Raw genomic sequence first — 44779 nt, 5'->3', positions numbered from 1 at the left:
GTCCGCCGAAACCTGGCGGAGTCTTCCGAATGGCAGGAGGCGCTTGTCCGCGAGCAACACGCCCTCGCTCTCCTCGACGTGCTTGAACCCGAGGCTCCCTCGCGCGATCTTTCCGCCGCCATCTTGGATCGTCTCCACAAGGTAGCAGTGCCCGACCAGAGACCGTCGTCATTCCAGCGGTATGCAATCCGATTGGCGGCCCTTGCGGCCACGATTCTAATCATTACGGCCGCAGTGCTTCCGATGGTGAGCCGTTCACGTGAAGCCGCCAGAAGAGCAAGCAGCACGAATAACCTGAAGCAGTTGGGCATGGTGTTCAAGATGTATGCCAACGAATCGAAAGGAGAAGTGTATCCGCCCTTGTCCCCCTATGAAGGTGTATGGATGTTTGATATCGCTTCCGTCTACCCCAAGTACCTCAGCGACCTATCCATTCTGGTCAATCCGTCGCTTCCAGATGCAGGAAAACTTGTGGATGAACTCAAGCGTCTGGCCAGTACGCAGCCGATCGATTGGGAAGCGATGACGCGAATAGCCGCACGCAGCTACACGTATACGGGTTATGCGGCCGATTCCGTCGAAGAGGTTCGCGCCATTGCCGAGGACCGGCGGCGCATGGCAAGCCTTGACATGAAGAGCGAGGTGGATGCCTCCGGCAAACCGGTGTACCGTTTACGGGAAGGGGTTGAACGCTTCTTCATTAGCGATATAAACAACCCCGCAGCTTCGGCTAATGCGCAATCGTCTATACCCGTCCTCGTAGAATCCGTCGACTATAAGTCCAGACAGAGGGAATTTACCGGGGCAAATGTTCTGTATATGGATGGACACGTTGGTTTTGTCAAGGAGAACGAGGCATTCCCTGTCTTGGAGAGTGTCCGTGAAATTCTCACTCAGACCAATTGACGCTGCGTGTCTCGATTGACCCAGTCCCGGCTGCTCGTTCCAGGATTAGTCCGATGCCCCCACGCTCCAGCAAGTCGCAAGCGCGCGGGGGCCACTAGATGATCAATGGCAGGCGCGAAATTTATCCGTATCCGGCGCCCGCTGCACAGAATCCAGAGAAGTCCTCTCCGTATGTTCCTTCCGGATCGTCGGCACATGGATACTCTTCCTTGAGCTTCAAGAACCGGACGTGTCCGTCCATGTAGAGCACATTGGAGCCACCTGGAACGTGATTGAATATCACCACGCCCGCGCTGCTATCGGCTGGCGTCGCTCCGTACATGTTCTGCGTGTTACCCCATGCATCCCACAAGATGGGCATTTCGCTTTGCGCTTTTGCGCTTGCCGCGGGATTGTTGATATCACTGATGACGAAACGTTCGATCCCCTCCCTGAGCCGGTACAACGTCGCCGGGACAGGACTCCCATCCGCTTCAGTTGCACCAGCTCCGACCAGTGAATCGATGTCCAAATCCGAATCACGGGTCAGGAAGTTCACTGTCGTTCCATATGGGCAATCCAGGCCCAGTGCACGCACATTAGCCAGCCACGAAATGTTCACAATCGCTTGATTGAACCAGCCTTGCGCGGCGGCAAGTCCCTGTGCCGGGGTTTCGGTGGCAAAGCCCATGTAAAAGTAAGAACGGGGCATTGATACATGCAACTGCATGCAGGCAGGAAGCACTGTCCCGTTAGTCAAACCCGCTGCAATTTCGGCTGCGGCAGTTTCGAATTCGGGGAGGTCAGGACTCAATACGGTGTTTCCGTTGCTGTCCGAGGGGCACCGGGCAATTTGGTAGTCTGTCAGATACTCCGGGTAGACCGATGGGCCGTCTACGCCGGCAAGTCCCGGGTACAAGTTGTACGCCAAGTTGCACATGGGGGGGAATTTCTCGCCTTTAGATTCATTGGCGTACATTTTGAAAACCAAACCCCATTGCTTGAGGTTGTTCTGGCAAGACGCCCTGCGAGCGGCTTCTCGAGCCCGCGCCAGTGCCGGAAGCAGAATGGCTGCCAAAATGCCGATGATGGCAATTACCACCAATAGCTCAATAAGCGTAAAACCTTTTCTGCTCATGATTTTTTCTCCTAATTGCACCTTGCGGCTAGTGACGGAGAACTCATGCCTTCCACCAAAGCGTGATTCGTTGCTCCGATACGCCTATCGGTCCGATTTACTGCCCTCCTTCCTTACGGGACCCGTTGAAGAATGCTGCCCCGTCAGCCTTTATGGGGCCCGTCAAGACTTGTCGTCATGGGACGGTTTGAGTTTCCCGTCTATTAGTGGCTGAACCGCCGAAACCTGACCGAGCGGTCTTTCGAGAAGTGCTTTTGGAAACACCAAAACGAGGCAAGAAGCGGCTCATCAGAAAATGGAATACAACTTTGCCTGTAGAGACTCGGGGGCACCGCGGATTCGCTTTAGCCCATAGAGTGTCACGCCCGTGCATAGACCTACTGCAACTGTAAAATAGCGCTACCTCAGCATTCTGTCAATTGCCAATCTTCTATATTCCCCAGCTTAACGACGCGAACAAAATGAACCATTCGCCTGACCGGGCGTAATGGGAAGTTGGAGCCAGTTGAAGCGCACCGTGGCATCGACGTCTGTTATGTGCTTTACCGCGCTAGCGGCAGTCAGTCCAAAATGAACAAAGAGGAGGGTTATCACATGGTTTATGCCATGCTACTTACAATTGCCTCACTTGTCGCTGCCGACAACGCAGCCCCTCCTTCGCCGCCTCCGGCTCTTCAGGTGCCTAGTCTTCCAACCAGTACCATGCAAATCCCGTGGAACGAATTCCGCGGCATGCTGGACGCGGTGGAACAGGCCAAGAGGCAGTTGGAGGAGCTGAGAAAGCCTAAGAAAGAGCCAGAAGCCCCCGTACCGTACAGCATCGCGGAGGCCGAGTATTCCGCGCAGGCTTTGGAGCGGAATGCGCTGCAAGTGGACCTCACGATGAAGCTTCAGGTTTGGGCAACAGACTCGTGGGTGCGCATTCCCGTCATTGGCGCTGCGGTCGCACCTGTCTCAGTAAGCCTCGACGGAGATCCCGTATCGCTGCTCGGCGACCGGGAAGGTTGGCTGACACTCCTGGTGAGAAGTGCGGGTGAGCATGTATTCAAGTCGACTTTCTACACCAATGTGGCGTCCAACGAGGGAGTCAGTTCATTCGAGTTCTCGTGTGCGGAGAGCGCACTCACGACGATGAGTCTGCGAATTGCGCAGAAGGACGCGATTGTCTCCGCAACCAATGCCGCAAACGTCTCCAGCACTGTTACAGACTCCGCTTTGGAAACGAAGCTTGCCTTTCCGCGGACGTCGAGTATTTCCGTGAACTGGACGCTGCCGGCGCAGCAGGCCGAGGTGCAGCCGCCTCCGGAACCGCGTGTTGCGTGCAACACGTTTACGCTCGCCACGGTCATGGAAGACGCTGTCTCCTGCAAGTCCGTGTTGAGATACACCGTCATGCGGGGTGGAGTCGACAGCTTTGCTATAGCCATTCCCGCGTCGGCGTCGATTCTCAGCGTCGAGACTCAGGCGTCCGACAAAAACAATGCCGCAACCACCGCCTGGTCGCAAACTCCAATGCCGGAAAACCTCACTCGAGTCGATATTACTGCCAATCACAGAGTTGAGGACACGTACACCCTGGAAATCACCTTCGAGGCTCCCTACAAGGGTGAGCTTGCGGTCATTCCGGAGGTGCGTGTGCTAGACGTCGTGCGCGGCACGGGATACGTCGGAGTCGCAGCACGCGGGAACATCGAAATACAGCCCAGCAACACAATCGAAGGCTACAGCCGTCTCGATGTCGGCGAATTGCCCACGGAGCTCCGAAGCATTTCCACGAATCCGCTTCTGCTCGCGTTTCGACCCGGGGAAGGCTCACGTGTTTTGGCTGTCGATGTCCGGCGCTTGGCGGACGTTGCGGTCCCCGATTCGAGCATCGAAGTCGCCATGCTCACGACGCTTGTCACCGACGACGGTATGGCTGTCACTCGCGCCGTCTATGAAGTCCGCAACAGTGTCCGGCAGTTCTTGCGAGTGTCCTTGGACAAGAGTGCTGAAGTCTGGTCTACCAGGGTATCCGATCAGGTAGTCAAGCCGGGACGCGATGCCGCATCCGGCGATATTGTGATCCCTCTGTTCAAGTCTGTGGAGGTGAACAGAAGGCTGGACTCCTTCCCGGTTGAAATTGTGTACATGCAGCGTATTGCTCCACCAAAGGGGCTGAAACATGCGGCCGAATTGACGGCTCCCGCCGTGGATATCTTGGCCGGGCAAGTCTTCTGGGAGGTTATGCTTCCTCAGACACGCTCCCTCTACAGCAGCACCGGCGATCTGAAACCAATCGTGCAGGCAATGCTGCTCGATAGTCCCGATCGGGTCTCGCGCGCGCGACCTCGTGCCGCCACGAAGAAGGAACATGTCTACCGCCTCCGCGAAGGCATTGAGCGTTTCTTCATGTCGGACATCAATAATCCTGCCGCGTCCGCAGGAGGCAACCCGGAACGGTACAAGGGTGCGCCGCTTACGCCCGAGCAAGTGGGAGCTGTCCCCGCCGCGGCGACAGTTACCGGTGTCTTGCCCGTAGCGATCGATATCCCAACGGACGGTGTCCGGTATTGTTTTGAGCGAGTCCTCGTAGCCCAGGGACAGAGACTTCAGCTTGCGCTGCAGACAACGCCTTCGTGGATTGGCCGTGCCATTTCGGTCGGACGAGATGCCGCTGTCTTCGCGGTGGGATTCGCGCTTGTTCTGATGGCAGGTCGCATAGTGCTGCGCGCGCGGCGATGGTCGGTCAGTGTGCTGGCTACGCTCCTTCTCGCGGTCGCGGGCATTGTGCTGCAGCGTTTCGCTCCGTTCGCCTTGACGTTTTGTTACATCGGCGCTTTGTTCGCCCTGTTGTGCCTACTCGTTCCCACGATCCAGAAGATACGTCCCTATTTGTTTGTTCGAAAGCAAGCCACGTCAGTCGCCGGGTAGACACGGAGAGTTAGCGTCATGCGAAAGTACACACTTGGCCGATTCCTGCTTGAGTTCGGAGGTCTGACAATCGTTCTTGTCGTGACGGTCCTACTTGCCTTGCCATATTTCGGGCGCGCGCGCGAAGCCTCACGCCGCAGTTCCTGTCAAGCCAACCTGAAACAAATGGGTATTGTCTGCAAGATGTACTCCAACGAATCAAAGGGCGAGATGTGGCCTTCCAGAAGCCCGATTCCTGACAATTGGATCCCCGATACGGGCTACTTATACCCAGAATACCTCTCCGACCTTTCCATATTGATCTGCCCGGACAGCCCATTTGTCCTCTCGAATGACTTCAGTTCCATGCGAGGTGAAAGGGGTGTGCCGGATTCCTCGTGCGTGTCGTCGCTGTTCTACACCTACACAGGTTCGGCGATGTGCAGTGATGAGGAGGCTTGGGCGCTATTTGAATCGCAGTCCAGAGACTGGACACCGGAGAACAGGGATTTGGAGCTCGACGTGCCTGTCTGGCAGGGCAGCGGACGTGTTCTATGCGGAGGACAGGCCGGGATTCCTGTCATGTGGGACCGTGTCTCCGAGTATGACGACGAGTTTTCTCATACTCCGCTCGGCATCAACGTGTTGCACATGGACGGTCACGTCGAGTTTGTGAACTACTCTGCCTACAACGACTCAAGCTGGTTTCCCGCCACGCGCGTGTGCGCGGAGACCTTTGGCAGCGTGCTGCCAAGAATGCCTAGCTACTGCTACGGAGATTGAACTGGTTCCTGCGCGCATGCAGGGATAATTCACTCAGCTCTTTGTGGTCTGGTCGGCGAATGCTGCAGCGCGTGCCTCGCGTGACGTCTTCTTAGCCGTATTCCAGTAGAAGTCACGCGGAGCGGTCCGCTTCACGGGCGGTGTCCCAAATCCAAGGATGTACGCGCGGCGCGGCTGGTCTGTCGTATTGGGCCCCGCATAATGGAACGTCCGCGAAGGGTGAATCGTAGCGCCGCCCGCCGGAATGGGGCACGCCACCGCCGTCGAGTCATCCAGTTCATCCACCTCCAATCCGTGAATGCGCGGATCGTTGTTAATGGTGTGGTGCGGGCGAACCTCCGCACGATGACTGCCAGGAATGAAATGCATGCAGCCATTCTCAACCGTTGCAGGCTGCAGGGGGATCCAAATGCTCAGTGAATTGTAGTCAAGGCTGCCGTCCCAATAGGCCTCGTCTTGATGCCACGGAGTCACTGCGCCGTGCCGGGGCGGTTTCATGATCGCGTGCTCGCCCTGATGCACGGCGTCTTCACCCAGGAGTTGCCTGGCAATTGCAAGAGCGTTACGCCGAAGCTGGGTATGCTCCAACTCAGGAGCATACTTCACCGGCATGAGAATCTGCGGGAGGGAGGCCTCTTTGCCATCGTCATCCGTGCCCGCGAGGTCGAATTGGTTACCCTCGTCGCGCCCCGCACGTTGTGAGAACAAGCGGTCATAGATTTCGCGAATCTGCGCTACTTCTTCGGGGGAGGTGATTGCCGGAATAGACAGGTAACCCTCTCGGTGGTAGAACTCGATTTGGTCTGGACTTAATGTAATTACAACTTCTGACACCGTTTATCCTCCCAGCGCTCTGTCGAGTCGCGGTGCGCGTCTTTACCCAGGATTGCCTTCAGCCGGAAATGAGTATATCACACCTAAACCAAGCAACGAAACAGCTTATTCCACGGTGGCTACGGATAGGTTTGGTCAATTATCTCGGTCTCGGCAACGCGATAAAACGTCATTACATATCGAAATTGCGCAACACTTAGCGCCAATCGTCCAGTACGAAGTTCTCTGGGTGGTAGTAGCCCGGCTCGTTTGGACGTTGCATCGCGACGCCCTGGATTTCGATTCGGAATCCGTTGCTTTTAAGATACTTGCACACTTCATTGCAGGCGGTATTGGCGCTGACCGTGACGACCGCTGCGCCTCGTTCTGAGGCATAGGCCTCGCACGCACCCAATAGAAGACCCAGATTCTCGTGTTTGTTTGAGTCGGACCGCACCGTAGCAAATTTGACAAGACACGCCCGGCTGCCGGCTTCTGTACCTGCGCCTTGATGGCACATAGCGAAACCGGCCACCCTGTCCTTTTCCAAGACCAGCAGAGTTTCGCCCAATACGTTCTTGTGGACGTGACGGATATCTCCCGAAAGGTCCAGTCCCTCGAACAGAAGGCTTGTCGCTTCACGACATGCAGCGAGATAGGTATCGCGTTCCGCTTCCGGAATATCAGAAAAGCGTACGCACTGCGGGGGGCTGACGGCTGTTCGTGCGGGGCGCGTCATGATGCGCGTCAGAAAGCGCGGCCAGAATCCAAAACGTTCGTAGAGCACCGCATGTTTTGCGCTGTGAGGAAAGGTGAATAGTCCAATGTGGCGAACGCCGCGCGCGTCGAGCGCTTCGATGGCGGGAGCCATGAGGCGCTGGCCTATACCTTTGTCCCATACCGATGGAAGGGTCGTGATCGGACCGAAGTAACCAACGCTACCCCAACGCGAGGCAAAGCAAGTACCCACCAGTTGACCGTCGAGTTCTGCCGCAAAACAAGTTTCCGGACAGTTCAGCCACCGTCCGCGTGCGTATCCTGCGTCACCCGCAAATTGCATGGGATCCGGCAAGCCCAGGAAGGTACCAAACGCCAACCGCATAATGCGGTCCGATTCTTCGATTTCACTTTCATGCAGTCCGCGGACCTTAACCGAAGGCCGGCCAGGGTTCACGCATGGGGCGTCCTGTGTCATAATCGATTCCTTCTTGCAGCCAGGGCGAGTAGCGCGCCCGCTAAGCGGCGACATGGTGCATGACAGGAGTGTGGTTTTCAATCTGCGGTGTCAGTCTCGTAGTGAGTGCGACGGAGTCGACGTTCGAAAAAGGGGATAGGGCATGAGGGATTCCAAGATTCTGCGAAAGCCAACGACGTTACTTTCGCGCAGGCAGTTCCTGTCTTCTGCTGCCACCGCAGGACTCCTTTGCACGATTGCGCCGATGGTGTCCGCCGCTCCCTCGCGAAAACCCAACGTGATTCTCATCTACACGGACGACCAAGGGTCTGTAGATCTCCCCAGTGTCGGTTCAAGCGACCTGTATATGGCGAACGTCGAAGCGCTTGCCGCGAAAGGGACTCGGTTCACGCAATTCTATGCGCCGTCTCCGGTTTGCTCGCCGTCGCGCGCGGGCGCGCTCACGGGCCGTTATCCGCTTCGCGCGGGAGTACCCAACAACGTCGGTGAAAAAGGACTGCCCGGTGCACAAGTAACCCTCGCGGAGACGCTTAAGGCCGCCGGTTATGCCACGGCACATATCGGAAAATGGCACCTTGGTGCAGACTCCGAGTCAAATCCAAATGCACAAGGCTTTGACTATTCATTTGGACACATGAGCGGATGCATTGACAGCTACTCGCACTTCTTCTATTGGAGCGGTCCCAACCGGCACGACCTATACAGAAATGGCAAAGAAATCTTCGAGAATGGCCGGTTCTTCATGGATTTAATGGTCGAAGAAGCTGGGCAGTTCATGGAGGCCCATCGCGATGAGCCTTTCTTTATCTATTTCGCGCCCAATGCGCCGCACTATCCGTACCAGGGTGAACCGGAGTGGCAAGACGTTTACGCCAAAGCGGGTGCCTCATATCCGCGCAATCTGTACGCGTCGTTCCTATCCACGCTGGACGAACGAATTGGAGCTCTCTTGGCGAAGGTAGATGCACTGGGTTTGCGGAACGACACGATCGTTATCTATCAAGCCGACAACGGCCATTCAACGGAGGAACGCGCCCACTTCGGGGGGGGCAGTGCCGGCCCCTATCGGGGCGCCAAATTCAGCCTGTTCGAAGGCGGGATCCGCGTTCCCGCCGTCATTAGCTGGCCAGGAAGAATTCCCGAAGGGTCAGTCCGCAGGCAGGTTGCTCATGGCTGCGATTGGCTGCCTACCATTGCGGAACTCTGCGGAGTCCCCTTGCTATCCAACGATATCGATGGCCGTTCTCTCGTCAAGATGATCCGAGCCGACCAAGAGCCGACGCCTCACGACGAACTCCATTGGTTCGTGGGGGAAGCCAAAAGTGGGGGTCGCTGGGCGGTCCGGAAAGGTGACTGGAAGCTGCTTTGCGATGCGCTGGATACGTCAGACGGGAAGCACGTTGTCCAGGTCGACGGACTATTCCTCGCCAACCTCGCAGACGATCCAGGTGAGCGTACCAACCTCGCCGAATCCCACCCCGAGAAGTTGCAGGAACTGCTACAAGCACACGACGCGTGGTACGCGACTGCTCGACCGACCGTCTAATCTGAGTCCGTTCGGCGCGATCGGAGAAACCGTCGCGGAATTTGCAGGTTATCCGTGTCGAAATCCATCGTGAAAGGGCGTGTTGTATATTAGCAGATATTAGGCTATCTAGTGCTAAGTTGTGTATGATATCCATGCTATCCACAATATTGTTGCGCAAAATCACGATAGTCTTTAGTATGAAGTCACATTGGTAGCTGCAAGGCGCCGCCATTGGTCTTCTGGTGGCAGCCATTTCTTCAGAAATATCGTCGACGGATTCATCGTCCGGCCGGTATTCAACGGCAATACTTGGCAGATGGTCGCTTTTACTTTGCATTTCGTTAGTGCTGTAAGCGTGGCAAATGCACAAAGTGAAGTATGTACTGCAAAGGGGTATTCGTATGTTGAAGAACGCAAAGCTCTCCGTCAAGCTCGTCGGCGCTTTTCTCATGGTCTCAGGTGTGTCAGTTCTCGTGGGGATAACCGGAACCCGAAGTGTTGAAGTTCTCGGCGGGTACCTGGACGAAGTGGGATTGACGCTATTGCCTAGCGTGACCAACGAGTTGATTATGCACGGCCGCCTGGAATCCGCAAGTGCCGTCCAAAGAAAACTGCTGGCGCGCGACATACGCGGCGATGCCCGCAAGCATGCGCATGATGAACTGGCAGAGGCCTATCAGGAACTCGATGACGCTCAGAAACGCTACATGTCTCTCCCGATGGAAGAAGGGGAGAAGGAAGTGGCTGAAGAATTGCATGCAGCCCTGGAAAAATGGAAGGCGGACTGCCTGGAGTTCGAAAAAGAACTCGCTGATTTCGAAGCGCGCGACATCATTGATACCGGTGGGCTTAAGGCAGAGATTCAGACAATTCGAGCTGACCACTACGCCATGTTTTGCCAATTAGCTTTGTTGTCGCACGGGCAGACGCCTCCGTCTAACGCGGGGCCAATATCGTGTTCTTTTGACGCCTTGGCCAAGAACCCCGGCACTTCAAACAGGATAGTGTTGGACGGTCTAAGCAACATTACGCCTCAGCACGCAAAGTTCCATGCGACTCTTGATTCCATCAAGGCGTTGCTGGAGGCGGGCAATCAAGCGCAGGCGCAGGCTGCCCTCTCTGCCGAACTTGCACCAACACTTACGGCCATGTTTGGTCCGGATGGTTTCGGCGCGATAGCCGATGAAGTTGCTGCGGCTAGCGAAATCTCGAACAAGCTTCGTGCTCAGGTTTCAGGTCCGTTGGATCAGGACCATGACAAAGCCCGCGAGCTGCTGCGGAAGATTGTGGAGTTGGACAATGGAGCTGCCATGCAAGTCGCGCAGGAAGCGGATGCGGAGGCGATATGGACTAAATATCTCATGTTCATAGTCACCGTATTGGGAGCCGCTCTTTCACTCACTATCGGACTTGTACTCACGGGGTCCATCACAAAACCGATTAATCGCATCATCACGGCCCTTATGTCCGGAAGCCAGCAACTTGCGTCGGCAGCATCGCAAGTCGCGCAATCCAGCCAACAGATCGCAGAAGGGGCTGGCCGCCAAGCGTCGGGTCTTGAAGAGACATCGGCATCACTTCAAGAAATGTCGAGCATGACTAGGCAAAGTGCCGACAACACGAACCAAGTCAGAGAAATGTACCGGGAAACGCAGGAGAATGCCGAACGGGGACGCGACGCGACGCAACGTATGACGGAGGCCATCAGGAGGATTCGGACTTCCTCGGACGAGACGGCAAAGATCCTGAGAGTCATCGACGAAATCGCTTTCCAGACAAACCTTCTGGCGCTCAATGCCGCAGTTGAAGCCGCTCGTGCCGGCGAGGCGGGGAAAGGCTTCGCGGTCGTGGCCGAAGAGGTGCGGAACCTTGCTCAGCGCAGTGCAGAAGCGGCTCGCTCCACCGCAGCCCTTATCGATGAGTCTATCAAGAATGCGGAAAGTGGGGTAAGCGTCTCGGGTGAAGTGAAGGAGATACTGGAACGTCTATTGGAGCAATCCCAGAAGGTTCATCAATTGATCAACGAGATTTCCGACGCCAGCCGTGAGCAGGCGCAAGGCATGGAGCATATTAACATCGCGATTTCCGATATCGACAAAGTCACCCAATCGAATGCGTCGAGTTCAGAAGAGGCTGCAAGTGCATCTGAAGAGCTTTCCGCGCAGGCCGATTCACTCAATGACGTGGTCACCGATCTTGCCGTGCTTGTCGGCGGTTCCAAAGTGAGAGAAAACGGCAGCAATGAGCGGAAACACGGTGGCGGCACGATGTGGCAAGTCAAAGGAAGGGAAACCGCGAAGCCATCGGCGAAAAGTGCTGCAAAGCCACAGGAACGCCGCGTAGCACACGCGCGCATCGAACACAAACTCCCAGATAAAGCAGGTGTTCGGCATCCCCACGACGTTATACCATTGGATGACGATAGCGAATCGTTCTAGTTGCCCTGCTGGCTTCTGTTACTCTAGTCCATTATCGGGAGTGGAGGAGTCCGGGGCCGCGAATTCCCCTCTCTCCATATAACAGGAGCAAAACCACAATGATGTATATGGCACGACTATTCGCGATTGCCCTGCTGATATCGTGTGCTTGGGGGCAAGAACAGAAATGGACTAATCCTCTGGTGTACAAGGGCAAACTCAACTCGCCGCTCGTTGAAGTGACGCCCTTTGTATTCAATGAACGTCTCTATCTCCTTGAGAATTGGCAAAAGCAGTGGGAATTCCCCGGTAGCACGGACGGCAGCCACACACAGCATGACGAAGTGCGCATCCGTGACGTCGACGCGGACTCGATAGTCTCTGTTCCTCTAGTCGGCCACGGGTTGGGGATGGCCTTCGTACACAACGGTGAAGTGTTCGTGTTTGCCGGAAACTGGGGGAAGGGCGAAAAGTGGAATATCACGGCAATCGAGATGGTCTCCAGCAAGGATCTCGTCAACTGGACGAAGCCTGTCGTTGTCTTGCGCGCCGCGCCCGATGAGAAATTCTTCAATGTCTCTGTATGCCGCGGCGACGAAGGTTTTGTGCTTCTGGTCGAATCCAACGATCCCCGGTGGCCTGCATTCACGTTCAAGTACTTCCGCTCAGACGACCTAATAAACTGGCAGCCGGTTCCCGATGGACTTTACGGAACGGACAAATACGTTGGAGGTCCCGCGCTCTACTACGAAGGCAGCTATTACTACACGCTCTATTTGCAGTCATTGGGTGAAGGCAAGTACGAGACACGTGTCACGCGTTCAAAGGACCTGGTGCATTGGGAAGACGCGCCTGAGTCTCGCCCGTTCGTTACGTTCAATCCCAAGAATACGGTGCACCCATTGCGGCCTCCTGAAATCCGTGAGTGTAACGCGTCCGACGCGGAACTCTGCGCGTGGAAAGGCAGGACCATTGTCTACTACACCGGCGGCGATCAGCACCTCGCGGGCGATTTGCAGTGGGCGGAATTCGATGGCACTCCGCGCGAACTGCTGGAACGATTCTTCGACAAGAACTGAGCTTTGGACTAGAAGATTTTCGGCATCACGGACTCGCCGCGTGCCTGCTTCTCCGTTTCTAGATAGTCTCCGTAAAAGACACTATTGCAGTCGAGCCAGAGCGTAAGTCGCGCAAGGTCATCTTTCGTGAACTTGGCCTCTTTGTGGGCGTCATCTTTGAGTATCTCCAGCAGCTTCGAAGCCCGCGCGCCCACCTTGCCAGGGATTGAATAGGAGGTCTCGTTCTTGGCCAGCGCACCATTCCCTCCGTGCTTCGCCCATCCGAATGGTGCGATCTCGTGATATGCGGTAGACCACCCGAACTCACCAAAGGTCTTGCCATCGAGTTTAGGCGCTTTCTCGTATTTTGCGTGGCACTCCGTGCACTGCCTATCCAAAACGGGCTGCACCAGACGCGAGAAGAGCAGGGGATAGGCGCCATCGGGCGGTGGAATCAGGCTGGCAGGCGCTTTTTGCATGGCAAGCGGCGTCGGGTTCCGTGGTGCCTGCTTCTTCGGCTCGTGACAACCAACACAGGAGAGTGTCTCTCCGGGGTGAACATAGGTATCGGACCGCATGGTCTGGACGGCGCGCCCCTCCTCATCCAAAGCCTGAAAGTAGAACGGAACACCGGCAGGTACTTCGCAAAACACGGAACCGTCCGCCTCCACGGGAACTGTTCCCAAAACACCGCGTGCGAGCGATTGCTCGCCGAATCCGATCTTCGGTTCGTTTGCGGCAGGTGTTGTCTTCGGGAAGAGCTGTATGATGCGCAACGCGGAGATCTTCGTCCCTTCTGGCCAGGGGAGTTCGCTCTCGTAGATGTTCATGATCGCGACGCGACCGGTGGACTCGAGATCGGCAAAATGTCCGCTTCCAACCGGGTCTTCACGATCTTCGATTGCCTGCCGCGTTCGTGTGGGGATCACGGGCGGCAGAGGCCGCGGTCGCAGTGGGATGGGATCGAGACACGCCATCGCAGGATCTCGATAAAGCAATTCGCGATTCCCAAACGCATCCAGAAGATAGAGGCCATAGTTCTTCTGGCCAAGGTCATAAACGCACAGGTAGTACTTCTCGCTCAACGGCCACGCGGTTCCATACACCTCAGCATTCGCCGTGTTTTTGCCGCCGTGGAGCTTGCCCGGCACGCCGGGAGCCGTCTCCGCTTCCGGCAGCGCCACCTCGGGTGTAATACGCCGAATCTGGGACATCGATCGGTCGTCAGGTCCTCGCATGTCGATCAGCACCAACGATCCGTAGTTCTGACCGTGGTGCGGAGTCGACGTAGCTACATAGGTGTGCGCGTTGGGCACAGCCCGGATCGAAAGTTCCATCCATGGACGTGATTCGCGCACGGCCGGATAATTGCCGTGAAACGAGCGCGGGTCACGGCCATCTGGAAACGTCAGCCACAGGTGGTGCGCAATGTCGCTGTCGCGGTCCACATAGTCCCAACGCGAGTACACGATCATGCCGTCGTTGTTTACGCTGGGATGCCACTCGTGGGTTTCATGATAACTGAGCGGAATGATGTCGGAGCCGTCGGCGCGCATGGAATGAAGGGTATAGGTCGGGTCTGGGCGCACGCCACAGCGGAGAAACCCGCCTCGGCGTTCCGAGATGAAGCAGATGCGGCCGTTTGGAAGGAAACAGGGATCGAAATCATTCCAAGCCCCGTCGGTTAATTGAGTCAGTCCCGTACCGTCGAGGTTCGCGGCGAAAATGTGATATGTGCTTTCGGGTGTCCACAGGTCCTTGTGTGGTGTCAGATCCGTGGGTTCAACGGGAACGGCCGCTTGGGTCCACGCGAATAGAACACGTCTTGCATCGTAGCTGAGTTCAAGCGAGATGAACGACCCCTTGTCCAGCGATTGGCCCTTGAGGCGGCCGCTCTCTACAACAGAATCCGCAAGCACATTGCGCACACTCGGTGACTCCGCGAAGGCGTTCTGCAACACAAAGACTCCGCCTCCCGGAACGGCGCGGAATCCAAAGTACTGGTCGACCATGTGCTGGTACGTCGCACGATCATGCTTTAGAAACAGTACATCAGAGAAATCGAGCAAGGGATTGGAAAAAGCGATACCGCGTCGTAGCGCGCATGCTTCATCGAACAGGACTCGACGCGCGGGGTCGCCCGGCAAGACCGATTGGCTTTTCTTTCGCAAGGCCGAGAGCGTATCGCTTTCGTTCGCAAGGTCCGGGTGCTTGGGCATAACCAGAAGATCGTCCAGGAGCGCTTGCGTGCGCCGGAGTACAATATCGAGTGGATCGCGGTCGGTGTCCAAAATGAGCGCGGACGGCTCAAGGGCTTCGCGGGCCAATCTCGCGGAATCGGTAAGGCCGTTGGTGTGGCGCGCGATGTCTGCCTGCAAGTCATCGAACTCGCTTCCCAATGCACATGTAGACAACGCGAAGCCGATTGCTACAAGCGAGGCAATCCTTGGCAGCGACATAACGCACCTCCAACCCATTGGAGCCGGATGGAGAACAGTTCCCCCTGTTCGCCTGAAGAGAGTATACAGGATATGATGTTCCTGGTCAGGTGGCGAATTTCAGAGCCGCACGCGGACGCGAGAGAACCTGGAGGCAATCATGAATCGGCGCGATTTCATTAAGGTAGCAGTTGCGGGATCAGCGTCCCTTTCGTTGGCGGCCAAAGCGACGGCTGCGTCTGGCCGTATCCCCTGCGGGATTCTGGGCATAGACCACGCTCACGGCCTGGATGTCTTCAGTGTTTTGAGTAAGTCACCTGACTTTGAGCTCGTAGGTATTTGTGAGCCGGACGAATCCGTTCGGCAGGTCTTCGCGGCGAACCCGCGATTGAAAGACACTCGCTGGCTGACACACGATGAGTTATTGAAGAACCCCGATGTGCGCATGATTGCTGTAGAGAGCGCTGTCCCGCGTCTGCTTCCTCTGGCGCGGTCCGCAGTTGATGCCGGAAAGCACATCCACTTGGACAAGCCTGCCGGAGCGTCGCTGGAGGAGTTCCAGCAGCTTCTTGACGCAGCGGCCAAGCGAGAGTTGCTTCTCCAGATGGGGTACATGTTTCGCTACAATCCCGGTTTTGACTTCATTCGGCGCGCGCTGAAGGAAGGGTGGCTCGGTGACGTCTACTCGATTCACGGCAGCATGTGCACCGACCTGACGCCGGAGAAACGGGAGCGCGTTGCCGTGTACCCGGGAGGTATCATGCTGGAGTTGGGTTGCCATCTTCTCGATATGGTGCACCTTCTGTTAGGCCCGCCGTCAAAAGTCACGCCGTTTGTTCGCCATGCCAGCGCTCTCAACGATGGGCTTACAGACAGTGCCGTGGCCGTTCTCGAGTATCCCAAGGCAATTGTCAGTATCGAGACTTCTGCGCTGGAGCCGAATGCATTCTCGGCGAGACGTTTCAAAGTGGCCGGTACGAACGGTTCTATCATTCTGTCGCCGCTAGAGCCACCGGCTGTGCGCTTGGCATTACGCCGGGATGTTTCGGAGTACAAGCGCGGCGAGCACACGATTCCATTTCCCGACTTGGAGCGCCATGTCCTTGATTTCGCGGATCTGGCGGCGGGCATTCGTGGAGAAAGGAAGTTCACCTACTCGAAAGAGCATGACCTCGCCGTGCAGAAAACGATCCTGCAGGCTTCAGGCATGCAGGCTTAGCGCGTTTTCAGAATCTTCGGGTCGAAGACATTGCGACCATCGGATTCCCACGGCGCTTTCGTAATCGTGTCCGTGGAATCCAAGGACTTCTCCGATAACCGCCAAGAGACCATGCCCACGTCACGCGGAGCAGCCACGCCCTTGTCCTTTTCCCCACTTCGGTACCCCGTTCCGAAAACGGTGAGAAGCGAACCATCCGGCATCAGCAGTGTCGATGTCGCCTGGCTGCTTGCCCACCAACTGTTCTGTCCCGTCTGATTCCCTTTCCACCAATGCAACACGTATCGGTGGTCGAGATCCCAGGACTGCCCGTTGTCCTTGCTGACAATCGCTTCCACCGCGAACCGCGGCAGGCCGTCCGCCGCGTCGGTATAACCCTTGCGCACAACGTAGGTCATCACCAGTGTTCCGTCAGCCAGGAGAACCAATGAGGGGTGGTGCCTGCCCCACGCGAAGAGCCGGTTCAATGCAGACCACGTCTTTCCATCGTCCTTGGAGATAGAAACGGCGAGCCCCTCGTAGTGATCCAGGACTTCGTTCATCGACACAGGCTTGTCGGTACGGCACGCGGCCACCAAGTCGCGATTCGCGGCCCGGATGATCGTGATTTCGCTGGCCCCATCCCATTCGGGAACCTTCACCGTGTCCACCCAGGTGCGCCCTTCGTCCAGGCTGGTATGGATATGGCCTTTCGAATAGCCCGGACCGCCATTGGATTCCCAGCGAGCGGTATCCATGCTGTAGCCTGTTTCAAGCAACCGCTTGACAGCCTTGGTCTCAGGATCCCGGTCGACGAAAATCGGATCCCATACATTCCAGGCCGAACCATCTGGCATGGTCGGCATTGCGCCGAGGTCTTCCCATGTCTTTCCGAAGTCTTTAGAGAGCCAGCGCCGTCCGGCGGCGAGCAAGACCTTGCCGTCGCCGATATAGGTTAGGCCGACTCCCATTCCGGTGTCGGGCTTGCCATCGGCCCCGAGATGAACGAACTCGGGATTCGACCAAGTCGCTCCGTGGTCGTCGCTATACAGCACCATCGCCTGATGCGGATAATCGCAGCTTATCAACATCAGCACCCGGTCCTTTTCCGGTATATATGCGATATAGGGCACCGCCACAACGCGGTTCCAGCTTTCGGTTACAATCTGGAATTGCGCCGGAACGGAAATGACCTCCGCGCCGTTTAGCAGTTGGACTTCATGAGGTTGCCATTGGGCCGCGCCGGATAACGATAGCGCCAGCGCGACCAGCAAGACTTTCAATAGTTTCATTTTGTTATGCCTCGGAAATGTTGTCCCACGTAATACCGATTCGTTTGGCGGCATATCCTACGGCATCCAGGTGATCCCCGTAAGCCATCATCCAATGCGAGTCACGCACTTCGCTCAGCAACTTCTTCCAATTACCCTGAATGCGCACATCTTGCTGCGAACGGCAGATCTCATAGAACGGGTTCGCCTCAACGGTACCCTTTATTCCTACCCAACGGCCCGTCGTGAACTCGGGGTCGATAAACGTGACCTCTTGTCCGACGGGTATGTCGACTTTGGGCGCCACGCCGTACTCGGACTCGTAATGAGTCACCAATCGCGTCGGGTCGTAGTGCTCGCCGTCCATGCGGCGCGGACCCGTGCAGTGCGCGCATGTGACGACCGCCTTGTGGGGGAAGGTCGAGTTGTGCATGAACACCGGCTTGCCTGAGACATACCGAAGCAGAATGCCTGCCGGGATCACAACAAAATCCGATTCGCAGAAGGCCACGTATCCCTCGTCGTTAAGGAGCGCCAGGGTCAGGCACGCGGTGGTCTTGGACATCGGCATAATCGTGCTCATGCACTCTTTGATGGTGAAGAGTTGAGTGTCATTCTCCTGCATGATCTGTTTGAAGATGCCGTAGAGAATAAAGCCATTGACCAGGAACTCCCGGTCCGTGTCCAAGGTTGTTCCCGGTATGGCCAAGTACTGATCGGTCCACTTTCGCGCGCATTGCATGGCCTTTTCGTCAGCAAACGCCGCGGAAAGGCGCTTACTCAAATCATCGTATGAGACATCAATCAGATCCATCTTATAACGTTCACGCGCCACTGCCGGCGCATCGCCTGCGTACTTGCCCGCGGGACCACCCAGGGCCACTACGCGCGCCCCCGTGAAATTGTGCGCAGCGAACAAGGATCTCAAACGCCACAGCAATTCGTCCTGGTCGTCCACAACGACGTCATCAATAGAGGCGCGCTTTGTCGTGTCCGTGGGATTCTTCTCGGTGCGGAGGTATTCCACGCTCAGGGCTTCGTACCAGTAGTACACCGGCCCGGACTTGTGCCGCACGAACACAATGGCGCCTGCATCCGGAATACAGGCATTGAGCAGCTTCCCGGAACCCGTCGCCGGATACACGATTGTCGCGTCTGCGCCGACTGCGTGCGCCGCTGCCGCCTGCTCCGGTGTGGTGACACAAGCAACCGGCAGAATCTCCATCGGGAACCCCGCGCGCGCGGTCAGGTCTTTTAGCTCCTGCGTGATACGCGCGGCTTCTTCCTTGGCCGAAGCGTCATCCTGGATGTTGCTCCACGACTTCCACGACGTCATCTCCTTACGCTGCGCGACGCGGTACATGAGGATCGGCTGCACCCGCAGTGGCTTTCCGATGGTCATGAGCGGCCGCGCAGGGTCCCACTGGTCTTCGGTCCACCCCGAGGGCGTTGCGGCCGTTGCGGTCATCGGCATAAGAAGTGCCGCCCCGGCCGCCAGTGCGGAAGTTGTTCCCAGGAATTCGCGACGCGTGATGCAACGACAACACATGGCTGTATCCCCCTACTGTGGTGCGAGCGGTCGATTCAAGACTCCCCTACCTCTATGATCGTCGATGGGATACAATTCGTCAAGATCCTAATATTTCGGCAAAGCCTAATACCTGACGATTACGCTCTGGCGTGCAACTTTGGTATGAAGCGCAGGGGAACGCGGAGCGTTCACAACAAAGGATGTCGTGCATGGCACAAGACAAGACCAAGGCTACTGGGGCGCCCCAATTACGCAGTTACATTGCACCCGGCGCCCCGGCGACGCGCCGGAAAGCGCTGGGTAACGAGTCCTTCCTGCGGCCCGAGATTGGCTTCACGCCCAAGTGGTATCGCGATGCGCTTGGCATTTCCTTTGGCGAGTGTTGGCACACCGACCCGGCATACCGCCGCGAATCGGTTCGCGCCATGAGGGCGGAACTCCGGAAACGGTTCCCCGAAGCAAACATCGGGGGATGCGAGGAGGATGGCCCTCTCGATCTGTTGACCGGTACCTATGGCGCTTGTACGGTCGCGGCCATCTATGGTGCGTCGATCCGTTACGAGGACGATCAATGGCCCGTCGCAGAGCACCTGCTGTTGAATGACGATGCAATAGACACCTTGGAACCTCCGGATCTCGATTCGAGTCCCGTCTTTCAGGGGCTAATGGATCAAGTCGACTGGATCGCAAGGGAAGAGGGGACCGTCACAGGCTTCATGAATTGGCAAGGCATCCTCAACAACGCACACCGGTTGCGCGGAGAACCGCTGTTTCTGGATCTACTGATCGATCCGGCCCGATGCCGCCGTCTCTTCGAATGCGTCTGCGCAACAATGATCGACGCCGCCAAACGCCTGCATGCTCGCCAGCGTGCAACCGGATTCAATGTAGAATTCTTCACCGTAAGCAACTGTCTGGTGAATCTGGTCTCTTCGGACCACTATCGCGAGCTACTGCTTCCATTCGATATTCGCATTGCGGAAGCCTTTGGCAGTATAGGTATTCACAACTGCGCGTGGAGTGTCGATCCGTACATAGACGCCTATGCCGAAGTGCCGAATGTCGGCTATGTGGACATGGGTGTGGATTCGGATCTGCCCAAGGTCCGCGCGCTATTTCCGCACGCGCGTCGCGCGGTAATGTACCGCCCGACCGACCTTGCCGTGCGCTCGTATGACGAACTCTACGAGGAAATGAGCCGAATTGGCCACGAACTGGGTCCCTGCGATATCGTTGCCGCCGACATCGAAAGTGGCACTCCTGACGACAAGGTGACGGGCCTCATTGACGTCTGCCGCCGAGTCAGCAGTGAGCGCGCGTTGCGATAGCGCCGCGCACCAATATCAATCTACAACTTTGCCTCAAACTTGCGTGAGGTCGCGTATACGTGCACGCCTTGCGCCGCTACGCCATCGCGGAATCCGCCATCGTTGACGGTATGTTCTTCGTTCGAATACAGACGAAAGAGCGTTTTGCCCTCCAGTTCTTCGGGCAGTCCCTCTATCTGGAAGGCCACGCCCACGCGCTGTTCGTTCATGGCGATCAGCACCCAATCATTGTCGACTTGCCGGAAGAGCAATTTCGGGTCGCCGCCGTTGAACGCAGTATAGTTCGTCTCGGCAAGTACCACGGGCGACATCGGCGGCACGGTGCCCACAATGGCAGGCTCCAGGGCGCGCAGTTCTTTGCAGACTTTCATGATGTCACCCCAAAGCGCGCCATCTTTCTTGATGTAGGATGTTCCCCAATAGATGAGCGCATTTGCTCCGTGCAACAAGGAGTTGTATGCCATAAACCGCGTTTCCGCATACGTGGGCTGGCGGCCATTGACGGGGTCGGTGGGATTGAACCGGTCCTGCAGGTCCACCCAACCAAATCCCTGTAGCACCATCCAGCAGGCTTTGCCCGGCGCTCCGGCGCGCATGTGCTCAGTAAAATCTCCAACAACGGTAAGATCGATGTTCGGGAGAGTCGACCCGTGCAACACACCTTTGTTAAAGGGCGCTGGGTAGATATCGCAACCCGCCGCGTGGACACCGCGATTGAAGTGGCGCAGGTCCGCAATGGAGTTGCCGGGGGCATGGTTCTGCCAAAAAACGTGGTTCTTGTCCAGCGACCAGACACACTCCCAACCCCGCGTTAGCTCGTCGCCCAATCGATTGGCCGCTTGAATTCGGTTGGTCACTTGGAGGTCTGGATTCGGATTCTCCGAACCAAGTTCCTTCCACAAGGCGTTTATCGCTTCTTCGCTCTCTTTCCACATACTTCGCTGGGCATAATCCGCACCCTTCAGGAGTAGTCCATTCCACCGCGCCACATCTTCTTGGGAATGGGTCGGGGCCGCTTTCTGAATGAGTTCCATGAGTCGCTTGGGTTGCTCTCCCAACTGCCAATCGTAACTCTTGAACCATTCCAGCCAGAGCGCTTCGTCGGGGCCTTCCCAACACAGAAGGGCCGGATGATCCTTGAACCTCTTGACTGTCGCTTCCAGGGCAGCCTTCGCTTCTTGGTTCCCTTCGGGCAACGCCACCTGGGGACCCAGCGGAACCCATCCCCACATGCCCAATTTCTGTAAGCGATCGAGAGACGTCGCATCACCGCCCACACTTACGAGATTGATGCCGCTGTCGGCCATTTGTTTGAGCAGCGCGTCGTCGGCCGGGAGTTCGTAGACGCCAAGAATCAAGTGCGGCCTGCCGTCACGAATCACAAACCCGTCCGGCGTAAACGCCACATCGGCAAGGGCTATTGTCGAGAGCATCAATCCAAGACAAACCGTGGGAATCAAACGTACCATCGCGTGAAATTTGAACTGCCCCATCATGATTCTGCCCCCTAGCCTCTTGGTGGTGTCATCGTAGTATCGGTGTTCGCTGACAGACTTCTCGCCCAGTGGAGGCAGCCTACTTAGCCCGGTCAGGAATCTTCAAGTGCCAATGTCCGGTACTTTTCGGTACTCATGCGGCGTAGTCGTCAGGCTCTTGTTTTCGATTCTGCTTCCCTTCGTATGCAACAATCGCTGGCTAAGAGTATGGAGGCCTGAGCCATGCGGATTCTTTCTCGTCTAACCGTTTGCGTTATTGCGCAGATGTCTTTGCTGCCTGGGGTCAGTCTGGGTGAAGTAATCGGCATCCCGCTCAAGCCAGATCCGCCCATCGCGATTGACGGAGACCTCGGCGATTGGCGAACCGTTCCAAATGCGCTTGGCATCACGAACGCAACACAAGTGACTTATGGGGCGGGCGCGTGGACAGGCGCTTCGGATTTGAGCGGAAAAGTACGGTTCGCGTGGCGGACCGAATACCTCTTTGTCGCTGCGGAGGTGGTGGACGACACCATATCCCAGCGAGGGCGGGGACAAGACGTGTGGAAGGGCGATCACCTCATGCTCTTTCTTGATGTCTCCCCGCAGCAGGATGCCGGAAGATCCTCATTCGGAGACGGCCAATATCAGATTGCGCTTAGTCCGGGCAGCCTGAGCACCTCGGGCGGTCCGCTGCTTGACACCAAACCCGAAGCCTTTGCATACAAGCCCGACGGCATGCAACTGAGCGGCGCTGAGGTCGCCGCTGTGCGAACCACGTCGGGATACACGATTGAAGCTGCGCTGCCTTGGTCAGCATTCAACAACTTCGCGCCGTCTGAGGGCGCGTCTCTGTCTTTTGAAATTGGAGTCTCCGACTGCGATTCTCCAGACCCTCATCAAGATTCGATGATGACATCCGACGCGCGCCCGTGGGAGATCACTCGGACCCGCTTAAACCCTGCGATGCTTGCCGGTACCGACGGGAAGCCGCGTGAGGCATCAAAGGGGGTACCTGTATTCGCTTCACTTGAAGTCGCCGGCGGTGCCGAGAAGAGCGTGACGTTTGACGTGCCGCAGACACCCGCAGGCCTTGAAGCCATCCTCACGTTTAAGGCGCGAATGCAATTCGAAAAGGTTGCGGGGTGCAATCCGGCACTGGCATTGCGATTGAATGGCAAGCCCGTCGAAGCGACGCGCATGATCAATAAGCCGCAGCGAGCGAAGGCGCGCGGCGGGGACATCTACAGTCTGGGTGCAGGCGAACGAATTGTCATGTTCTACAGTCCCGATTTTGAGTCCACCGAGAAAGACCCGCATTACGGACTGGTGGATAAGTATCCGGCCTGCTACTTCGAACTACGCGTATCGGACCTCCTGCAAACCGGAACCAATCAATTGACTGTTGCTAATACGGGGACTCCGGACTTGCTGTTGGTGGCGGCCGATGCCCAGCTCGTAGATCGGGCACATGCGGAGAACGTTCAGGCCAAGGCCGGGCGGCCCACAGGTGCGCTGCCCTTCATTCGCCCCAAACAGACTCTTGAAACGGCGTTCACTATGGCGGAGCAGCCCGATTGCGCCATCGATGTCACGATCGGAGAGAAGACGTTTCATGTCACAACCCGGTTCTCCACACCTCGTCCAGGTTGGGTGACGGGTAGCAACGAATCCTTCGACCACAAGCGCGAACTGCGGAAAGAGTCCGAAACCATCGTCGTGCGCGACACGCTTACGAATCGAACCGATCAGCCCCTCGCCATCATGCATCGCCACGAATGCAACTTGGGAGATGCCGTTGAACGAGTATGGTTGGGTGGACTTGAGCAACTGGACAAAGCGGGAAGCATTTCGCAACCGGCAAATCCAACGGTGTGCGCCGGCTCATCGCGCGCTGCATTGGGCATGTTGCCGCTCGACGACGTCTTTCGGCTGCATGCCAGTGTATTTGCGCTCGACGGGACTGTCGGTCTTGCGGACAACAATTTGGTGCTCGCTCCAGGCGCTACGTATACCACCGAATGGGCAGTCGTGCCCCTTCCTGCCGCAGACTACTTCGATTTCCTTAACGTTGCGCGGCGGCTTGTGAATGCAAACTTCACCGTTGACGGGGGCTTTGCCTTCTTACGCAACGGCCCGCTTACCGATGTCTGGACTGATCAGCAAGTGGCCGACTTCATTCGTTTCAAGGATCCAAAGTACATCTGTGCGTGCGGCCACCCAACGTACAACGGCCAGTTTCCGCATGGAACGATCTTTCACCAGTTGGATTTCACGAGCTTTCGCGAATCGTTTGCGCGGTGGCGCCGCTTGGAGCCAAACCGGGAGTATCTCGTCTATTTCCATTGCTTTCTGGACGTACGTGAAGACGGACCAACCTTATTTGCGGATGCACGTCTGCTGAGTCCTGACGGGAAGCAGACAGACTACGGCGAAGAATCGCAGCGGCTGTATTTCCCCACGGAGAACAACTCGTTTGGCCCGGAGATTGCCAAGAATGTGGACGACATACTCGGGCCTATTGGAGCAGACGGTGTCTACTGGGACGAACATGAATACAGCCGTTGGCAATACCACTATGGAGAGCCGTGGGACGGATTCTCCGGCGATATCGATCCTACGAGCATGACGGTGACCCGCCTTAAGTCCTCAGTTACCCTGTTGACCGAACCGTGGAGACTGGCGCTCGCAAAGCGAATCCTGGCGAAGGGCCCGCTGATCGGCAACGGTCCGCCCTTCACGCGCGCAATGGCCGCTTTGCAGTTCCCGTGTTTTGTCGAGACGGGCAGTATCACCAACTGTACGCAAGCTCACCTGTATTCTCCAATCGCCCTCGGCGATCACTTGACCGAACGAAGCGAACAAGACGCCTACGGCATTATACTGGCCGCGCTTGACTTTGGGTGCGTTTACCACTGGTACAACGACCTTGACGTAGTTCCGACGCATCCGCATATCACGAGTTTCATGTATCCCATCACACCCATGGAACTTCACGAAGGGTACATCATCGGTAAGGAGCGCATCATAACGAATCGAAGCGGTTTGTTTGGCTGGGGGGACATGAGTGCGCACGAAGTTCACGTCTTCGACGACACGGGCCGCGAAGCCCCCGGCTTCCAGACGAAGGAGGTCGTCAAAGACGACGCTCGCTATACCGAAGTGCGCATCGGTGAAGGATGGTCGGCTGCCATAGTCCGCAAATGATTCGCGAGAATTGACTCGCGCTTCATAGGAAACAGGGGCAACGGTCACCTATAATCAAAGCTCTATTCGTTGCACTATGTTCAACACGCAGGGGGACAGTCTCATGACGAGTGAATCCCGATTCGTCCAGTGCTTGATGGTACTCGCGCTTGCGTTCGCGTCTGTATCGGCACAATCCGCCGATGCCCCTAAGTTTCAACTAGCCACGTTCGAGGCGGATATCACCATCCCCATTGGCCACGCGTGCATGGGCGGAGGAATCTCACCCGCCGTGGAGATTGTGGACCCGTTATACGCCAAGGGTGTGGTCCTTCTGGGCGCGGAGAAGCCGCTTGTCTTCCTGGCATTGGATTGGTGCGAGGTCCGCAACGACGCCTACGACCATTGGCGGTCCGCGTTGGCCGAGGCCGCCGGTACAACCCGGGAGCGCGTCTTGATGACGAGTGTTCACCAGCACGATGCGCCCGTGGTCGATTACGAAGCTCAACGGATACTCGACGAAGTCGGTCTCGAAAAGTCCTTGTGCGATGTGGCATTCGCCAAGGACTGCGTCGCGCGGGTCGTGGACGCCATGAAGAAGGCCCTACAGAATCCTAAACCGGTCACGTACTACGGTATTGGCTTGGCCAAAGTCGAAGGCGTAGGTTCCAATCGCCGCGTCGTCTTCCCGGATGGCAAGGTAACCTATGGAAGAAGCAGCGCCACGGCAGATCCCGCGGTACGTGCATTGCCCGAAGGCATCATCGACCCCTATGTGAAAACGCTGAGCTTCTGGAACGGAGACACGCCACTCGCCGCCCTGAGCGCCTACTCGACGCACCCGATGAGTTACTACGGCAAGGGCGGTGTATCCGCCGACTTCGTCGGCATGGCCCGTGCCATGCGCCAAGCCGATATGCCCGGCGTATTTCAGATGTACTTCACGGGGTGCAGCGGCGACACCACCGCCGGAAAATTCAACGATGGCAATCCCGCGAACCGGCCCGTATTGGCGGAGAAGATGCATCAGGGCATGGTGAAGGCGTGGGAGAACACGCAGCGCTATCCGCTGGAGCAGGTCGCGTTCCGTGTGGCTGCATTGAACCTCGTTCCCAAGAACTTCGGCGGGTATTCGGAAGAGGATTCGAAGAAAACGGTCGCGGATGCGAATCAGAAGACCTTTCAACGGAATCTTGCGGCCATGAATCTAAGTTGGCGCAAGCGCGTCGCGGCCGGTGAACCTATTGATCTGCCTGTCGCAGACTTCGGAAAGGCCAAGTTCGTTGTTCTGCCAGGCGAGTCGTTTGTGCAGTACCAAATTACCGCGCAGGGGCTTAGTCCTGATGCGCCGCTACTTGCCGCCGGGTTTGGCGAATGCGCGCCGGGCTATATCCCGTCGGCGGTTGCGTCTGCGGAAGGATATAACGAAGAATCCTGGTGCTGGGTGGAGCCCGGATCTGAGCCGTTAATCACCCAGGCCTTGCAGATTGCTGTCGGTGGTTTGGAGATTCCCGCTAAGTAGCGCTGTGGAGCATGCGTGTTGATAGGCGCGCTTAGGGTTTGACCGGTTTCATCTTGAGCTTCGACGTAACGCGCCGCAATTCGCGCTCGATATTCGATCCTTGATAGAACCAGAGGCGGCCTTTGAGCGAAACCCGTTCTCCGGGCGCGGCGTCTGGCAAGATCGGGTCAGCGTGAATGCATGGGACATCCTCATTGCCCCAGCTCCGTCCGCAACGGTCGAACGCCACGCAGATGAAGCGCTTGCCATCCTCAGACCCGACCGCGGCAGCGGTCGAATCATACGTCTTTCGCTCCTGAGTCAGTGCATTGAACCCCGGCGCGCCTTTCAGCATCACGCAGATCTGTGTACGCATGCCGGTCAACGGCTCCTTCGTGCCGTTTTCCAACCATAGCTCCATGTCGGCACCGGCTTTGTCAGGAGTGATAGACGATCCAAAGCGGACTCCGTTGGGCAACGTTTGGTCTAGACGAAGCCCGCCCTTGGGGTCACGAGTCCAATCCACATTCTCAATCACCACATTCTGCTCGTTCCAAATGGTGGGCACGTGCGTGTGAGCCAGATACGTCAATCCCAGATTGCTGAAGATTGCCTCCGGCAAGTCGACCACAACGTAACCGCCGCCTTTCCATGGGAGAAAGGCACTTGCCTTTGTTCCGCGCAATGGGTCGATGGCACCCTCGAGGAAACCAATTCGCGGATGACGGCCACCGGGATACGGCAACACGCGGACTCGATTGTGTCTTGAAGAGGGCTTGGTTGTTCCAGGGACGATGCCAAGTTTGCCCGCTTGCTCGCCAATTTCTTGCGGCGACATCCAACACACTTCGGCCGCTTCATCAACTGAGTACGCATGCTGCACAAGCATGTTGTCCAGCCAGAAGGGCAGGTCCGCGCGCGTTGCGGTTACTTCCTGCGGCAACTTCATCTTGCTCGGTTCAATTGCCGGATACCGAACTTCTATCATCGGGTCTTTTGGCAAAGCCGCGGGGATGTACTTCTCGACGTCGCGCATGGCTATGACGTGATAGCCGCCATCGTGCAGATACTGCATGTATTCACGGAACTTCTCTGGAGGCGTGTGAACCCAGGGATGCGCTACATCAGGCACACCATGAAACTGCAGGACAGCGATTCGCCCGTCACGTGCTTGCTCGACGACGCGCTTTATATCCTCCAGCGTGCAGTCGGGGTATCCATCGCGCGACGTGGGGATTAGCAATGGATCGTTTTGACGCGGCTCGTACAGTGGACCCGGTTCGAGTTTGCCATATGGCACTTCGGGCTGCATGCCTCGACGAGCGAACTTGTAGCCCAATTTGCGAAGCCGTTGCAGCGCTTCGGGTCCAAAACCGTTTCCTGTCCACGCAAAACTGACGGGCTTTGGCACGCCGACTTTGCCCAACTCATTCTCTACCAGGGCCATTTCGCCTGCGATGCGCGCTGCCGCCTCGGGTTCTGCGAAATTGGGATGTGTCCACGAGTGATTGCCGATCTCGAACCCCATCTTGTGAAGAGTCGCGATGTCCTCCCATGACATGAAGTTCTCGGTGTCATTCATCCAGAGATGGCACACAAAGAACGTCGCGCCGAATCCGTATTCTTTTAGCATGGGCGCGACATACGAGAGATGCGACTTCACGGCGTCGTCAAATGTCAGCACGACCGTCTTGTCGGGAACCGGCTCCTGTGCGCGTGAAGCGAATGGGATCAAACCAAGGATGACGCCTACCAACAATGCGTGCGTTCGCATGGTACAAGCTCCAATAGATTTGCGAGGACCACTTTGGGCTAAATGTCTCTGAACTCTTTCGATTCGATCCTTACAGTCCAAGAACGCGTGCTGCGTTCTCAACGTAAATCTTCTTGCGCACGTCTTCGGGCAAGTCAATCTTCCCCAAAACGTCAAACTGAGGGATCTCCTGTTTGGGCGCAAGGTAATCCGTGCCAAACATCAGGCGGTCTTGCCGCCGGATGAGGAACTCGCGCGCAAACTCGGGGTCGCGTGTAAGGGCATTTGCCCCGCTGCCCGCAGAAAGATCTCCATACAAGTTCGGATACTTGTCCATGAGCGTGTCGATGGCGCCGCCCGGCGCAATCTTCCCTTTGGGATACGTCCCAAACATTTCCTGTGTCATATCACCGCTGATGGATGCCCACCAGCCTTGCGCGTGTCCGATGAAGATCGCGTCGGGCGCGCTCGCAAGGGCCTTCTCCAAACCAGGTAGTCCGGGTACGTCCGTATTCCGGATGTTATCCATATGAAAGAGGAGGGGCAGCTTCAATTCCGAGCACGCCGCATAGATTTCCAGACTGCGAGGATCGTCGATAGGCGTGCCGCACTTGTGTTCGCCGAAACCTCTCGCGCCTGCGTCGACGTACTTCTTGAGCATCTTCACCTTCTTCTCGACGGTGTTGTGCTCTTCGGTGCGCGGATCGATAGTGCAGAAGGGGATAAGCCGATCGCGGTGTGGGGCCGTCTCCTTCAATGTAAAATCGACGGATACAACGTAGTCGAAAGACTCCGGTGAAATGAGCGACAGTACAATGGCCTTCATGATCCCCTGCGAATCCATCCAGCGCAAGAGGTCTTCGCCGCTCAATGGAAGACGGTTTCCCCATTGTTGACCGACGTGTGTATGCACGTCGATGTATTTCCCCGCGGCAGGGGTCGCGACCTGCTCTTGCGCGGTTGCTTCGAGAGTCAGCGCCGCACCAACCGCAAAGCCAACCGCGCCGCGCGTTGTACTAGCGAGAAACTGTCTACGGCTCACACCTTCGTCCAGACTGAGATCCTCATTCGTGCTCATGACCAACTCCAAGAGTGCGCTCCTGCCAACGCATCTTCTGTTTTCTGTGCGTTGACCAATTCTCGCACATGCTACTTAGGTTTCAACTCCGAGTCTACAAAAGCGTACGCCGCTTCACGCGCTTCATTTGAGAAATCATGTTCCGTATTGGGATGAATCGCGGTAAGCTTTTCGGAGGCGTTCAGCAGACCGAAAACCGGCTTGGCTGCTTCCAAACACTCGTGTACGCCGTTCACATCGAAATTACTGTCCCGCAGCGGCGCACTAATAAATACCGCTCGGGGCGCTATGGCGGCCAGCACCTCGGAGAAATCGAACGGCATCTTCTTGGGATCCTTGCCATATACTTCTGCGATTCGCGGCATATACCCCTTGTGCGTCCAGCCCGTCAGATCGCCGCCGTAGTATTTCCCAAACGAACAAAATCCACAGCTCGTAACGGCCACCTTCAGGCGCGTGTCGAATGCCGACACAAACAGAGAGTTGTGCCCGCCCAGCGAATGCCCAATGACGCCAATGCGCTCCGGGTCCACCTCGGGCAATGATTGAAGGTAGTCCACACAGCGCATGTGGTTCCAGATCCCCTTCATGGTCGCGCTGGCATAACCCATGGCGTAGACGTCTACCTTGTACTCGCCAAAGCCCGGATAGTCCGGCGTCAAGGTGATGTATCCGCGCTCCGCCAATTCGAGGGCGTACTGTTTTGCTTTGTCCGTGCCCAAACCTGCCGGCTCATCCTTGCCAATCGCAATCGTCTGGTGAAGGCAGAGCATGGCAGGGGCCTTGTCCTTCAGTTTCTTTGGGATCATCAGGTAGAAAGGCAGACGGTCGCCTTTCTCGACGGCAATGGTCATTTTTCGCCGGACGAGTCCCGGCATATCAGACTCTTCGAGAATCTGCGGATCTGCGGGTACGCGCGCCGAGCTATCCGGCAAGGGCCCCATGACGAGTTGCATGCTCTTCACGATATGCTCGCGGCGATGCACCCAATCGGCAGGCGAACCAATTGGATGACTGTGGCCTGATGTATCTGTGTACACAAGCAGGTTTGACTTGTCCGCGTAGAACGGCGGTTCCTGCGCCCATACCAGTCCGGCGCACACGGCAAGCATGGAGAGCCTTATCGCGACACTCCGGTTCCGTTTTCCCATGCAGTTTCTGCTCCGCACGATCTACTGCAGCAATTCGCGCATGGCATCCATCAACACGGGTTCAACCTCGGGTGCCGTGAGCGATGCGTAGATCCCGTCTTCATAACCACCCTGCGTATACGCAATCGCCGTGCAAATGTAGCCGGGGCCATAGTTGCCATACGCCGCCATGCAGACGAACGCGTCCTTCTTCATATCCTGCGCCGCAAGCTGATACTCGATGAAGAGCTCGCCCGGCATATGCATGATATCCGCGGTACCCAGCGTGAGCCGGCTCAACGTAATCTTGCTTCCCGCCTTCTGCGTCTGGAGCCACGACAGTACGTCGGCAGAAATCAGACGTTCATTCTCCTTCGCGTTGGGGTCCTTCAGGCGGTTCGTTTCGTACTCTTCGCTGATCTCTTTACGAAGAGGAAGTGTCACATCTTTAGTCGTCCATTTGACGCTCGCTGCATTCAATGGGCTCTTAACCGTCGCTTCCCATGCCTTCTTCATGCCTTCCGCCAATCGGCCAACAAGCACGGGCCGATTCTCTGGGGCGCCGTCGTTATATTTGCCAGATGTTATATTTCCGCCCGCGCCGTTGAAATGAATCAATACAGTGCCCGGCAATTCCTGCTCGCGAGCCGCGCGCGCAAGGCCAGGGATGTCCGAGCTCACGTGCCCTTTGCCATAGTGACTCTGCGGATGCGTTGCATAATACGAAAGAACAACTACTGGCGTTTCGCCGTCCCAAAGACTGACGAGTTTTACCATGGGGTCAATCGTTCCTTCGGGGCATGCGCGCGCTTCGGGATCCTTTGTGGCCGTCCAGCGAATGTACTTAACCTTTCCATCCGGGCCGAGAACGCGTCGATTGGAGGCAACCATCTCCACTTTGGCTTGGCCGATGCCAACCTGATTGACGGGTCTTGGGGCCTTCAACGCTTCTCGCAGGGCCGCTGCCGCCCGGCTGATGGTGTCGCGCGCAAACTCGACATTGAAGGACTTTCCTGCGAGTCCGTTAGCAGCCAGAATTTCCGAGTTGGTAAAATCGCAGCTTGGCGCATCGTGCTGGTGAACGGTATGCACGGCTACTCGGTCGATCGTTGTTCCCGCGGCCTCCGCCAGTGCCTGCCGCCATGCGTCATGCCCGCCGTTTCCTATTCCGACCCAGTCCACGGAGCAGAGCACAATCGGGGACTGCCCTTCGGGTAGGATAGCGATGCCCCTGGCGCTCAACGGATCGTCCACTGCGCTCGCGGGTTCGACTCCTCCTCCGCAGAGTGGCGAACCCATTGGCGGCGTCGCATCGATAACGAAAGTCGCTACCGACACCCCTTGCCCCAGCGCTGGGACAACGGCCAACCCAATCCCCAATGCAACGACGCCAAGAATTCTCGTCAACATAATGCCCCTCTTTCCCTTCGTTCCGCACCGTGCACCGAAAAGCAGCATCCAATCAAACGGTCATCTGTCGGGTTCTGACAATTCTACGCCTTCCCCCAAAGCTCCTTAATCATCGCCAGTCCATTCTTTGCCAGATGCTCTTCGCTGGGAGCCATCTTGCGCCAAATACAGGTTGCGCCCGCGATATCCGGCAGCCAACTTCCAAATGCCTCTATTGTGAGCCACCGGTCATAGCCGATGGCCTTAAGGGCCGCGAACGTCTCGTGATAGTTGATGTGATCCTCGCCGGGGGTTGCGCGATCATTTGCTGAAATATGGACATGGCAGATGCGCTTGCCCGCGTCGCGGATTGCTTTCCCAAGTCCCTTTTCCTCGATGTTGGCATGAAATGTGTCATACATCTGCTGTACCGACGGAAGCCCCACTTGATCCACCACGCGCGCCGTATCGCTCTGAGTGTTCAGGAAATAGGTCTCGAATCGATTCAAAGGTTCGATGGCAATCATGATGCCGGCTTCGCTCGCATGCTCGCCCACGAGGCGCAATCCTTCCACGCACCGTTTTACTTCTTCCTCCACGGGGCCGCGCCCAACGAGCCTGCCCACGGGGGAGTACAACGGTCCTCCGAGGCTTTCCGCGCCAAGTTCGGAACAGGCATCAATACAGGTCTTTAGAAAATCGACAGCGGCCTTTCTCTCGGACGCATCGTCACCGATTAAGTTGGTCCCCTCAGGCAACACGGTGACTGCGGTCCTCCCGAGTGCATACCCATCCAGAACGAATGCCAAGTCAGCCCACGGTGACTTGTCCGGCGCAAACATGGGAAACTCAACGCCATCGAAACCCCACGAAGCGATCTTCTCGATCAGAGGTATGTGGGTCTTATCGGCCGCCCCAGTCCAAAGCAGCAAGTTCATCCCCGTTTTCATATGAGTACTCCGTAAAATTAGAAAAGACCTCAACCATGCTACCACGCGAATGGCCGCATCACAATTGCGCGCTGAAAGCCGTTTTCGCCCCGCTCAACCGTATGTGATACCCTTTGCCTCCAAATGAAGAGGTTTAACCATCCATGAGTGCCTACAACGAGTGGGCCGAATACTATGACCTGTTCCACAACGGGATTCCCGGCGATGTGGAGTTTTACGTCAATCAGGCTTTGCGAGAGGGGGGGCAAACCCTCGAATTGGGCTGCGGAACCGGACGAATTACGATTCCATTGGCTGCGGCGGGTGTTGACGTCACGGGACTCGATAATTCAGAGGCGATGTTGGATATCTGTCGCGCCAAGAAACGGGCCTTCGGCAAGACATCGGGCCGCACGAGGCTCGTGAAGGGCGACATAGCCAATTTCAGACTGCCCCGGACATTCGAGTTTGTCGCGATGCCCTATCGAGCATTTATGCACCTGCTAACCCAGGAAGAGCAGCGGTCATGTCTTGCGTGCGTCTACCGTCATCTTAAGCCCGGAGGTCTGTTCATATTCGACACCTGGGCCGCGAAGCCATCATTCCTGCTTCCCATGGTCGTGAAGAAGGCGGGAAGCCCCAAGCGAGTCTCCCCACGGACACGCCTCCGCAATGGGCATACCCTGGAACACTACTGCGAATCGCTCTGCGATGAATGGCGTCAAGGTCTGATCGAGAAACACACCATCCATGAACATGACAGTTCGGGTTCTATGATTCGAACAGTAAATCTATCCATGACACGTGTCTGGACGACGCCAAGGGAGATGGCACTGCTCGTCGCATTGGCAGGATTCGAAGTTGAAGCCGTCCTGGGCGATTTCTACGGAACGCATTTCGGACCAACGCACAGCGACATGATATGGATTCTGCGAAAATAGGGTCGCCCTGACCTGCCTCTTGCGCATCTGTTCATGGGAAGCGCAGACAATCAGCCCCGAATCTCGAATCGCACATACTTCGAGTCAGAGTCGCGCCACTCGACCTCAACGTCGCTGACGCGCGCGTACGGCGGTCCTTCCCGGCACCATCCCAACATGAGATCGAGTGACTCTTTGGGTCCGGCAAACTCTGCTTCGACGCTACCGTCGTATGCATTTCGAACCCAGCCGGTTAAGCCGAGCGCGTTTGCCTCCCTGTAGGTCGCATATCGAAACCCGACACCCTGTACGCGGCCACGAATTGTCACGTGCAGCGTGGTTGCCATGGTCCTATAGCGGCAATTCCCCAAGTCGATCGCGATAGTCCGAGTAAGCCAATGCGACTGCCGACTGGCATGCTATGGCGCTCACGCTTGGGTCTGGTGATTCGAGACATGGCGCAAGTATCGGCAATAAGGTCTTCACATTGAGCGTTCCCAGAACGCGCAATACCGTAATCTGGACGGCAGGGGTCTCAATGTCAAGCAATTCTTGGAATACTCCCGCGTTCGTGCGGTCACCGGCACGAATCAGGGCTGCTGTCGCAAGCGCCCGCCGCGCAATAAATTCAGGCGTCGGATCGTAACGCTGATTCAGGTAGTTGCGCAGGTATTGCAGCGCCTTCATTTCGCCTTTGGGGGCAAGCACCAGCGACGCACTGTATTGAAGTGACGGCACCTTCATCATTTCGTCGCGCATCAATTGAAGACCCTCTGGGTCATTCATCTCAAAAAGGACACTCACGACGCGGAATTTTGCGAGTCCTTCCGCCTTTGGCAGCTTGAGTTTCATCTGTTCAGCGATTTCCGGGCCCCCCAACTTGACCAAAGCCGATGCCGCCGCGGTGGAACGTTCTTCGCTGCGTTCCATTATCATGGTAAGCAGCGTTGGGATTGATTCGCGATCTCCCAGCTTGGCCAGTGCGCGCGCCGCAGGCGCGGAAATCTCCGGGGCGCGGTCCTGAAGCATACGCCGCAAGTCAGGAATGGAATCTTCGTCCTTCGTCAGACCGGCCAGCGTGGCAGCCAATCCGCGAATATTGCGATCCCCGCTGGCAAGTCCTTGTTTGATCGACTCCTTCGGAACGTCCGCATCACCGGCAATGTAGAGATTGCCCGACGCGATCAAGGAGGTGTACAAGTCATTGCCGGTTTCAAGGCTCGTCAAATATTCGATGGCCGTTTTCTTGGCGTCTTCACTTCCCGCCATCGCAAGCACTTGAGCGCTCTTGACGCGAATGGGCTGGTTGGCGGCACTGTTCGTGAAGAGTTCCGTCGCACGAGTAATTGCGCGGTCCAATGTGCCTTGCTGTTTATCAGTCAATCCCCGGTCCACCCTGGAGCTAATGGTGCGTACACGCACTACCTCGCCCTGCACGCGAATCTCCTTCACGTCCGAAAGCTTGTAGTAGTTCTTTTCTCCACGCGAGTTGACGACGGTCAGAAGACCGTTGGCGACGCTATCCACCTTCACGTTGGCATCTTCGGCGCCAATTTTCAGTTGGACCGTAACCAAGGTGTCCGTTCCCGCGATATCCGCGAGGCTTGCGCCTTTGCCGCCGGTAACCGGCGCTTGCGCCATGACAGCGGCCGAAATCACAATCGCCGCCGCGAATCCAAACAATTGCTGACGAGTCACGATAAAGTCTCCTCGGTATTTACTGACACTCTAGCTAATGCAGTTCCAACTGTTCGTCCTTGATCAATCGGTCCAGGAATCGCTTGGCCGCATCCAAGGATGGTACAAGCGGGTTGATGGTCAAGGCTTGGAGCGCATATTCATACGATTTGTGGCGTGCCGCTTCAACGGTGAGGCGGTCGCTTTCTTTCACAGCCTGGAAGAGACCCTTCAGGAACCTCGGGCAGCTTCCCACTTTGCGGGGTTTCAGGCTCTTCTTACCAACCTGTACGGGAATCTCAACGCTGCAGTCATCCGGAAGGTCCCGGACGGCCCCGTCGTTTCGAACACACAAGACCGTCTCGCGATCCTTCTTGCTTTCGAATGCCTCGATGAGCGGCACAATCGTCTCTTCGTACCAGACTGCGTTGCGGGCGCGCGTCAACTCGGGCACCTCGCTCAGGTGTTCGTCCTGATAGAGTTTGAGGATTTGCTTCTCCGCTTCATGGAGCACTTCCGCGCGAAAACGGGAACAGGCTTGTTGATGCTTGAGGATTTCATCCTGGTGGAAGTAAAGGCTGACTGTCCGTGTCGGAATCATCCGGAACAAATCGATCAATGCGTAATCGAAACCATCGTCCTGATGGTGTTCCAGTCGCTCCAACAGGCGGCTCATATGGCTCCTGCCGTCTATCTTCACATCTTGTATCCATCCAAGGTGATTCAAGCCGATGTAGTCCACCTCAAGTTGAGAAGGATCGTGACGGAGGATTTCGGCCACCTGCTTCACACAGACGCCAGGCAGGTCGCAAACGCCAATCACGGAGACCTTGCTATAGCGCACAAGCGCATCGACGCAGATCCCCATTGGATTGGTGAGGTTGATGAATATCGCGTCGGGCGCGACGGCCTCTACGCGCTCTGCCATCTTCATCACAACCGGCAAGGTCCGCATGGCATTGGCGAATCCGCCTGCTCCCAGGCTTTCATCGCCGACCATACCCTGTTTGGGCGGAAGCTTCTCGTCTCGTATGCGCGCTTGCATACCGCCCACGCGAACGTGGTTGATAATGTACCGCGCCCCGGCTACGCCCTTGTCGATGTCTGTCGTGGGGACGATCTTCCCGGGATGTCCGCTCTTGTTTAGCAGCCGCTGACAGAAGCCCGCTACCAATGGCAGCTTGGGTCCTTCCCGCCCGACAAGAACGATCTCCTTCACGTTTACGTTGTGAGAGACCACGGAGAGTATCAATTCGGGAATATAGACACTGCTGCCGCCCAGAACCGTGATGCGCTCGATCACACTGCCACCCCTCCCAACTGCTAAATGCCTACCAAGTCACTCACTATTCCGCGCGCCGCGTACAACGCGAATCGCGCCGCGGGGAGAGGCGACCATGATCGCGTTTCCAACTCCACCCTGCCCTTGCGAATTGCCTCAACAATGCCCGCTATGGTCGGTTCCGCTTCAATCCAGGTGCACGTGGTGCACCGGTACGGCAACTCATGCGTGTCTGATGTGCCCACCATCGGAAGCCCATACCGGCGAGCCGCCCGCGCCGCCAGCACGTTTGGATTCAATGGACCCATGTACAGCGAACACCACTCAATCGCATCAAATAAATCGATGTTCAATTTCAGCTGCCGCATCAGGCTATTGGGCGTCGGATAGAACGGATGGGGGGCAATGAATGCCGCGTCTCTTCGCCCAATCGCCCGCAATTCCGCAAATGTTCTCGCTCGGATGTGCTCGGGGGCCGGATTGATGATCAGCACATGACAGTTTTCAATCATGGCCTCGATACCCGGCAACAGGAGTATGCCGCGCCTCTCCGCATACCGTGACAGAGACTCAGTGTAAACGGATCGCTCATGGCAGGTAATCGACAAGACTTCGATTCCCTCTTCCGATGCCGCGTCGATCAACATCTCGGAAGAATGGCGTAGGGTATCTCGCGGATCGTCCGCGGCATGTGTGTGAAAGTCAGCCTTCAGCCGTCTCATGAATCCACACCGTGCTTAAACAAATGAATCGCCTATCACAACCACTGCGGAGACTATCCGCTTGCCTTCGTCGAAGTCAACGTCCGAGCAGCTAGCCGAGTACCCCTCTCCCGCACGCACATAGTAGCAGCCGCTTGGAAGCGGTTCAAAATCTCAAGCAAGCTATCGCCCGCTACTTGCGCCTGGAAGGCGCAGGCTCTTGTGCCTAACAGAGTGAACTCATGGTGCCGCTTTCCGCGCCTCTTGAAATTCAGGTCGATTGTCTCTTTCCGGAAACTCAGGAGTATAATGACGGCGGAATGTGTCCTGACTAGGGGTCTAAGAATGGAAGGAGTAGTTGTATGCCGACTCTAATGGAAATTTTGACTCAGAATCTGAACATCTGGCTGCAGAACATGAATGCAAACGCGTCTCAACTGCATTCGATTCTTAATTCTTCTCTTTCCGAATTCCTCTCGATAATCCTTAGCGCACTCGCCGCAATTCTGCCGCCAGCATAGCATTGCCTGATTCTGAATGAGAGAGCGGGCGCATCAGCACTTGATGCGCCCGCCTCTCTTTTTGTTTACTCGGTCTGCGTATCCAATCTAGAGCATGCACCTCAGTCCTGCTATTTGCACCGGCCCAATTGAGCGCCGGGGCAAACCTCTCAATGCCAGGAGAACGAGGATGCACCTCTGCGACATGACAAATCAGGCGGCCGCGTCGGCCAGTTCTTTCAATTCGAATTTAAGACCAGCGCCTTCGCGTTCAGCCACAACGTGGGCGCCATCGGAAATGCGTCCTTCCAGTATCTCCATTGCCAGCGGATCCAGAACCATGCGTTGAATCGCCCTTTTCAGCGGTCTCGCGCCGTATGTTGGGTCGAATCCATGCTCGGCTAGCAGGTCACGCGCGGCGTCGGTCAGCTCCAAGGTGATGCGCTTGTCGGCCAATCGTTTCGCCAATCGCTTCACCTGTACGTCCACGATTCGGCGGATATGTTCCCGTTGTAGCGGGTGGAACACGACAATGTCGTCGATTCGGTTCAGGAATTCCGGCCGGAAGTGGCGGCGCAACACGTTCATCACTTCTTCAACCTTTTCGTCTTCAGAACCGCCCGCACGTTGGAACACCTCGCTCCCGAGGTTGGAGGTCATGATGACCACGGTGTTCTTGAAGTCCACTGTGCGGCCCTGGCTATCGGTCAGCCGTCCGTCGTCAAGCAATTGCAGCAGCACGTTGAACACGTCCTGATGGGCCTTTTCGATCTCGTCGAACAGGATGACGCTGTACGGTCGCCGTCGAACGGCTTCCGTCAACTGGCCGCCCTCGTCGTAGCCGACGTATCCCGGGGGCGCGCCAATCAGACGCGACACGGAATATTTCTCCATGTATTCGCTCATGTCGATCCGCACCATGGCGTTCTCGTCGTCAAACAGCAGTTCCGCCAAAGTTCGCGCAAGTTCCGTTTTGCCGACGCCGGTCGGTCCGAGGAAGATGAACGAGCCAATGGGCCGTTCCGGTTCCTTGAGTCCTGCCCGCGCACGTCGCACCGCATCCGACACGACCCGAATGCCGTCGCGTTGACCAATGACGCGTTCAGCGAGCCTGTCTTCCATCTTCAGCAACTTGTCCATCTCGCCTTCCATCATTTTGGTGACGGGGATTCCGGTCCAGTTCGATACGATCTTCGCGACATGTTCTTCGGTCACTTCCTCCTTCAGGAAACTTCCGCTCTTCTGCAAATCGGCCAAGCGCGCGTTCTCCGCGTCGAGCCTCTTCTGCAGTTCGATAAGCGCTCCGTACCGAATCTGGGCCACTTTGTCCAGTTGCCCGGCTCGTTCCGCGATTTCTTCCTGGCGTTTTGCCTCGTCGATTTCTTCCTTGACCTTTCGGATGGCATTGATGACATCTTTCTCCGCCTGCCACTGGGCCTTTTTCGCGTTGAGCTCCTCGCGAAGATTGGCCTGCTCGCGCTCAATGCCTTCGCGCTGCTCGCGGCCTGCCTTGTCGGTTTCCTTCTTCAGCGCAAGATGCTCAATCTCGAGTTGACGCAAGCGCCGGTCGAGCACGTCAATCTCGTAGGGCATGCTGTCAATCTCGATCCGCAGCCGCGACGCCGCCTCATCGATCAAATCGATGGCCTTGTCCGGCAGAAAGCGATCCGATATGTAACGGTTACTTAGAACTGCCGCAGCCACCAAAGCGCTATCCTGTATCCGCACGCCATGATGTACCTCATAGCGCTCCTTCAATCCGCGCAAAATGGCAATGGCGCTCTCCACATCCGGCTGGCCCACAAATACCGGCTGAAAACGCCGTTCCAGCGCGGCGTCTTTCTCCACGTGCTTGCGATACTCGTCCAGCGTGGTTGCGCCAACGCAATGCAACTCGCCCCGCGCCAACGCCGGTTTCAGCATGTTCGACGCATCCATTGCGCCTTCGGCAGAACCAGCACCCACGAGCGTGTGCAACTCGTCAATGAAGAGGATGATCTGACCCTGCGCCTGTTCCACTTCGCGCAGCACCGCCTTGAGTCGATCCTCAAACTCGCCGCGGAACTTGGCTCCGGCAATCAGCGCGCCCAGGTCAAGTTGCGCAAGGCGCTTGTTCTTCAGTCCTTCTGGCACGTCGCCCGCGACAATACGCTGGGCCAAGCCTTCGGCAATGGCCGTTTTTCCTACGCCGGGCTCGCCTATCAGAACCGGATTGTTCTTTGTGCGGCGCGACAGAACTTGGATGACACGGCGAATCTCTTCGTCGCGGCCGATAACGGGATCGAGTTTCCCCGCACGCGCGAGCTGCGTCAGATCGCGACTATATTTCGCCAGCGCATCGTAGGTGGTCTCCGCATTGGGATCGGTAATGCGCTGTGTGCCGCGGACTTCCTTCAACGCGCGCATCACGGCGTCTTGCGTGACGCCCGCGTCATGCATCAATTGCCCTGCGGCATCTCCGCGCACGCTCAGCATGCCGAGCAGGATATGCTCCGTACTGAGGTACTCGTCGCGCAGGCTCTGTGCGACCTTCCACCCCGCGTCCAGCACGCGCTGGAGGTGGCTCCCAATCGCAGGCTGAACAGCCGCCCCGCTCATGCGCGGCAACGAGCCAATGCGCTCCTTGACGCGATTGCGCAGGGTTTCGTCGGGAATACCAAGCCTTTGGAGGATGGACTCAACGACCCCCTTCTCCTGGGCCAACAATGCATCAAGGACATGCAGCGAAGATATTTCTGCATGGCCTGCCTGCGACGCCGCATCCATCGCTTCGGCAAGTGCTTCTTGGGCTTTTATCGTCAACTTATCAAGACGCATCGAAACACGCCTCCTCTCTTGGTATGAAGATTTCAGGTCGCTTCATGACCTCCGGGGCTAGTCCCCTTGAGTTCATGGATATCCTGTCTCCCTTTCTAAGGCAACCCCCATGCCAAGTAAAGGCGAGCATTTCAAAGAACTTCCGAGGTTTGTCCGAGCGCGTGTGTTCTATTGCGAAACACCGGCCGCCCATTCTGAAACAGAACCCTGGATTCGCAGATTCAGGAGAACGGCCCAGATGGGAATGTTGTTGGCACTAAACGCGACAGGAGAGCGGCGCTTGAATTGTCTCGCCAGACACTTATGGAACCTACTTCTTCTTCGCCGAGAAATGCCGCTTCCAGATGATGGTGAAGGCGGGCCCGTTGAAGTCGTCTTCCTGTTCTTTGAACCAGCTATAGCTGGCTCCGAACGAGAGCTGGCTCTTTGGGCCCAGGGGTACGTCCAAACCAATACTGGGCGCTACGCTGGGGATGACCCACTCGTCGCTGATCGTCATGTCCACGAGGTTGTCGAAGGGTTTCCAGCCGACCTTGGCTTTGGCCCTGTACGTCGCGCTGACATAGGTCGCGCGCCCGCCAATGTTGGGCCGCGCCGCTCGTAAGCGTTCCATAATCCCGTGATATTCTTTCAACTCGGGCATACCCCAGGGAAAATAGTCAGCGCCCAACCCCACGTAGAACGCACCGCGCTTGATCTCGAAGTCGGTGTGCATCGGCAGGATAAGGTAGCTCTTGTCGTCAGCCTTCGTCCGAACTTTGCCTGCTGAATAGCCGAGCTGTCCAAACACCGACCACTTGTCGCCAAACGTGCGTCCGACACCCACGTACGGGACCCAAAGAAGGCCCATGTCGCGAATGTCGCCGACGGTCAACACGTCGTCGAACGTGGGGGAGAACTTGTGCATGAGTCCGTCGTAGTAGTTGCGGACAAGGCTTTCGCTGCCCATTTTCGGGTAAGCATTCGATAAGCCAAGGAAGAAGTACCAGGGTGAAAGCTGCCCCTCTTCGGTTGGAGAAGTCAGGGAGCGAGCTTCCTGACTTTTCTTCTTGGCAAGTCCAGTCTTTACGGGTTCATGCTCTGCCGCGGAACGTTCGGCCCCCCACGCAGACACCAGACTCAGACATGACACAACAATCGCTAAAAATAGAGCCGATACTGGCTTTGGCAAACTGACCTACCTTTACTACGTGTTAGTCTCGGAACCGAAAGCCACCCCATGAGATGTATCTAGTCTAGAGGTCACGAAATCCCGGTTCAAGCGGTTCGGGACGACACTTACTCCTCGTAGATCATCTTCTTTGTCATGCCGCCGTCGACGACCATGTTCTGGCCCGTCATAAAACCCGAACGCTTCTCGTCAGCCAGGAACAAACATGCCTCCGCGATGTCTTCAGGCTTTCCCACACGGCCTGCCGGATGTTGTTGGTGATCCTTTTGCGACAGGGCCGCCTGTTTTCGTGCTGAGGTCTTCTTCCATCCCGTGACGTCTATCCAGCCGGGACTTACTGCATTCACGCGAAGTCCGCGGGACCCAAGTGACACGGCGAGGGCGTGGGTCAGCGCCGCTAAACCGCCTTTCGACGCCGAATAAGGTTCCGTATCCGGTTCGGACATGAATGCCCGCGTCGAGCAGATATTGATGATGGCCCCACCGCGCGGCATATGGGGCACGGCATACCGCGCGCAGAGGTAAGGACCTCTCAGATTGACTGCTATTGTCCGATCCCACAAGTCTACGGACCCTGTCAGGATACCCCCGCCGCCATAAATGCCCGCGTTATTGACCAGCACATCTATGTTTCCATTTACTTCAGAAGCGGCCCGCATCAGGTTCGCCACAGACTGTTCGTCCGCGACATCGGCCTCGACGAAGCGTGGCCTGGGGTTCTCCCCGGAGAGCATGGTTGCCAACTCCTGCCCAGCTTCGCGGTCGGTGTCGGCAAACACAACCTGCGCGCCAGCCTTCACGAATGCAGTGGTCACCGCCATTCCAATACCCTGTGCGCCGCCGGTGACTACCACCGTTTTCGAGGCAAAATCCATATCAGGCTCCCTCAACCTGTTCGTAGATTCCTGCTGATCTGCCAAGCCTATCAAGCGCCATAGCCTACCACGAAAGGGTGGCCTACCGATCAGTATAGAGAAATTTGAAATCGAAGTATGAAATATTCATAATCCGATTATATAAGGCTTATTAGAACGCCAATTCAATTAAAGCGCGACAATTTTGCGCGACATGAGTAGTGAGTGCTATAATCTCATTGTGGGCCGTGTGGCCTGGAAAGCGAGACGCGCATGCTATCTATGATTGAAGTGCAGTGCCCGCATTGCGGAGTCCGGGGCCAGATGATGGTTCCCCCTCTCGGTGCGTTGATTGTGGGTCCGTGCCCCAATTGCACGGAATTCGTGATGGTGTTCTGTGGCCGCGTGCTTCCGTTGGATAAGAGGGTGCTAATGGAAGGTTCGGCGGAGGAGCGGCACGCCCACCTGATGGGGATCCTGACGGAGTTTCTGGACGAGCGGGTACAGAAAGTGGTGGACCAGATTTCCCCTGAAATGGCCGACGGTTTGCATGAGTATGGCATCGAACCGGACGAGGCTCTGCCGAAAACGGAGGCATTGAGCGACGAAGGCGACGAGCCTGTCCCCGTATCATCTATTTCGCAGGAAGAATTTGAGCAGTTCGTACACGACGATTTACCGAAGCTAGACAACTCAGTCTACTTTAAGACGATTTTCGACTAGGCCAAGAGGGGTCTGGACACGACTTGAGGGACCTCGCCTGCCGGAGTACCGGTGGGCGAGGTTCTGATTTTTTGTCAGCGTTTGTAGGTGCCCATCAGTTTCGCCTCGCCCAGGATGTGGCCCTGCATGGCCTTCTCCACGTCAGCTTTTCGGACTCCCGCGCGAAGGTTCAGCGTCGCATCAAGGGCGTAGAGCTTGAAGAAATAGCGGTGGGCCTTCCCCGGTGGAGGCATGGGACCGTTGTAGCCAATCTTGCCGAAATCGTTTTTGCCTTGGCGTACGCCTTCGGGTGATTCATCGGTCTTAGGGACGCTTTCCGGCAATGAACGCGTTGCGGCGTCGATGTTGTAGATGACCCAGTGTACCCACGTGCCCGCGGGGGCGTCGGGGTCATCGCAAATCAGCGCGAACGCGTGTGTGTTGGCCGGCGGCTCGGTCCATGCCAACGGCGGGGAGACATCAGTTCCCTCGCCCGTGTGCTTCTTGGGAATGGCATCGCCTTCATTGAATGCAGTGCTCGTGAGTTTCATTTCCGTGTCCCCCGCAGCAGTGTCCGCGACCGGGGCGGCCGTATGCTTGGCTCCGGGCAGAATCCCCGCAAGGCAAACACAGGCCAAGGCAGCCGCGAGACATTTTGCACGACTGACTGGATACCTCATTACGCGCGCCTCCTCGACAAGACGGATGTCCTCATTATAGACCCTGTTGCCTCAAAGCGGCGCGTCTTCTTTAATACGTCCTATAGATATGGGGAAGTTCATTGCACTGATATACGCCCAGTGGAGCGAGGTGACGGGTCCTGTGTGGCGGCCCGAATGCGCGTGGTAGCGTTGGATCTGCCTGCACCGGTTTGCGAAACGAGGGACTTGCGGGATGGCGAAAGACAGACTTCGCATAGAAGCAGGAATTGCTTGGTGTGGAGCGCTCGAACGGTGGATTGCCGAGGGGAGAGGAATTGCAGACAGGATTTACACGATTGACACGATTTACAGAACGAGGCCGGATTGTCTCGGAATGGCACTGGGGACAGTGCGCGAGACGAGGGGGCGCACAATTCATTCAAGACTGTACATGAAATATTCGGTCTGTCCCAATATATGCCTGCGCCTCTTGCATGAATCATTGCGCTGAATGGGCTTGATTGGCGCTCTTCATTCGTGTGATTCGCGTGTTTCGTGGTCAATATTCTCCGCGTCACCAGACGCCACCGCCGTTTCG

The 44779-nt window shown here is 56.7% G+C and carries 32 protein-coding genes; 12 read left to right on the top strand and 20 right to left on the bottom strand.

The window, feature by feature from the left end; all coding sequences use genetic code 11:
• Positions 1-906 (top strand): DUF1559 domain-containing protein (locus K1Y02_07160; GenBank protein MBX7256125.1); only part of this gene is annotated, 906 nt, incomplete at its 5' end.
• 121 nt (positions 907-1027) lie between these two features.
• Here the strand turns inward: K1Y02_07160 and K1Y02_07155 are convergent.
• On the bottom strand, positions 1028-1825 hold the full coding sequence (locus K1Y02_07155; GenBank protein MBX7256124.1) for a hypothetical protein: 798 nt from the start codon (positions 1823-1825) through the stop codon (positions 1028-1030).
• Between the two features lie 792 nt (positions 1826-2617).
• On the opposite strand from K1Y02_07155, the gene K1Y02_07150 reads away from it, so the two are divergent.
• Complete coding sequence (locus K1Y02_07150; GenBank protein MBX7256123.1) at positions 2618-4936, top strand: hypothetical protein; 2319 nt, start codon at positions 2618-2620, stop codon at positions 4934-4936.
• Positions 4937-4954: 18 nt separating this feature from the next.
• Positions 4955-5698 carry a DUF1559 domain-containing protein gene (locus K1Y02_07145; GenBank protein MBX7256122.1) on the top strand — a complete coding sequence of 248 codons (744 nt, stop codon included), beginning with the start codon at positions 4955-4957 and terminating at the stop codon, positions 5696-5698.
• A gap of 33 nt (positions 5699-5731) precedes the next feature.
• Here the strand turns inward: K1Y02_07145 and K1Y02_07140 are convergent, their stop codons facing one another.
• Both K1Y02_07140 and K1Y02_07135 read right to left on the bottom strand, forming a co-directional pair.
• On the bottom strand, positions 5732-6532 hold the full coding sequence (locus K1Y02_07140) for a phytanoyl-CoA dioxygenase family protein (protein MBX7256121.1): 801 nt from the start codon (positions 6530-6532) through the stop codon (positions 5732-5734).
• A gap of 196 nt (positions 6533-6728) precedes the next feature.
• Complete coding sequence (locus K1Y02_07135) at positions 6729-7706, bottom strand: GNAT family N-acetyltransferase (protein ID MBX7256120.1); 978 nt, start codon at positions 7704-7706, stop codon at positions 6729-6731.
• Positions 7707-7848: 142 nt separating this feature from the next.
• Between K1Y02_07135 and K1Y02_07130 the strand changes: the two genes are divergently transcribed.
• The 3 genes from K1Y02_07130 (at position 7849) to K1Y02_07120 (ending at position 12730) form a co-directional block, all read left to right on the top strand.
• A complete protein-coding gene (locus K1Y02_07130; protein ID MBX7256119.1) occupies positions 7849-9252 on the top strand; it encodes a sulfatase-like hydrolase/transferase in 1404 nt (467 codons plus the stop codon).
• 383 nt (positions 9253-9635) lie between these two features.
• On the top strand, positions 9636-11672 hold the full coding sequence (locus K1Y02_07125; protein ID MBX7256118.1) for a methyl-accepting chemotaxis protein: 2037 nt from the start codon (positions 9636-9638) through the stop codon (positions 11670-11672).
• A 98-nt stretch (positions 11673-11770) separates the two neighbouring features.
• Complete coding sequence (locus K1Y02_07120) at positions 11771-12730, top strand: hypothetical protein (protein ID MBX7256117.1); 960 nt, start codon at positions 11771-11773, stop codon at positions 12728-12730.
• An 8-nt stretch (positions 12731-12738) separates the two neighbouring features.
• Here the strand turns inward: K1Y02_07120 and K1Y02_07115 are convergent, their stop codons facing one another.
• Positions 12739-15168 (bottom strand): hypothetical protein, encoded by a 2430-nt coding sequence (locus K1Y02_07115; GenBank protein ID MBX7256116.1) that lies wholly within the window; start codon positions 15166-15168, stop codon positions 12739-12741.
• 139 nt (positions 15169-15307) lie between these two features.
• Here K1Y02_07115 and K1Y02_07110 point away from each other — a divergent pair, with 139 nt between their 5' ends.
• Complete coding sequence (locus K1Y02_07110; protein ID MBX7256115.1) at positions 15308-16366, top strand: Gfo/Idh/MocA family oxidoreductase; 1059 nt, start codon at positions 15308-15310, stop codon at positions 16364-16366.
• On the opposite strand, the gene K1Y02_07105 is transcribed toward K1Y02_07110, so the two are convergent.
• Positions 16363-17637, bottom strand: a complete 1275-nt coding sequence (locus K1Y02_07105; GenBank protein ID MBX7256114.1) for a glycoside hydrolase — start codon at positions 17635-17637, stop codon at positions 16363-16365. The two genes, K1Y02_07110 and K1Y02_07105, sit on opposite strands and share 4 nt — an antisense overlap.
• 4 nt (positions 17638-17641) lie before the next feature.
• Positions 17642-19165, bottom strand: coding sequence for a sugar isomerase (locus K1Y02_07100; protein MBX7256113.1), 1524 nt, complete (start codon positions 19163-19165; stop codon positions 17642-17644).
• Between the two features lie 191 nt (positions 19166-19356).
• Between K1Y02_07100 and K1Y02_07095 the strand changes: the two genes are divergently transcribed.
• Positions 19357-20475 (top strand): hypothetical protein, encoded by a 1119-nt coding sequence (locus K1Y02_07095; GenBank protein ID MBX7256112.1) that lies wholly within the window; start codon positions 19357-19359, stop codon positions 20473-20475.
• A 20-nt stretch (positions 20476-20495) separates the two neighbouring features.
• Here the strand turns inward: K1Y02_07095 and K1Y02_07090 are convergent, their stop codons facing one another.
• The gene (locus tag K1Y02_07090) at positions 20496-21971 is read right to left on the bottom strand and encodes a hypothetical protein (protein ID MBX7256111.1); all 1476 of its coding nucleotides are present in this window, start codon (positions 21969-21971) and stop codon (positions 20496-20498) included.
• A gap of 222 nt (positions 21972-22193) precedes the next feature.
• Here K1Y02_07090 and K1Y02_07085 point away from each other — a divergent pair, with 222 nt between their 5' ends.
• Positions 22194-25157 (top strand): hypothetical protein, encoded by a 2964-nt coding sequence (locus K1Y02_07085; protein ID MBX7256110.1) that lies wholly within the window; start codon positions 22194-22196, stop codon positions 25155-25157.
• A 103-nt stretch (positions 25158-25260) separates the two neighbouring features.
• Positions 25261-26658, top strand: a complete 1398-nt coding sequence (locus K1Y02_07080) for a hypothetical protein (protein ID MBX7256109.1) — start codon at positions 25261-25263, stop codon at positions 26656-26658.
• A gap of 31 nt (positions 26659-26689) precedes the next feature.
• On the opposite strand, the gene K1Y02_07075 is transcribed toward K1Y02_07080, so the two are convergent.
• The 5 genes from K1Y02_07075 to K1Y02_07055 all read right to left on the bottom strand — a co-directional run bounded on the left by K1Y02_07075 (position 26690) and on the right by K1Y02_07055 (position 32937).
• Positions 26690-28411, bottom strand: a complete 1722-nt coding sequence (locus K1Y02_07075) for a polysaccharide deacetylase family protein (GenBank protein ID MBX7256108.1) — start codon at positions 28409-28411, stop codon at positions 26690-26692.
• Between the two features lie 70 nt (positions 28412-28481).
• A complete protein-coding gene (locus K1Y02_07070) occupies positions 28482-29468 on the bottom strand; it encodes an amidohydrolase (GenBank protein ID MBX7256107.1) in 987 nt (328 codons plus the stop codon).
• 71 nt (positions 29469-29539) lie between these two features.
• The gene (locus K1Y02_07065; protein MBX7256106.1) at positions 29540-30619 is read right to left on the bottom strand and encodes a prolyl oligopeptidase family serine peptidase; all 1080 of its coding nucleotides are present in this window, start codon (positions 30617-30619) and stop codon (positions 29540-29542) included.
• Between the two features lie 21 nt (positions 30620-30640).
• On the bottom strand, positions 30641-32008 hold the full coding sequence (locus K1Y02_07060) for a hypothetical protein (protein ID MBX7256105.1): 1368 nt from the start codon (positions 32006-32008) through the stop codon (positions 30641-30643).
• A gap of 83 nt (positions 32009-32091) precedes the next feature.
• Positions 32092-32937 carry a sugar phosphate isomerase/epimerase gene (locus tag K1Y02_07055; protein MBX7256104.1) on the bottom strand — a complete coding sequence of 282 codons (846 nt, stop codon included), beginning with the start codon at positions 32935-32937 and terminating at the stop codon, positions 32092-32094.
• A gap of 143 nt (positions 32938-33080) precedes the next feature.
• On the opposite strand from K1Y02_07055, the gene K1Y02_07050 reads away from it, so the two are divergent.
• The gene (locus tag K1Y02_07050) at positions 33081-33857 is read left to right on the top strand and encodes a class I SAM-dependent methyltransferase (protein ID MBX7256103.1); all 777 of its coding nucleotides are present in this window, start codon (positions 33081-33083) and stop codon (positions 33855-33857) included.
• A 50-nt stretch (positions 33858-33907) separates the two neighbouring features.
• On the opposite strand, the gene K1Y02_07045 is transcribed toward K1Y02_07050, so the two are convergent.
• From K1Y02_07045 to K1Y02_07015, 7 genes are all read right to left on the bottom strand, one after another.
• Positions 33908-34183 (bottom strand): acylphosphatase, encoded by a 276-nt coding sequence (locus tag K1Y02_07045; GenBank protein ID MBX7256102.1) that lies wholly within the window; start codon positions 34181-34183, stop codon positions 33908-33910.
• A gap of 4 nt (positions 34184-34187) precedes the next feature.
• A complete protein-coding gene (locus K1Y02_07040; protein MBX7256101.1) occupies positions 34188-35534 on the bottom strand; it encodes a HEAT repeat domain-containing protein in 1347 nt (448 codons plus the stop codon).
• A 34-nt stretch (positions 35535-35568) separates the two neighbouring features.
• Positions 35569-36816: a hypothetical protein gene (locus tag K1Y02_07035; GenBank protein MBX7256100.1), complete on the bottom strand. Its 1248-nt coding sequence runs from the start codon at positions 36814-36816 to the stop codon at positions 35569-35571.
• 20 nt (positions 36817-36836) lie between these two features.
• Complete coding sequence (locus K1Y02_07030) at positions 36837-37517, bottom strand: PHP domain-containing protein (protein ID MBX7256099.1); 681 nt, start codon at positions 37515-37517, stop codon at positions 36837-36839.
• A gap of 692 nt (positions 37518-38209) precedes the next feature.
• Positions 38210-40813, bottom strand: coding sequence for an ATP-dependent chaperone ClpB (gene clpB / locus K1Y02_07025; GenBank protein ID MBX7256098.1), 2604 nt, complete (start codon positions 40811-40813; stop codon positions 38210-38212).
• Between the two features lie 310 nt (positions 40814-41123).
• Entirely contained in the window at positions 41124-41984 is an 861-nt protein-coding gene (locus tag K1Y02_07020; protein ID MBX7256097.1) for a hypothetical protein, read from the bottom strand.
• A gap of 107 nt (positions 41985-42091) precedes the next feature.
• The gene (locus K1Y02_07015) at positions 42092-42859 is read right to left on the bottom strand and encodes an SDR family oxidoreductase (protein ID MBX7256096.1); all 768 of its coding nucleotides are present in this window, start codon (positions 42857-42859) and stop codon (positions 42092-42094) included.
• A gap of 252 nt (positions 42860-43111) precedes the next feature.
• On the opposite strand from K1Y02_07015, the gene K1Y02_07010 reads away from it, so the two are divergent.
• Entirely contained in the window at positions 43112-43561 is a 450-nt protein-coding gene (locus tag K1Y02_07010; protein ID MBX7256095.1) for a hypothetical protein, read from the top strand.
• A 74-nt stretch (positions 43562-43635) separates the two neighbouring features.
• Here the strand turns inward: K1Y02_07010 and K1Y02_07005 are convergent, their stop codons facing one another.
• Positions 43636-44220: a YbhB/YbcL family Raf kinase inhibitor-like protein gene (locus tag K1Y02_07005; GenBank protein MBX7256094.1), complete on the bottom strand. Its 585-nt coding sequence runs from the start codon at positions 44218-44220 to the stop codon at positions 43636-43638.
• Positions 44221-44779: the final 559 nt, after the last annotated feature.

The sequence above is a fragment of the Candidatus Hydrogenedentota bacterium genome (assembly GCA_019695095.1).
In the GTDB taxonomy this organism is placed as follows: domain Bacteria; phylum Hydrogenedentota; class Hydrogenedentia; order Hydrogenedentales; family SLHB01; genus JAIBAQ01.
Note: the sequence above shows the minus strand (reverse complement) of the source record. Positions and strands in the feature narration are given on the sequence as shown.

What these genes read in the sequence shown, in the direction of transcription:
- K1Y02_07075 (MBX7256108.1), bottom strand. Translation starts at nt 28,411, where the DNA reads ATGCGAACGCACGCATTGTTGGTAGGCGTCATCCTTGGTTTGATCCCA.
- K1Y02_07070 (MBX7256107.1), bottom strand. Translation starts at nt 29,468, where the DNA reads ATGAGCACGAATGAGGATCTCAGTCTGGACGAAGGTGTGAGCCGTAGA.
- K1Y02_07135 (MBX7256120.1), bottom strand. Translation starts at nt 7,706, where the DNA reads ATGACACAGGACGCCCCATGCGTGAACCCTGGCCGGCCTTCGGTTAAG.
- clpB (MBX7256098.1), bottom strand. Translation starts at nt 40,813, where the DNA reads ATGCGTCTTGATAAGTTGACGATAAAAGCCCAAGAAGCACTTGCCGAA.
- K1Y02_07050 (MBX7256103.1), top strand. Translation starts at nt 33,081, where the DNA reads ATGAGTGCCTACAACGAGTGGGCCGAATACTATGACCTGTTCCACAAC.
- K1Y02_07155 (MBX7256124.1), bottom strand. Translation starts at nt 1,825, where the DNA reads ATGTGCAACTTGGCGTACAACTTGTACCCGGGACTTGCCGGCGTAGAC.
- K1Y02_07090 (MBX7256111.1), bottom strand. Translation starts at nt 21,971, where the DNA reads ATGATGGGGCAGTTCAAATTTCACGCGATGGTACGTTTGATTCCCACG.
- K1Y02_07145 (MBX7256122.1), top strand. Translation starts at nt 4,955, where the DNA reads ATGCGAAAGTACACACTTGGCCGATTCCTGCTTGAGTTCGGAGGTCTG.
- K1Y02_07065 (MBX7256106.1), bottom strand. Translation starts at nt 30,619, where the DNA reads ATGGGAAAACGGAACCGGAGTGTCGCGATAAGGCTCTCCATGCTTGCC.
- K1Y02_07060 (MBX7256105.1), bottom strand. Translation starts at nt 32,008, where the DNA reads ATGTTGACGAGAATTCTTGGCGTCGTTGCATTGGGGATTGGGTTGGCC.
- K1Y02_07115 (MBX7256116.1), bottom strand. Translation starts at nt 15,168, where the DNA reads ATGTCGCTGCCAAGGATTGCCTCGCTTGTAGCAATCGGCTTCGCGTTG.
- K1Y02_07015 (MBX7256096.1), bottom strand. Translation starts at nt 42,859, where the DNA reads ATGGATTTTGCCTCGAAAACGGTGGTAGTCACCGGCGGCGCACAGGGT.
- K1Y02_07100 (MBX7256113.1), bottom strand. Translation starts at nt 19,165, where the DNA reads ATGTGTTGTCGTTGCATCACGCGTCGCGAATTCCTGGGAACAACTTCC.
- K1Y02_07005 (MBX7256094.1), bottom strand. Translation starts at nt 44,220, where the DNA reads ATGAGGTATCCAGTCAGTCGTGCAAAATGTCTCGCGGCTGCCTTGGCC.
- K1Y02_07110 (MBX7256115.1), top strand. Translation starts at nt 15,308, where the DNA reads ATGAATCGGCGCGATTTCATTAAGGTAGCAGTTGCGGGATCAGCGTCC.
- K1Y02_07150 (MBX7256123.1), top strand. Translation starts at nt 2,618, where the DNA reads ATGGTTTATGCCATGCTACTTACAATTGCCTCACTTGTCGCTGCCGAC.
- K1Y02_07080 (MBX7256109.1), top strand. Translation starts at nt 25,261, where the DNA reads ATGACGAGTGAATCCCGATTCGTCCAGTGCTTGATGGTACTCGCGCTT.
- K1Y02_07125 (MBX7256118.1), top strand. Translation starts at nt 9,636, where the DNA reads ATGTTGAAGAACGCAAAGCTCTCCGTCAAGCTCGTCGGCGCTTTTCTC.
- K1Y02_07105 (MBX7256114.1), bottom strand. Translation starts at nt 17,637, where the DNA reads ATGAAACTATTGAAAGTCTTGCTGGTCGCGCTGGCGCTATCGTTATCC.
- K1Y02_07120 (MBX7256117.1), top strand. Translation starts at nt 11,771, where the DNA reads ATGATGTATATGGCACGACTATTCGCGATTGCCCTGCTGATATCGTGT.
- K1Y02_07055 (MBX7256104.1), bottom strand. Translation starts at nt 32,937, where the DNA reads ATGAAAACGGGGATGAACTTGCTGCTTTGGACTGGGGCGGCCGATAAG.
- K1Y02_07095 (MBX7256112.1), top strand. Translation starts at nt 19,357, where the DNA reads ATGGCACAAGACAAGACCAAGGCTACTGGGGCGCCCCAATTACGCAGT.
- K1Y02_07010 (MBX7256095.1), top strand. Translation starts at nt 43,112, where the DNA reads ATGCTATCTATGATTGAAGTGCAGTGCCCGCATTGCGGAGTCCGGGGC.
- K1Y02_07085 (MBX7256110.1), top strand. Translation starts at nt 22,194, where the DNA reads ATGCGGATTCTTTCTCGTCTAACCGTTTGCGTTATTGCGCAGATGTCT.
- K1Y02_07130 (MBX7256119.1), top strand. Translation starts at nt 7,849, where the DNA reads ATGAGGGATTCCAAGATTCTGCGAAAGCCAACGACGTTACTTTCGCGC.
- K1Y02_07045 (MBX7256102.1), bottom strand. Translation starts at nt 34,183, where the DNA reads ATGGCAACCACGCTGCACGTGACAATTCGTGGCCGCGTACAGGGTGTC.
- K1Y02_07030 (MBX7256099.1), bottom strand. Translation starts at nt 37,517, where the DNA reads ATGAGACGGCTGAAGGCTGACTTTCACACACATGCCGCGGACGATCCG.